The 43,962-nt window shown below is 68.5% G+C and carries 44 protein-coding genes and 1 tRNA gene; 20 read left to right on the forward strand and 25 right to left on the reverse strand.

From position 1 onward, the window contains the following. Positions 1-28 precede the first annotated feature (28 nt). The 5 genes from pepN to ACTIFJ_RS05540 are packed head-to-tail and all read left to right on the forward strand — an operon-like array spanning position 29 to position 5,122. Positions 29-2,599 (forward strand): aminopeptidase N, encoded by a 2,571-nt coding sequence (gene pepN / locus ACTIFJ_RS05520; protein WP_439533095.1) that lies wholly within the window; start codon positions 29-31, stop codon positions 2,597-2,599. Further along, a complete protein-coding gene (locus tag ACTIFJ_RS05525) occupies positions 2,596-3,510 on the forward strand; it encodes a histone deacetylase family protein (RefSeq protein WP_439533096.1) in 915 nt (304 codons plus the stop codon). The genes pepN and ACTIFJ_RS05525 overlap by 4 nt, the downstream gene beginning before the upstream one ends. Positions 3,511-3,555: 45 nt before the next feature. Next, entirely contained in the window at positions 3,556-4,140 is a 585-nt protein-coding gene (locus ACTIFJ_RS05530; RefSeq protein WP_439533097.1) for an RNA polymerase sigma factor, read from the forward strand. A gap of 2 nt (positions 4,141-4,142) precedes the next feature. Beyond that, positions 4,143-4,601 carry a hypothetical protein gene (locus ACTIFJ_RS05535; RefSeq protein WP_439533098.1) on the forward strand — a complete coding sequence of 153 codons (459 nt, stop codon included), beginning with the start codon at positions 4,143-4,145 and terminating at the stop codon, positions 4,599-4,601. Further along, on the forward strand, positions 4,598-5,122 hold the full coding sequence (locus ACTIFJ_RS05540; RefSeq protein ID WP_439533099.1) for a periplasmic heavy metal sensor: 525 nt from the start codon (positions 4,598-4,600) through the stop codon (positions 5,120-5,122). The genes ACTIFJ_RS05535 and ACTIFJ_RS05540 overlap by 4 nt, the downstream gene beginning before the upstream one ends. Positions 5,123-5,125: 3 nt before the next feature. Here ACTIFJ_RS05540 and ACTIFJ_RS05545 read toward each other — a convergent pair whose 3' ends face one another. Further along, positions 5,126-6,007, reverse strand: a complete 882-nt coding sequence (locus tag ACTIFJ_RS05545; RefSeq protein WP_439533100.1) for an aminotransferase class IV — start codon at positions 6,005-6,007, stop codon at positions 5,126-5,128. A gap of 42 nt (positions 6,008-6,049) precedes the next feature. Between ACTIFJ_RS05545 and ACTIFJ_RS05550 the strand changes: the two genes are divergently transcribed. Together ACTIFJ_RS05550 and ACTIFJ_RS05555 are read left to right on the forward strand one after the other, a co-directional pair. Then, the gene (locus ACTIFJ_RS05550; RefSeq protein WP_439533101.1) at positions 6,050-7,435 is read left to right on the forward strand and encodes a cryptochrome/photolyase family protein; all 1,386 of its coding nucleotides are present in this window, start codon (positions 6,050-6,052) and stop codon (positions 7,433-7,435) included. Then, a complete protein-coding gene (locus ACTIFJ_RS05555) occupies positions 7,432-7,863 on the forward strand; it encodes a protein tyrosine phosphatase family protein (protein ID WP_439533102.1) in 432 nt (143 codons plus the stop codon). The genes ACTIFJ_RS05550 and ACTIFJ_RS05555 overlap by 4 nt, the downstream gene beginning before the upstream one ends. 95 nt (positions 7,864-7,958) lie before the next feature. On the opposite strand, the gene ACTIFJ_RS05560 is transcribed toward ACTIFJ_RS05555, so the two are convergent. The 6 genes from ACTIFJ_RS05560 to ACTIFJ_RS05585 all read right to left on the reverse strand — a co-directional run bounded on the left by ACTIFJ_RS05560 (position 7,959) and on the right by ACTIFJ_RS05585 (position 12,703). Beyond that, the gene (locus ACTIFJ_RS05560; protein ID WP_439533103.1) at positions 7,959-8,648 is read right to left on the reverse strand and encodes an SDR family NAD(P)-dependent oxidoreductase; all 690 of its coding nucleotides are present in this window, start codon (positions 8,646-8,648) and stop codon (positions 7,959-7,961) included. Positions 8,649-8,658: 10 nt separating this feature from the next. Continuing rightward, a complete protein-coding gene (clpS, locus tag ACTIFJ_RS05565; protein WP_439533137.1) occupies positions 8,659-9,033 on the reverse strand; it encodes an ATP-dependent Clp protease adapter ClpS in 375 nt (124 codons plus the stop codon). Positions 9,034-9,170: 137 nt separating this feature from the next. Continuing rightward, positions 9,171-10,100, reverse strand: a complete 930-nt coding sequence (phaP, locus tag ACTIFJ_RS05570) for a TIGR01841 family phasin (protein WP_439533104.1) — start codon at positions 10,098-10,100, stop codon at positions 9,171-9,173. Positions 10,101-10,214: 114 nt separating this feature from the next. Further along, positions 10,215-11,594 (reverse strand): phosphoglucomutase/phosphomannomutase PgmG, encoded by a 1,380-nt coding sequence (gene pgmG, locus ACTIFJ_RS05575; protein WP_439533105.1) that lies wholly within the window; start codon positions 11,592-11,594, stop codon positions 10,215-10,217. A gap of 27 nt (positions 11,595-11,621) precedes the next feature. Then, positions 11,622-11,891: a J domain-containing protein gene (locus tag ACTIFJ_RS05580; RefSeq protein WP_439533106.1), complete on the reverse strand. Its 270-nt coding sequence runs from the start codon at positions 11,889-11,891 to the stop codon at positions 11,622-11,624. Continuing rightward, on the reverse strand, positions 11,891-12,703 hold the full coding sequence (locus ACTIFJ_RS05585; RefSeq protein ID WP_439533107.1) for a division plane positioning ATPase MipZ: 813 nt from the start codon (positions 12,701-12,703) through the stop codon (positions 11,891-11,893). The genes ACTIFJ_RS05580 and ACTIFJ_RS05585 overlap by 1 nt, the downstream gene beginning before the upstream one ends. 99 nt (positions 12,704-12,802) lie before the next feature. On the opposite strand from ACTIFJ_RS05585, the gene panC reads away from it, so the two are divergent. Continuing rightward, entirely contained in the window at positions 12,803-13,639 is an 837-nt protein-coding gene (panC, locus tag ACTIFJ_RS05590) for a pantoate--beta-alanine ligase (protein WP_439533108.1), read from the forward strand. A gap of 7 nt (positions 13,640-13,646) precedes the next feature. On the opposite strand, the gene ACTIFJ_RS05595 is transcribed toward panC, so the two are convergent. The 7 genes from ACTIFJ_RS05595 to rpmG form a co-directional block, all read right to left on the reverse strand. After that, the gene (locus ACTIFJ_RS05595; RefSeq protein ID WP_439533109.1) at positions 13,647-14,066 is read right to left on the reverse strand and encodes a hypothetical protein; all 420 of its coding nucleotides are present in this window, start codon (positions 14,064-14,066) and stop codon (positions 13,647-13,649) included. A 47-nt stretch (positions 14,067-14,113) separates the two neighbouring features. Next, a complete protein-coding gene (locus ACTIFJ_RS05600; protein ID WP_439533110.1) occupies positions 14,114-14,806 on the reverse strand; it encodes an FkbM family methyltransferase in 693 nt (230 codons plus the stop codon). Beyond that, positions 14,803-15,942: a GNAT family N-acetyltransferase gene (locus ACTIFJ_RS05605; RefSeq protein ID WP_439533138.1), complete on the reverse strand. Its 1,140-nt coding sequence runs from the start codon at positions 15,940-15,942 to the stop codon at positions 14,803-14,805. Before ACTIFJ_RS05605 ends, ACTIFJ_RS05600 begins: the two co-directional genes overlap by 4 nt. Further along, a complete protein-coding gene (locus ACTIFJ_RS05610; protein WP_439533111.1) occupies positions 15,939-16,406 on the reverse strand; it encodes a RidA family protein in 468 nt (155 codons plus the stop codon). Before ACTIFJ_RS05610 ends, ACTIFJ_RS05605 begins: the two co-directional genes overlap by 4 nt. Then, positions 16,403-17,023: an HAD family hydrolase gene (locus ACTIFJ_RS05615; protein WP_439533112.1), complete on the reverse strand. Its 621-nt coding sequence runs from the start codon at positions 17,021-17,023 to the stop codon at positions 16,403-16,405. Before ACTIFJ_RS05615 ends, ACTIFJ_RS05610 begins: the two co-directional genes overlap by 4 nt. Next, positions 17,014-17,355, reverse strand: coding sequence for a DUF3572 domain-containing protein (locus ACTIFJ_RS05620; RefSeq protein WP_439533113.1), 342 nt, complete (start codon positions 17,353-17,355; stop codon positions 17,014-17,016). The genes ACTIFJ_RS05615 and ACTIFJ_RS05620 overlap by 10 nt, the downstream gene beginning before the upstream one ends. A 92-nt stretch (positions 17,356-17,447) precedes the next feature. After that, the gene (gene rpmG / locus ACTIFJ_RS05625) at positions 17,448-17,615 is read right to left on the reverse strand and encodes a 50S ribosomal protein L33 (protein ID WP_439533114.1); all 168 of its coding nucleotides are present in this window, start codon (positions 17,613-17,615) and stop codon (positions 17,448-17,450) included. A 143-nt stretch (positions 17,616-17,758) separates the two neighbouring features. On the opposite strand from rpmG, the gene ygfZ reads away from it, so the two are divergent. Both ygfZ and ACTIFJ_RS05635 read left to right on the forward strand, forming a co-directional pair. After that, positions 17,759-18,583, forward strand: coding sequence for a CAF17-like 4Fe-4S cluster assembly/insertion protein YgfZ (gene ygfZ, locus ACTIFJ_RS05630; RefSeq protein ID WP_439533115.1), 825 nt, complete (start codon positions 17,759-17,761; stop codon positions 18,581-18,583). Beyond that, complete coding sequence (locus ACTIFJ_RS05635; RefSeq protein ID WP_439533116.1) at positions 18,583-19,773, forward strand: mechanosensitive ion channel family protein; 1,191 nt, start codon at positions 18,583-18,585, stop codon at positions 19,771-19,773. The genes ygfZ and ACTIFJ_RS05635 overlap by 1 nt, the downstream gene beginning before the upstream one ends. A 9-nt stretch (positions 19,774-19,782) precedes the next feature. Here ACTIFJ_RS05635 and ACTIFJ_RS05640 read toward each other — a convergent pair whose 3' ends face one another. Together ACTIFJ_RS05640 and mutS are read right to left on the reverse strand one after the other, a co-directional pair. Beyond that, a complete protein-coding gene (locus ACTIFJ_RS05640) occupies positions 19,783-21,390 on the reverse strand; it encodes a DUF4403 family protein (protein ID WP_439533117.1) in 1,608 nt (535 codons plus the stop codon). 1 nt (position 21,391) lies between these two features. Continuing rightward, positions 21,392-23,986, reverse strand: coding sequence for a DNA mismatch repair protein MutS (gene mutS, locus ACTIFJ_RS05645; protein WP_439533118.1), 2,595 nt, complete (start codon positions 23,984-23,986; stop codon positions 21,392-21,394). A gap of 97 nt (positions 23,987-24,083) precedes the next feature. Between mutS and ACTIFJ_RS05650 the strand changes: the two genes are divergently transcribed. From ACTIFJ_RS05650 to queG, 3 genes are read left to right on the forward strand one after another with little or no spacing between them, the layout of a single operon-like run. Further along, a complete protein-coding gene (locus ACTIFJ_RS05650; RefSeq protein ID WP_439533119.1) occupies positions 24,084-26,348 on the forward strand; it encodes an NADP-dependent malic enzyme in 2,265 nt (754 codons plus the stop codon). Next, entirely contained in the window at positions 26,348-27,136 is a 789-nt protein-coding gene (locus ACTIFJ_RS05655; protein ID WP_439533120.1) for an alpha/beta fold hydrolase, read from the forward strand. The genes ACTIFJ_RS05650 and ACTIFJ_RS05655 overlap by 1 nt, the downstream gene beginning before the upstream one ends. Beyond that, a complete protein-coding gene (gene queG, locus ACTIFJ_RS05660; protein WP_439533121.1) occupies positions 27,133-28,194 on the forward strand; it encodes a tRNA epoxyqueuosine(34) reductase QueG in 1,062 nt (353 codons plus the stop codon). Before ACTIFJ_RS05655 ends, queG begins: the two co-directional genes overlap by 4 nt. 193 nt (positions 28,195-28,387) lie before the next feature. On the opposite strand, the gene ACTIFJ_RS05665 is transcribed toward queG, so the two are convergent. The 7 genes from ACTIFJ_RS05665 to ACTIFJ_RS05695 all read right to left on the reverse strand — a co-directional run bounded on the left by ACTIFJ_RS05665 (position 28,388) and on the right by ACTIFJ_RS05695 (position 35,714). After that, the gene (locus ACTIFJ_RS05665) at positions 28,388-30,388 is read right to left on the reverse strand and encodes a transglycosylase domain-containing protein (protein WP_439533122.1); all 2,001 of its coding nucleotides are present in this window, start codon (positions 30,386-30,388) and stop codon (positions 28,388-28,390) included. Between the two features lie 10 nt (positions 30,389-30,398). Next, positions 30,399-31,175 (reverse strand): HesA/MoeB/ThiF family protein, encoded by a 777-nt coding sequence (locus tag ACTIFJ_RS05670; RefSeq protein WP_439533123.1) that lies wholly within the window; start codon positions 31,173-31,175, stop codon positions 30,399-30,401. A gap of 8 nt (positions 31,176-31,183) precedes the next feature. Beyond that, a complete protein-coding gene (gene dut, locus ACTIFJ_RS05675) occupies positions 31,184-31,636 on the reverse strand; it encodes a dUTP diphosphatase (protein WP_439533124.1) in 453 nt (150 codons plus the stop codon). Continuing rightward, the gene (coaBC, locus tag ACTIFJ_RS05680) at positions 31,626-32,798 is read right to left on the reverse strand and encodes a bifunctional phosphopantothenoylcysteine decarboxylase/phosphopantothenate--cysteine ligase CoaBC (RefSeq protein WP_439533125.1); all 1,173 of its coding nucleotides are present in this window, start codon (positions 32,796-32,798) and stop codon (positions 31,626-31,628) included. Before coaBC ends, dut begins: the two co-directional genes overlap by 11 nt. A 44-nt stretch (positions 32,799-32,842) precedes the next feature. Beyond that, positions 32,843-33,355, reverse strand: coding sequence for a GNAT family N-acetyltransferase (locus tag ACTIFJ_RS05685; RefSeq protein ID WP_439533126.1), 513 nt, complete (start codon positions 33,353-33,355; stop codon positions 32,843-32,845). Between the two features lie 80 nt (positions 33,356-33,435). Further along, on the reverse strand, positions 33,436-34,965 hold the full coding sequence (locus tag ACTIFJ_RS05690; RefSeq protein ID WP_439533127.1) for an AarF/UbiB family protein: 1,530 nt from the start codon (positions 34,963-34,965) through the stop codon (positions 33,436-33,438). A gap of 8 nt (positions 34,966-34,973) precedes the next feature. Next, positions 34,974-35,714: a class I SAM-dependent methyltransferase gene (locus ACTIFJ_RS05695; RefSeq protein ID WP_439533128.1), complete on the reverse strand. Its 741-nt coding sequence runs from the start codon at positions 35,712-35,714 to the stop codon at positions 34,974-34,976. An 86-nt stretch (positions 35,715-35,800) separates the two neighbouring features. Here ACTIFJ_RS05695 and mutM point away from each other — a divergent pair, with 86 nt between their 5' ends. From mutM to ACTIFJ_RS05720, 5 genes are all read left to right on the forward strand, one after another. Next, positions 35,801-36,616 carry a bifunctional DNA-formamidopyrimidine glycosylase/DNA-(apurinic or apyrimidinic site) lyase gene (gene mutM, locus ACTIFJ_RS05700; protein ID WP_439533129.1) on the forward strand — a complete coding sequence of 272 codons (816 nt, stop codon included), beginning with the start codon at positions 35,801-35,803 and terminating at the stop codon, positions 36,614-36,616. A gap of 214 nt (positions 36,617-36,830) precedes the next feature. After that, positions 36,831-37,100 carry a 30S ribosomal protein S20 gene (gene rpsT / locus ACTIFJ_RS05705; RefSeq protein ID WP_439533130.1) on the forward strand — a complete coding sequence of 90 codons (270 nt, stop codon included), beginning with the start codon at positions 36,831-36,833 and terminating at the stop codon, positions 37,098-37,100. Positions 37,101-37,781: 681 nt separating this feature from the next. After that, on the forward strand, positions 37,782-39,164 hold the full coding sequence (gene dnaA / locus ACTIFJ_RS05710; protein WP_439533131.1) for a chromosomal replication initiator protein DnaA: 1,383 nt from the start codon (positions 37,782-37,784) through the stop codon (positions 39,162-39,164). A 39-nt stretch (positions 39,165-39,203) separates the two neighbouring features. Next, complete coding sequence (locus ACTIFJ_RS05715; protein WP_439533132.1) at positions 39,204-40,115, forward strand: DMT family transporter; 912 nt, start codon at positions 39,204-39,206, stop codon at positions 40,113-40,115. A gap of 88 nt (positions 40,116-40,203) precedes the next feature. After that, positions 40,204-40,380 carry a YegP family protein gene (locus ACTIFJ_RS05720; protein WP_439533133.1) on the forward strand — a complete coding sequence of 59 codons (177 nt, stop codon included), beginning with the start codon at positions 40,204-40,206 and terminating at the stop codon, positions 40,378-40,380. 16 nt (positions 40,381-40,396) lie between these two features. Here ACTIFJ_RS05720 and ACTIFJ_RS05725 read toward each other — a convergent pair whose 3' ends face one another. After that, positions 40,397-40,675 carry a 4a-hydroxytetrahydrobiopterin dehydratase gene (locus ACTIFJ_RS05725; RefSeq protein WP_439533134.1) on the reverse strand — a complete coding sequence of 93 codons (279 nt, stop codon included), beginning with the start codon at positions 40,673-40,675 and terminating at the stop codon, positions 40,397-40,399. A gap of 45 nt (positions 40,676-40,720) precedes the next feature. Here ACTIFJ_RS05725 and ACTIFJ_RS05730 point away from each other — a divergent pair, with 45 nt between their 5' ends. Continuing rightward, positions 40,721-41,116: a metallopeptidase family protein gene (locus tag ACTIFJ_RS05730; RefSeq protein ID WP_439533135.1), complete on the forward strand. Its 396-nt coding sequence runs from the start codon at positions 40,721-40,723 to the stop codon at positions 41,114-41,116. Between the two features lie 17 nt (positions 41,117-41,133). On the opposite strand, the gene ACTIFJ_RS05735 is transcribed toward ACTIFJ_RS05730, so the two are convergent. Then, a tRNA-Gly gene (locus tag ACTIFJ_RS05735) sits at positions 41,134-41,207 on the reverse strand. 237 nt (positions 41,208-41,444) lie between these two features. Between ACTIFJ_RS05735 and ACTIFJ_RS05740 the strand changes: the two genes are divergently transcribed. Continuing rightward, on the forward strand, positions 41,445-43,962 hold a 2,518-nt coding region (locus tag ACTIFJ_RS05740), incomplete at its 3' end, for a beta strand repeat-containing protein (RefSeq protein ID WP_439533136.1).

Genomic DNA, 43,962 nt, shown 5'->3' on the forward strand with positions numbered 1-43,962 from the left:
GGACCACAGGATTGGGCAGGATGGATCAATGATGGACGCCCCCGACACGGTTCAGACGCTCGACCTGGTACGGCTCGCCGACTATCGGCCGCCCGACTGGCTGATCCCGGACGTGGCGCTGGTTTTCGATCTCGATGCCCCGGTCACGGTGGTGCGTGCCCGGCTCCACGTCCGCCGCAACGGCGTGCACGACCGGCCGCTGGTGCTCGATGGCAGCCGGCTCGAGTCGCGCTGGGTCGAGGTCAATGGCGAGCGTCAGAACATCCGGCCCGACGGCGACCGGCTGACGCTGCCGATCGCCGGTGACGAGGCGGTGATCGAGAGCGAGGTACTGGTTCGCCCGGCCGCCAACACGCGGCTGATGGGGCTTTATGCCAGCGAGGGCCGGCTGGTGACCCAGTGCGAGGCCGAAGGCTTCCGCGCCATCACCTGGTTTCCGGACCGGCCCGACGTGCTGTCGACCTACACGGTGACGTTGAATGCCGATGCGGCACGCTATCCGGTGCTGCTCTCCAACGGCGATCGCGGCGTCAGCGAGGCGCTTCCCGATGGGCGGCTGAGCGTTACCTGGCATGATCCCTGGCCGAAGCCCTGCTATCTGTTCGCGCTGGTTGCCGGCGATCTCAGCGCGCGGCGCGATGTCTTCGTTACCGCCTCGGGCCGCGAGGTGGCGCTGGCGATCTGGACCGCGGCGGCCGATGTGCCGCGCTCGGCCCATGCGATGGCGGCGCTGAAAGCCAGCATGGCCTGGGACGAGCAGGCCTATGGCCTCGAATATGATCTCGACGAGTTCAACATCGTGGCGGTGGCGGATTTCAACGCCGGTGCGATGGAGAATAAGGGGCTCAATATCTTTAACTCCAAATATGTCCTCGCCGATGCCGAGACGGCGACCGATGCCGATTTCGACGCGGTGGCGGCGGTGGTGGCGCACGAGTATTTCCACAATTGGACCGGCAACCGTGTCACCTGCCGGGACTGGTTCCAGCTCAGCCTCAAGGAGGGGCTGACCGTGTTCCGGGACCAGCAGTTCTCGGCAGATCAGGGATCGGCGGCGGTGCGGCGGATCGACGATGTCCGCTCTCTGCGCGCCGTGCAGTTCCCCGAGGACGCCGGGCCGCTGGCCCACCCGATCCGGCCCGATCACTATGCCGAGATCGCCAATTTCTACACCTCGACGATCTACAACAAGGGCGCTGAGGTCATCCGCATGCTGCATACGCTGCTCGGTCCGGCCGGCTACCGCAAGGGCGCCGACCTGTATTTCCAGCGGCATGACGGCCAGGCGGTGACCTGCGAGGACTGGCTGGCGGCGATGGAAGACGCCAACGGCCGGGACCTGACGCAGTTCCGCCGCTGGTATGATCAGGCCGGCACGCCGCGCGTTGCCGTGCATGTGGCGCGGGCCGGGCGCCAGCTGACCGTGGCGCTGACCCAGCGGCTGGGGGAGGGCGGTGACCGGCCGCTGATGCACATCCCGTTCCGGCTGGCGCTGATCGGTCGCCAGAGCAGCAAGCGGATTGGTGCCGAGCGGCTGGTGGAGCTGAAGGACCGCGAGACGCGGGTGGTGTTCGAGGGGCTGGACGAGCCGGTGCTGCTGTCGCTCAACCGTGGCTTCTCGGCGCCCGTCATCGTCGAGGCGCAGGCGGCGCGTGACGAGCTGGCCTTCCTCGCCGGTGCCGATGACGATCCGTTCGCGCGCTGGGAAGCGATGCAGCGGCTGGCGCTCGACGTGCTGGCCACCGACGACGCGCCGGACGAACTGGTAGCGGCGGTGGGGGCGACGCTGGCAGCCGGCGAGAAGGGCGGGCTCGATCCGGCCTTTGTCGCCGAGGCGGTGCTGCTGCCGAGCGAAGCCTTTATCGGCGACCAGGCGCCGGTGGTGGCGGTGGAGGCGATCCATCGCCGGCGCGAGGCGGCGCGGGCGGCCATCGCCAGCGCGCTCGAGCCGCAATGGTGGACGCTGTGGCGCCGCCATGGCGGCCAGGGCGCGGCATTGACCCCCGAGGCCAAGGGCGCGCGGCGGCTGGCCAATGTGGCGCTCGGCTATCTCGTCACCGCGGGCTCCGACGATGCGATCCTGGCCGCGGCCGAACAATATCGTACCGCGCCGACGATGACCGACCGGCTGGGGGCGCTGACGGCGCTGATCAACACCGACAGCGCGGCGCGCGACGAGGCGCTGGCGGACTTCCATGCGCGCTTTGCCGGCAACCATGATGTCATCGACAAATGGTTTACCGTGCAGGCGCTGGCAACCCGCGACGACACGCTGGCGCAGGTCGAACAGCTGCTGCGCCACCCGGATTTCACCATTGCCAACCCCAACCGGCTGCGGTCGCTGGTCGGGGCGTTTGCCGCCAACCAGAAGCATTTCCATGCCGCCGATGGCAGCGGCTATGCGCTGCTGACCGAGCAACTGCTCGCCGTCGACCGGATCAACCCGCAATCGGCGGCGCGGCTGACCGTGCCGCTCGGCCGCTGGCGGCGGTTCAATGCGGCGCGGCAGGCGCTGATGTGCGCGCAACTGCAACGCATCGTCGCCGCCCCCGGCGTCAGCCGCGACGTGCTGGAAATGGCGAGCCGGGCGCTGGGGTGACGCCCGGCCCGGCGCGGCTGCCGCTGTTCCATGCCCCGGGCTATGCCGTGCGGCTGGCCGACGGCCATCCGGTGCCGATGAACAAATATACCGCGCTGCCGGGCGCGATCGAGGCACTCGGCCAGTCTGTCCTGCGCCTCGACCCGGAGCCGGCGCCGCAGGACTGGGTCGAGGCCGTGCACGCGCCCGACTATGCCGCCGCCGTCATCGCCGCCGATGTGCCGGCCGCCATCGAGCGCCGGATCGGCTTTGCCGTCACCCCCGCCGTCGCGGCCCGCTCGCTGCTGGTTGCGGGCGGCACCCATGGCGCGGCGCTCTGGGCCCTCGAACATGGCTGGGCAGCGAACGGCGCCGGCGGCAGCCACCATGCGGGTCCACAGGGCGGTGCCGGCTATTGCGTCATCAACGATATTGCGGTGGCGGCCGAGGCGCTGGTCCGCCAGCGCCGGGTCGCGCGTATCCTGATCGTCGACCTCGATGTTCATCAAGGCGACGGGACCGCCGTGATCTTCGCCGGCCGCAGTGATGTACTGACCTTTTCGATGCACGCCGAGCGCAATTATCCGGCTCGCAAGGCCCGTTCGTTCCGCGATGTCGGCCTGCCGGACGGCACGTCCGACGACGTTTATCTCGAACGGCTGGCCGCCGAACTGGCGGGCCTGATCGGCTACCACCAGCCGCAGCTGATGCTGTTCCAGGCCGGCGTCGACGTCCATGCCGATGACCGGCTGGGGCGGCTGGCGCTCAGCGATGCCGGGCTGGTGGCCCGCGATGTGATGGTCGCCGAGGCAGCCCGGCGCCATGGTATCCCGCTGGCGGTGACGCTGGGCGGTGGCTATGCCGAGCCGGTGCTGCTGGCCCGCCGCCATGCCGCCGGGCTGATCGCGCAGTGGCAGGCGATGCAGCGATAGGCCGGGGCAGAGGGGGAAATACCCGCCCGCCCACGTAGGGGGAGAGTGACTGTGCAACCCGTACCCTCGCTGATGGTGCCCGATCTGCTCGCCGGGCTGATGCTCCGCGTCCAGCACGGCGACCGCGCCGCCTTTGCCGAACTGGTGCGCGCGCTGGAGGGGCCCGGGCTGCGGCTCGCCGACCGGACGCTGGGGGACCGCGCCGCCGCCGAGGATGTGGTGCAGGTGGCGCTGTCAAGACTGTGGACGATGGCCGAGCGGTTCGACGCGTCGCGCGGATCGGTGTCGGCCTGGTACCGGCGGATGGTGGTGAACCTCTGCCTCGATCGCAAGCGCGCCACCCGGCCGATGCAGGCGATCGACACGGTGGCCGAGATGGCGAGCCCCGACCCCGGCCCCGAGGAAGACGCGATCGCCGGCGACATGCGCACCCGGCTGGCAGCAGCGATGGAGACGCTGGCACCGCGGCAGCGCGCGGCGCTGGCGATGTTCCATGGTGACGGCCTGACCATGGCCGAGATCGCCGTCGCGCTGGAGACGACGCCCAAGGCCGTCGAGGGATTGCTGGGCCGCGCCCGTATGGAACTCAAGAGCCTGTTGGCCCCGATGATCAACGAGAAGGATCTATGACCGTGAACCGCGCTGAGGCCCTTGCCCTGATTTCCGCCTATGGCGCGGACGCGGCGCGCTGGCCGGCGGATGCCCGCTCGGCGGTGCTGGCCCTGGCCGCCACCGATGCCGAAGTCGCGGTGGCGCTCGACGAGGCGCGGCGGCTCGATGCCCTGCTGCAGGGCTGGGCCGGTGATGTACCGGCGCGGCGCTTCGATGCCGAAGCGCTGATCCCGGCCCCGGCTGTGCAGCCGAGGGCCCGGGGCTGGGTAAAGCGTAGCTGGCTCGGCGGCGGCGCGATCGCGGCCAGTGTCGTGGCGGCGTTGCTGCTGACGGTGCCGGTGCAGGGGCCGGTGCAGGGTCCGCAGCAACAGACAGTTTCAACCGAGGTTTCGCTGGGGTCGGCCAGCGGGCAGGCAGAGTCGATGGATGACTTTGCCATGATTTTCACGCCGACCGCTGATGAGGAAGATTTGATATGAGCAAGCTGATGCGTGCAGCGACCTTTGGTCTGCTGATCGTTGCCAGCCCCGTGCTGGCGCAGACGCCCCCCCCGGCAGCAACCACGGCCTCCCCCGAGGCCGGCAAGGCGCAAGGCCAGATGCGGGGCAAGATGGGAGGGCGCATGTTCTCCAGCCTGTCGGAAGCCGGTCGCGCCACCATGCGTGAAGCGATGCAGGCCAGCCGTCAGGGCAATGACCGTACGGCCGTGAAGGCCGCGCGCGACCGGATGCTGACCTTGCTCGAAGCCGATCGGCTCGACACGGCGGCGCTGAAGCGCGCGATGGACGAGGAGCGGACGCTCGCCGCCACAAGCCATGAGCGGCGCCAGACGGCGATGCTCAACGCCTTCACCAAGCTGTCGGTGGCTGATCGCAAGGCCTTTGTCACCGAAGCGCGGCAGCTGCGCGACAAGATGCAGGATCGGATGCAGGGCGAGAGGGGCGAGCGCCTCAAGCGCTGGCGTGAGCGTCGCGGCGGCGGTGCCGGCGGCCAGCTCTAGGCGCTAGCGACTGCGCCAGCCGGTCTGCCGATGGATTTCATCGGCGACCAGGCTGGCCAGCCGCGCCGCCACCGGGCCGGGCGTACCATTGCCCACCGGCTGGCCATCGATGGACACGACCGGAAGCAGGGGCGCCGTGGTGCTGGTCAACAGCGCTTCATCGGCGCCCTTCGCGTCGTCGAGGCTGAACGGTGCTTCGACGACCGGGATCTGGGCAGCGCGCGCCAGGCGGATCAGGCTGTCCCGCGCGATGCCGGGCAGGATATGGGCGCTGAGCGGATGGGTGTGCAGCGTGCCGCCGCGCACGATCCAGGCATTGGTGCTGCCGCCCTCGCGCACCGTGCCGTCCTCGGCGACGAACCAGGCCTCGAAATGCCCGGCGGCGCGCGCGTCCTGCTTGGCCAGCACATTGGCGAGCAGGTTGGTCGTCTTGATGTCGACCCGCCCCCAGCGCTGGTCCGGTATGCTCATCACGCTGACACCGCGCGCCTGCTGGCCGGCCCGCTGGTGAAAATCGAAGCGCCGCATCGTCATCATCAGCCGCGGGTGGACAACGCCGGGAAAACCATGGTCCCGCCGCGCACTGCCGCGGCTGACCTGGATATAGAGCAGGCCGTCGGTGGCACGGCTGCCGGCGATCAACCGCCGCGCGATCTGGCCGAGCGCCGCATCGCTGTGCGACAGCGGAATGAACAGCGCCGACAGGTTGCGCCGCATCCGCTGCAGATGCGCCGGCCAGTCGAGCAGCCGGCCATTCAGCACCGCGCAGACCTCGTAGATCGAATCGGCGAATTGCAGCCCGCGGTCCTCGATCGGGACGGTGGCATCGCGGATCGCCATATACTGGCCATCGACATAGGCATGCTGCGGCATCGGGACGCTCATTTCATCGAGGATTCCGCTGCCCATAGCGGCTAGGAATGGCCCATGCCAGCGCCGCAATTGATATGGTTCCGCCGTGACCTGAGACTTGCCGACCAGGCGGCTGTGCGCGCCGCCACGGCGGCCGGGCCCGTGGTGGCGCTGTATGTCCTCGATGACGAGACACCCGCCGTCGATGCCTCCCTTCCGGCCGGCTGGGACCAGGGCTGGGCGATGGGCGCGGCGCAGCGCTGGTGGCTGCACCATTCGCTGGTCAGCCTCGATGCCGACCTGTGCGCACGGGGCGGCGGGCTGGTGCTGCGGCGCGGCCGCTGCGCCGGGATCGTGCCGGCGGTGGCCGCCGAGATCGGCGCCGGCGCCGTCCATTGCCTCGGCCATGTCGAGCGCTGGGCGAGGGCCGATGAAGAGGCCGTGGCGAAGCGATGCCTCCTTCATGTTCATGACGGGGCGCTGCTCGCGCGGCCTGACAGCGTCCGCACCGGGACCGGCGGCCGTTACCGCATCTTCACCCCCTGGTGGCGCCGGCTGCGCGAGCAGATGCCGCCGCCCCGGCCCGAACCGGCGCCCGAAACCATGACCTTTGTTGATGGCGTTGCCAGCGACCGGCTGGACGACTGGGCCCTGCTGCCGACGCGTCCCGACTGGGCGAGCGGATTCCGGATATGGACCCCCGGAGAGGCCGGCGCCTTGGCCCGCCTCGAAGCCTTCGAGGACGACGTGCCGGCTTACGACGAAGCCCGCAACCTGCCATCGGAAGAGGGCACCTCCCGCCTTTCCCCGCATCTCGCGATGGGCGAGATTTCGGTCCGCACTGTCTGGCACGCCGTTGCCACCCATAACGCCGCCGAGCCCTATCTGCGCGAACTCGGCTGGCGTGATTTCGCCGCCAATATCCTCGACCAGTTCCCCGATCACGGCGAGGTGCCCGGCCGCGACCTGTTCTCCCGCTTCCCGTTCCGCGATGATCCCGAGTCGCTGCGCGCCTGGCAGCAGGGCCGCACCGGCTATCCTATCGTCGACGCCGGCATGCGCCAGCTCTGGGCGACCGGCTGGATGCACAATCGGGTGCGGATGATCACCGCCTCCTTCCTGGTCAAGCATCTGCTCATCGACTGGCGCCACGGCGAGCGCTGGTTCTGGGATTGCCTGGTCGACGCCGATCTCGCCGCCAATTCGCTCGGTTGGCAATGGGTGATGGGCTCGGGCGTCGACTCCTCGCCGTTCAATCGCGTCTTCGCGCCCGTTGGCCAGAGCGCCAAATTCGATGCCGCTCCTTATATCCGGCACTGGGTGCCCGAGCTTCGTGCCCTGTCCGACAAGGCCATCCACGCGCCCTGGGAAAATGGCGGGGCCCGCGGCTATCCGCCACCAATCGTCAACCATGAGTTCGCCCGCGCCCGCGCGCTGGATGCCTATCGGAGGGCCCGATGACCGACCCCGTCGATATCCATGCCTGGCGCCGCCTCGACGCGCGGCTGACCACCTCCGGCCAGCCGACCGAGCCCCAGCTTGCCGATCTCAAGGCCCTAGGCGTCGAGACGGTGATCAACCTCGGCCTGCATAGCCATGAGCGGGCGCTGCCCGACGAAGCCGCCAGCCTGGGCGCGCTGGGCATCGCCTATATCCATATCCCCGTCCCCTTCGATGCCCCCGACGACAATCATTTCACCCGTTTCTGCGCCGCCATGGCCGATACGGCCGGACAGACCGTCCACGTCCACTGTATTCTCAACATGCGCGTGTCGGCCTTCCTCTATCGCTACCGCCGCGACGTGCTCGGCATGGACGAGGCCGAGGCGCGGGCGGCGATGACCGGGATCTGGCAGCCGGATGGGGTGTGGGCGGACTTCATTCGGTAAGCCTCCGGCGGCCGGGGGCTTAGCCCCCGGACTCCGCAAATCGGGCCTGGACTCCTTGATGGGGTCTGGGGCCAAGGCCCCAGCCGCCGGAGGCCCTAAGGTGCTATCTCCAGCCCCTGCCAATCGAACACCCGCCCACTATGCTCGGCCGTCCGGCTGTCGATGACCGCCAGCAGATGGGCGGCCGATTCATCGGGGGTGAACAGCGTCCGGGCGCTGCGCTGGAACGGCTTCGAGAGGCCGGTGTCGACCGTGCCCGGGTGGAGGCCGATGACCACGGCATCCGGGCTCCGGCGGGCGTGCTCGATGGCAATGGTGCGGATCAGCTGGTTGAGCGCGGCCTTGGCGGCGCGGTAGCCGTGCCAGCCGCCGATACGATTGTCCGAGATCGAGCCGACGCGGGCCGAGAGGGCAGCGAAGACGCTGCGGCCGTCGCGCGGCATCAGCGGCAGCATCGCCTGGGCGACAAGGGTCGGGCCGATGGCATTGACGGCGAAGCTGCGCGCCAGCTGGCTGGCGTCGAGTTCCTTCAGCGCGCGTTCGGGGCGTAGATCGGCGGCATGGAGCAGCCCGGTGGCGCAGATCACAAGGTCAGGGGCGGCCGGCAGCGCGGCGGCAGCGGCGGCGATGCTGGCCGGGTCTTCCAGGTCGAGCACCGGGCGGCTGAGCCGGGTGAGCAGGGCGACGCCCGAATCGGTGGCGAGCTGGTCGGCCAGCGCGGCGCCGATGCCGCCCGAGGCGCCGATGACGACGGCGTGGATCGGCCGCCCGAAGCTGGTCAGCACCTGGCTGAACTCATTCCTTTTCCATCGTGCATTGCAGCGGATGCTGGTGCTCGCGGGCGAAGTCGATGACCTGGTTGACCTTGGTCTCGGCCACTTCATAGGTGAAGATGCCGCAGACGCCGACGCCGCGCTGATGGACATGGAGCATGACGCGGGTGGCGTCCTCGATGGTCATCTTGAAGAAGCGCTGCAGGGTCAGGACGACAAACTCCATGGGGGTATAGTCGTCGTTGAGCATCAGCACCTTGTAGAGCGAGGGCTTCTGCGTGCGCGTGCGGGTGCGGGTGGCGACCCCGACGCCGGTACCATTGCCGGTGCCGTCGCCGGGCTCGTCGGGTCGGTCGTTGGCGGCGCGCGTCCCGGCTCCTGATAATAGGCTCGTCATCGTTTGCAGGACCATATCGCTCAAAAGGGGGTCCCGGTCTCGCGACCAGGTCATGACGCCTATATACGGCCTGTGGCGCGATGAGAAAAGGGGCGGCCGCATGGCTGCGACCACCCCTCCCACTCGATTGGCGATGCTTACTTGGTGGTAAGGATCGTCTTCATCTTGTCGGTGGCCAGCGCGATGCGGTTCTGCATCGGCTCGAACACTTCGCCGCTGATCTTCATCATCATTTCGGTCATCTTCGACATTTCCGAAACGGCGCTGTCGAACTGGGCCTTGGCATAGTCCGACTGGAGCTGCATCAGCTCGTTAGGGGTCTTGGCGGCGGCGAACGACTTGGCGACGGTGCTGGCTTCCTCGAAGCTCTTGCGCGACACATCGGAGATGTGCGCGGCAACGGCTTCGATGCCGGTGCTGGCAGCACGAGCGGCGGCGAGCATCGCCTCGACATTGCCACGGGCCATGTCGGTCATTTCGTCGATGGTCTTCATGCTGACTTCAACGGCTTCGCGCGACTTGGCAGCGACCTGCTCCATCGCGGCCTTGCTGCTCTCCATCGCCGCTTCGGCGCTGGTGTTGAGCTGGTGAACGGTGTTCTTGACGGTTTCCTGGGTGGTTTCAAAGGCGGTAGCCATGACATTTTCCTTCATTTGCGGGACTTGTGGGGTGGGGACTGACTTCAGCGTGACGCGGGGCACGGCCGCGGGCATGACGGGATTGATGACCGGCTGCAGCACCGGCACGTCGACCGGCTTGGGGGCTGGCGCTACCAGCTTCGGTACAGCGGGCGCAGCGGGCTTGGCCGCCGCCGGGGTCGCCGGCTTCGGGGTAGCCGGCTTGGCGGCGGGGGGCGTCGCAGGTTTGGCAGCGGCCTCTGGCTTGGCGGCAATTGGCTTGGCCGCGACAGGCTTTGTCGGCGCCGGCGTCTTCGCCGGCGATGCCGAAACGGTCTCAGCCTTGGGCTTCGCCGCCGTCATGGCCGCAGGCCGGCTGGCCTTGGCGCCAGGCTTCGGCCCGGGCTTGCGCCGGGCGCCTGCCGCCGGGGTTTGAGACTTCACTGCCACGCATCCGCTCCGTATCTTGGATCGTTGTGCGCTGCACCATAGTCAAACCCGGCCATGTTTGCAATAGGGAAATGTTGCAGTGCAACATGACCCCCTCGCCACCCAGTGAACCGGTCAGTGGCCCATCAGCGTCGTGCCAATCCCGCTCGTCGCCAGCTCGCCTTCCAGCTCGGCGCGCAGCCGAATCAGCGCGTCCTCGTCCTTCGCCTCAACCCGCGCCACCAGGGCGTCCTGGGTGTTGGACGCGCGCAGCAGCCACCAGCCGTCGGGGCGAATCACTCGCGCGCCGTCGGTCTCATTGACCGTTGCGCCGGCCGCCTTCAGCCGCGCCAGCACTTCCTCGACCACGGCGAACTTGCGCGTCTCCGAAGCCTGGAAACGCAGTTCCGGCGTGTTGACCATCACCGGCATCGCGGATTTGAGAACTGTCAGCGAGCCGCCCATCTCGGCCACCGCGCCGATCAGCCGGATCGCGGCGTAAATGCCGTCGTCGAAGCCGTACCAGTCATGGCCGAAGAAGATATGGCCGCTCATCTCGCCGGCCAGCGGGCTGCCGATCTCCTTCATGTGCGCCTTGATCAGGCTGTGCCCCGTCTTCCACATCACCGGCTCTCCGCCCAGCGCCGCGATCCGGTCGAACAGCGCCTGGCTGGCCTTGACGTCGGCGATGATCGCCGCGCCGGGCAGCGCCTTCAACACCGGCTCTGCGAGGATGGCGAGCAGCTGGTCGCCCCAGACCACCCGGCCCTCGCCATCGATCGCGCCCAGCCGGTCGGCGTCGCCATCGAAGGCCAGGCCGAAATCGCAGCCCTTCTCGGCGACCACGCGCTTGAGGTCGGCGAGGTTGCGCTCGTCGGTCGGGTCCGGATGATGGTTCGGGAAGCTGCCGTCGACCTCCGCAAACAGCACATGGTGGGTGCCCGGCAGCCGCTTGACCAGCCGCTCGACCACCGGCCCGGCGACGCCGTTGCCGCAATCCCAGGCGATGGTGAACGGCGGCGGGCTGAAGTCCTTGAGCAGCCGGTCGACATAGCGGTCCATGATCTCGACCTGCGTGGCGGTGCCGGTGCCGCTCGTCCAGTCTCCCGCCTCGGCCAGCGCACCGAGCCCGCGAATATCGGCGCCGAAGAACGGCCGCGCGGCGAGCATCATCTTGAAGCCGTTCCAGTCCGGCGGGTTATGACTGCCGGTGACCATGATGCCGCCGTCACAGGCCAGCTCGTACACGGCATAATAGAGCATCGGCGTCGGCCCCAACCCGACGCGCACGGCATCGACCCCGGCGGCGTTCAGCCCCTCGACCAGCGCCGCCTCGAGCGCCGCCGAGGAGGTCCGCCCATCCCGGCCCACCGCCACCGAGCGGCCGCCGCTGCGGGCGATCACGGTACCGAAGCTGCGGCCGATGGCACGGGCATCGTCGACGCCGATGGTGGTGCCGACAATCCCGCGAATGTCATATTCGCGCAGGGCGGTGGGATGGAAGACGTGACTCATGGCAAAGCTCCGCAAAGACAGGCGCAATCAGTGGCCCTTGCGCGCGAGGCTGGCAAGCAGCCGGTCGCGCGCCTCGGTCAATTCCCGGCTTTCCCGCGCCGAGCCGCCGGCATCCGGATGGGCCGTGCGAATCCGCTCGCGGAACGCCTGTTCGATCCGCACGGCATCGGCCCCGGGCGCCAGCCCGAGCCGCTCATGGGCAGCGGCCAGCGCCGTGTCGACGGCGCGTCCGGGCTTCTTCTGGCGCGGCCATACCCACCACAGCGCAAAGGCACCGAGCAGGAACAGCAGCGCCATCAGGCGGCGAGGCTCTGGCCGGTCCAGCCCGGCAGGTTGAGCCCGGCGATCAACGCCCGCAGCTCGGCGCGGGCGCCGACATGGCTGATACTGAAGTCCTCCAGTGCCGACCGGTCGAGCAATGTCAGCCCGCGCGGAAAGAATTCGCGGTAGATGACGCGTTCGGACAGGCCGGGCAGGTGCCGGAAGCCGACCCGCCCCGACAAGGCCTGCAGCGCCGCGCCGACGCGCTTCATGTTGCGCGCCTCCAGTGTCGACAGCCGGTTGCGGACCACCACCCAGTCGACCCGCCCGCCGTCATGCCGGGCGCGGGCCTGTCGAAGCTCCCAGATCAGCGCCGAATAAAAGCCCGGCTTGCGCACGGCGAAGGTCTCGGGGTCGACATCGCCGATCAGGTCGAAGTCGAGAAAGCTGTCGTTGATCGGCGTGACGATGGTGTCGGCGCGGGCCAGCGCCGCCCGGGTCAGCGGCGAATCCCGCCCCGGCGTGTCGATGATCAGGAAATCGATGGTCGCCGCCTGCTGTAGCCGCAGCGCCAACTGGGCCTCGGCCTGCGGTCCCTCGGCGATGGTGATATGGTCCGGTGTCGGCAGCACCAGCCCCTTCTGGGCGGCATAGGCGGCGCGATTTTCGAGATAACGCGCCGTGGTCCGCTGGCGGGAATCGAGATCGAGCATCGCCACACGGAAACCGGCATGGGCCAGCGCCACGCCGATATGGACGGCGGTGGTGGACTTGCCGGTGCCGCCCTTCTCGTTGCCGAGCGCGATGACGTGAACGGCGCCCGCCCTGTTCGGCCTTTCCGCGTTCATGCTGGCCCTGTCCCCCTGCTTCCAAGCTTGCGTGCATGGCTGCTTTGGCACAGAGGCGCGCACAAGAACAAGCGGAGCCATCGGAGGCAGGGGAACCGAATGCAGATCGTGCGTACACCGGCGGCACTGACGGCGGCCGTGGAAGCCTGGCGGCGGGACGGCAAGCGTGTCGCCTTCGTGCCGACCATGGGCGCGCTACACGCCGGCCATCTGGCGCTTGTCGCCGAGGGCCTCGCCCGTGCCGACATCGTCACCGCCTCGATCTTCGTCAATCCGCGCCAGTTCGCCCCGGGCGAGGACCTCTCGCGTTACCCCCGCGACGAAGCCGGCGACGCCGCCAAGCTCGCGGCTGCTGGCTGCTCGCTGCTCTATGCGCCCGATCTCGCCGCCATGTACCCGTCCGGCTTTGCCAGCTTCGTCCGCGTCGGCGGCCTGCCCGATGTGCTGTGCGGCGCCGTGCGACCGGGCCATTTCGATGGGGTTGCCACCGTTGTCACCAAGTTGCTGGCGGCGGCGCGCGCCGATTTCGCCATCTTCGGCGAGAAGGACTGGCAGCAGCTCGCCATCGTCAAGCGCATGGCCGCCGACCTTGATCTCGGCACCGAGATCATCGGCGCGCCGATCGTCCGCGATGCCGATGGCCTCGCCCTGTCATCGCGCAACCTCTACCTCGCACCGGCCGACCGTGCCCGGGCGCTGGCGCTCCCCAAGGCGCTCGTTGATGCGCGCACCCAGCTGCACACTGGCGAGCCGCTGGCCGCCGTCCTCGCTGAAGGATCGCTGGCGCTGGCCCGCGCCGGCTTTGCGCGTGTCGATTATTTCGAACTGGTCGATGGCGAGACATTGGCCACCCTCGCCGCCCCGGCGCCGGGCGCCCGGCTGATGGCCGCCGGCGTCGTCGGCAAGACCCGGCTGATCGACAATATGGAAGTCTGAGACGGCCCTATCGCGGCCAATAGTCCGGGCCCCAAAGCCCACGTCCGGTCATCGATCGACCAGGCCCATAGAGCCCCGTCCCGCCGAAACCATAATCGTCGTAGCCACCCATCCCATAGCCGCCGAAATTGGAACGGCCGGTGCTAAAGCTCAACGCTACCGCGCCATTGTCCCCGAGCGGCAGCATCGTGCTGCCAAAAACCCCGCGCGTGCCGTTGGTGCCGACGGTAAAGCCCACCTCGCCGTGCATTCGCCGGTCGGTCGCCGCATCCTCGGGCGCTCGGGCGGTAATCCGCGTGTCATGCTCCGGTTGTCGCGAGGCCCCGTCGATCGCGGCAGCCCTTTGCTCAGGCGATAGACTATGGATGACCGGCTCGCCCATGACAGGGGAGGCAGAAAGCAGGAGAAAAGGCAGCATCGTGCGCATGTCTACATCATTACCTTTCCTGCGTGAGCGGTGGCTGAACAGCGTCGCTAGATCGGTTCCGCCAGCCAGTTCATTTCGGCGGCGCGTGTCAGCCGATAGCGTGCGGAGGTCAGCAGCGCCGTGCATTCGGCTTCCACCGATGGCCCCAGCTCCAGATAGAAGCGGGGCCGGGCCTCTTTCAGCAGGCGCGGCGCCCCCCGCAGCGTCGCGGCTTCCAGCCCCTCGACATCAAGCTTGATCAGGTCGGGCGGCCCGAACCGGTCGAGCAAGGTGTCTAGCGTCAAGGTTGGCACGGTCAGGTGCGCGCGGGTGCCGCCGGTCTGCGAATGTCCATGGCCGAGAAGGTGGTTGGAGGCGCGACCACGCGTGGCGATCGCCAGCGTCGCCAGCCCGCTGGACTCGGCAACCGCAGCGGCAACAATGTCGACGTCGCTGCCGTTTAATGTCACTGACCGGAGCAGCAGATTGGCGAGAAATGGGTCGGCCTCGACCGCAACGACCTGCCGGGCGTGGCTACAGGAAAAGGCGAAAACACCGCAGTTGGCCCCGACATCCCAGACCGCCATGCCCGGCAAGACCATCGTGCGCGCGAGTTCGGTAAGGTCGGTATCGAAACGGCGTTTCAGATATTTGAGCTGGCTGTCCGGTGACACGAGTAGGGGCGTGCCGTTGGGCAGCCGCCGCTGCAACACACGGCCCCGGGCGAGGCGTTCGGCAAGGGTTCGAAGCATCGCAGTCATGTAACTGATTTCCTGAACGGAGTCGCCATGTCGAGCGCCTCGATGTCGGCCGCGACCATCGCCGCCTCGCGTTTGACGAAGTCGCCCACCGCGTCGCGGAAGCTGGCGTTGGGGATATAGTGCGCCGAAATCGTCTCCACCGCCCGGTAGCCGCGCGCCAGCTTGTGCGGCCCCTGGGCGCCGGCCTCGACGCGGGGCAGCCGGTGCGCGATGGCCCAGTCGATCGCCTGATAATAGCAAAGCTCGAAGTGCAGGAACGGCACCTCCTCGGTGCAGCCCCAATAGCGCCCATAGAGGCAGTCGCCGCCGATGAAGTTGAGCGCCCCGGCGATCGGCCGGCCGTGGCGCAGCGCCAGCATCAGCAGCACCTGGTCGCCCATCGTACGCCCCACCTCGGAGAAGAACGGCCGGGTCAGATAGGGCCGGCCCCATTTCCGGTAGCCGGTGTTCTGATAGAATTCCCAAAAGGCATCCCAGTGAGATTCGAGGATGTCGGCGCCGCGCAGATGGACGATCTCCAGCCCCTCGACCGCCCGGGCGCGCTCCTTGCGAATATTCTTGCGCTTGGGCGACGACAGCGCTGCCAGAAAATCGCCGAACGCCCCATAGCCGTCATTGAACCAGTGAAACTGCTCGCCCGACCGCATCAGCCAGCCCGCCGCGGCAAAGCGCGCGCGGTCCTCGGACGTCAGGAAAGTGGCATGCGCAGACGACAGGGTATTGGCCTCGGTAATGCCCTCGGCCGCCTCGATCAGCGCGGCGGCGGCGGCCTCGTTACGCGCCAGCAGCCGGGGCCCGCTGGCCGGGGTGAACGGCACGCTCAGCTGGAGCTTGGGATAATAGCGCCCGCCCGCCCGCTCGAAGGCATCGGCCCAGTTATGGTCGAAGACATATTCGCCCTGGCTGTGCGACTTGAGCCAGGCCGGCAGGATGCCGGCGATGCCGTCCCGGTTCTCGACGACGACATGCGCGGGCTGCCAGCCGGTACGGGCGGTCGCCGAGCCGGAATTCTCCAGCGCCACCATGAAGGCATGGCGGGTGAACGGGTTGGACAGCCCGGCGCAGCCGTCCCATTCGGCCGCACTGAGGTCGCTGGCGGCCGCCAGTATCCGGGTGGAGAAGCCCGGCTGGCTCAGGAGCCGATCTCGATGATCGCATCGATCTCCACCGCCACGCCGCGCGGCAGCACCGGCACGCCGACCGCCGAGCGGGCATGGCGCCCCGAATCACCGAACACCGCGACCATCAGGTCCGAGGCGCCATTGGCCACTTCCGGCTGGTCGGTGAAGCCTGGTGCCGAATTGACGAAGCAGCCGAGCTTGACGATCCGCGAAACCCGGCGGAGATCGCCGAGCGCCGCCTGCATCTGGGCGATCAGGCTGAGCGCGCAGCGTTGCGCCGCAGCCGCGCCGGCGGCCACATCGACGTCGTCGCCGAGCCGGCCCTTGATCAGGCTGCCGTCAGCCGCCTGGCTGATCTGGCCGGAGATATGAAGCAGATTGCCGCTGATCACATAGGGCACGTAATTGGCCGCCGGGGCAGGGGCTGCCGGCAGCGTGTGGCCGAGTTCGGCAAGGCGATGGGTCGGCGTGTCGGTCATGCGGGGTCTCCAAGCAGCGATTCGATATGCGGCAGCGCCTGCGCCCAATGGTCGATGCGGACATGGGCGTCGGCGGCATCGGGGATCAGGTGGCGCAGTTCGATTTCGGCGACCATGTGCAGCCGGTGCACATGCGGCGTCAGGGTCGCCACCGAGCTGTGGTGCGGAGGCAGGTCGTCGATGAATACGGCTGCGGATGGCTGATATTCGGCGAGCAGCGCGGCCAGCGGCGGGCCCTTGGGGCCATGATTGCCGATGACCCGGTACGGCATCCCCATCCGCGCCAGCTCGCGGGTCCGCGTATGGGCATGATGCTCGGCGATGTTGGTCAGCACCACAACATCACAGCGGCGCGCCAGCTGCGCCAGCGCCTCGGCCGCCCCGCTGATCGGCGTTTGCTGCGGCATATGGGTGGTGAAGAAGCCATCGAGCAGCGCCGGGAATGCCGAGGCCGGCACCGCCTCGCCGGCCGCGTCGCGGATGTTGCCGGACAGCGCATAGCTGTCGAGCCGCAATGTCATCGCATGCGCATCGGCCAGATAGGTGGTGAATGGGGCGGCGAATTCCAGCAGCACGCCGTCGCAGTCCGAGATGATCAGCGGCCGGCTCATTCCCATTCCGGTCCGGCCAGTTGGCGGGCTGCGGCGGCAAGCGTCGCCGGGCTGACCTCAAGGGCCTCGGCGACCGCCACCAGATCCGCCTCATGCGCGGCAAGGAATTCGAGCACCGCTGCCAGCAGACCGGGGTCGCTGGCCCCGGCGCGCAGCCCATCGGCATCCAGCCCGGTCAGCGCGAGAAAACGCGGGCCCAGTTCTTCATCGGCAGCGATATGGGCGAGCGCCTGAAGCCCCAGCAACTGGGCGTCCGGCGTACCGGAGCCGCGGGTTCGTTCGGGGGAGGGCGGGCGCATGCGGCGGGATCGATCCAGACAGAAGCTGTCGCTGGTCAATATGGGCCACGACGGATATTGCCAAGCCATGCCGCGCGCCTGCGACCGAAACGACCTGGACGTGCGGGCGCCGGTGGCGCCGCGCAGCATTCTTACTTGATCTTGGCTTCCTTGAACTCGACGTGCTTGCGCACCATCGGATCATATTTCCGGAAGGTCAGCTTCTCGGTCTGCGTCCGCGGGTTCTTCTTGGTGACATAGTAATAGCCGGTGTCGGCAGTGGACACGAGCTTGATCTTGATGGTTGTCGGCTTGGCCATGACTCGGTTCCGGAGACTATATCGGTGGACGCGCCAAGGCTGGCTGGAGGGCCAGGGCCGGACGCTGCAAGGCGGCGGCTATGGGCGGCGGCGCAGGCAAAGTCAAGTTTGGCAATTGCGCGCTTTGTCGGTTAAGTCGGCGCATGACGCGTTATTGCTTGCCCGACCGTGCCGTGCTGCGGATCAATGGTGCCGACACCCGCCCCTTCCTGCAAGGCCTGCTGACCCAGGATGTGATGCAGCTGGCGCCCGGACACCCGCTTTATGCCGGCCTGCTCAGCGCCCAGGGCAAGCTGCTGTTCTCGATGCTGCTGCACAAAGACGCCGCCGGCGATGTGCTCGTCGACGTCGATATCGCCCAGGCCGACGCGCTGGCCCGCCGCCTCGGCCTCTACCGGATGCGCAAGGCGGTCACCATCGCCCCGGCCCCCGATCTCGCCGTCCACGTTGCTCTGGAAGGCGGGCATGATCATCCTGCCGACCCCCGGCTGGCGGCACTCGGCAGCCGCTGGCTGGCCGCACCCGGCGACGCCCCGGACGGAATCGACGCGTGGCGCGCCCACCGCACAGCGCTCGGCGTCGCCGAGGCCGCCGAATTGGGCGAGGACCGGCTGCTCTGGCTGGAGACCGGGGCGGCGCTGCTCAACGGCGTCAGCTTCACCAAGGGCTGCTATGTCGGCCAGGAAAACACCGCGCGCATGCACCATCGCGACAAGGTCCGCCGCATGATCGTGCCGCTGCGAATCGATGGTTCCCCGGGAGATGGCAAGTTGGGCGATGGCCAGCTCCGCGATCCCGACGGCCGTGTCGTCGGCAGCCTGCTCGGCGCGGCTTGCGCCGCCAATGGCGTGGCGCTGGCGCACATGCGGCTGGAGGCGGGTGTCGCCGCGCTGACCGTCGGTGACGGCACCCCGGCCACGCTGCTCCGGCCTGACTGGCTGGCGCCCGTTCTCGAAGGGGCGAACTGATGGCCGCGTCGCCCGCCACGGATGCCAGCGCCCGGACGGTGGTGGCCAAAGACGACAAGCTGTCGGTGCCGGACCAGGTCGAACTGCTGACCCGCGATACCTTCGACTGGCTGCGCTACGACAGCGAGGAAGCCCTGCTCTCCGTCGCCATCGCCGTCGCCATCTATTTCATCTTCGTCGGCGCCCGCTGGGGCATCGTCAGGGCGCTTGGCGGCAGCGGCGACGTCACCACCTGGAAGGGCTTCGCCGGCCGCATCATCCGGCGGACGCGCACCCCCTTCATCGCCATACTCGCCGCCTATGTGGTGGCGCATGTTATTGCACCACCGGGGCCTCTGCGTGCGGCGATCGATTTCTTCTTCACCATCGGCTTCGCCGTGCAGGGCGCCATCTGGCTGCGCGAGATCATTCTCGCCATGGTCGAGCGCCGGGCCGAGCATAGCGAGGACCCCGGCGGCTACCAGAGCGCCATCAACGTCATCCGCGTGCTGGTCAATGTCACGGTCTGGATTCTTGCCACCATCCTCGTCCTCGACAATCTCGGGGTCAATGTCACCGCGCTGGTTGCCGGCCTCGGCGTCGGCGGCATCGCCATCGGCCTGGCGGCCCAGGGCATCTTCTCCGATCTGTTCGCGGCGCTGGCGATCCTGTTCGACCGACCGTTCCGGGTCGGCGAGACCATCCAGTTCGGCGGTCAGACCGGCACCGTGGAAGCCATTGGTCTCAAGACCGTGCGTATCCGCGCTCTGTCGGGCGAGCAGCTGGTCGTCGGCAACACCCAGCTGCTCGGCCAGCAAATCAGCAATTTGAAGCGCATCGAGGAGCGTCGGATCGTGCTGCTGTTCGGCATCATCTACCAGACGCCGCCCGAGGTGATGGAACAACTGCCCGAGGAGGTCCGCGCGGTGGTCGAATCGGTGCCCCATGCCCGTTTCGACCGCGCCGTCTTCACTGGCTTCGGCGCCTCGTCGATCGATTTCGAGCTGGTGTTCTTTGTCGATGTTCCGGAAATCCAGGTGATGGTCGCGGCGCGCCACGCCATCGGCGTCGGGCTGGTCCGGCGCTTTGCCGCGCTGGGTGTCGAATTTGCCTATCCGAGCCAGACCAGTTTCACCGCCGCCCCGGACGGCACGCTGATCGATCCGCGCGAGCGCATGCCGGTCGGCGGGGAGGTCGAGCGTCCGGCCTGACGTCCAGTCTTATTGCGGCGGATCGGGCGGGGAGGGCGGCAATTTCACCGGCGGCGACGGATTGGGTGTACGCGCCAGCTCCAGCGTCGCCGTCCCGGCGATTTGCACTGGCATGTAAAGACCTTCGCCCAGCACCGCCACCTGGCCGTTATGGATCTCGTCGAGCACGGCCCGGATGATGAAGTCACGGCCGATCGGCAGCGCCGCCAGCCGCGGCTCGATCCGAGCCAGCAGCTTGTTGTAGTCCTTCGAAAAATCCTGGACCAGCGCCGCCTCGAGCCCGGCCCGCACCTCCGGCTCCTGCGAGATGGCGACGAGGAACTCGAACCCGGGACTGTCGGTCCGGCTGGCCAGTTGCAGGTCGGTGAAGCGCACTTTCTGGCTGTCGGCATCGTTGCGCGGGATCGCGGTCAGCCACAGCACGCCCTTGGCATTGATCAGCCGCAGCGGCGAATGCGCCTCGATCTCCATGCCCACGGCCAGCCGCCCCCCGGTGGTCGGATAGAGTGTCACATCGCCGAATTTGACATCGGCACGCCCATAATCGGCCAGCTTCAGTCCCTTCTTCGATAGCTTTCCAAGCGCGCGCGCCAGCACCGGCTCCAGTTCCTTGTAATCGGCGGTGATCGGCAAGTTCATCCGCACGCCCTGAGCGCCGAGCGCCGGTCCCGGCGGCGGCAGCGGCGTCGACGGGCGCGGCTCGGGCCGGTCGCCGATGAAGGTCTCGGTATAGGCCGTGACGGCCAGCGGCAGCGTCAGCTTCCGGTCCTTGATCACCCAAGGGTCGACATGGAGCGTCTGCGGCGTGATCCTCAGCCACACCGGCGGGTTGCGCTTGTTGAGCGAGATGGTGGCGAAACCCTGCTCCCAGGTCTTCTCGAGAATGCGGCGGCTGTGGAACTTGCCCAGCTCCGCCGGCAGGCTGCCTTCGAGCGCCCGGATATGCGGCTCCAGCGCCCGGTCGGCCTTGCCGGCAAAGGTGATCCGCGCGCCGAGCAGCGAAATGCCGGGCTTTTCGGTCCAGTCATAGTCGATCGTCACCTTGGCGCGCGGCTGCCAGCGCGGATCGAGATCGAGCCGGATATCGGCGCGCACCTCGGCGGCGGCGGTGGCGGTCTTGCCGGCCAGCTTGTCCTTGGCGTCGCTGGCGCGGATCTGAGCCTCGATCGGCATCACCAGCTTCATCGCATTGCCGTCGCCCGAGAGCTTGACCGGCCCGCGCCGCACCTCGCCGACGATCCGGCAGGCGATGTCGGGCGTGATCTTCGCCTTGTCGAGGCCGATCTTGCACTTTCCCTCTTCATCACGCTTCAGGCACAGCGTCAGCCGCTGCGCTGGCACACAGGCCTTTTCCACCTTGTCGATCGTCGTCAGCACCTTGGGAATGCGAAGGTCCAGCCGGCGTTCGAGCACGTCGAGGTCGACGGTAATCGGCACCGCCATGGTGCTCGTCAGCGGCGGCACATCGGCAGCCGCCGTGACCCGGGGCGGCGCCGGATTGCCGGCGTTCTGCCGCGCGCTGAAAATCCGGTAGCCGACCAGCGCGATCGCCCCGACCAGCACCACGACCAGCACGGCATAGATCCGGCGTCGCGCCGGCGGCATCGCAAGGCCCATGCTATCGCTCTCCCCCCCGTTTGAACTCCGCCTGTGCCTGAAGCTCGGCCAGCAGGTCCAGTGCCTCGCGCGGCGTCGTCGCATCGATGTCGATCCGCGCCAGCGCCTCGCGCAGCGGATCGGCTTCTGACGCCGGCGCGGCAGCGAACAGCGGCAGCTCGGCCAGCCCTGCCGCCAGCCCGCCGGTCTTCTCGCGGTTCGCCTCCAGCCGCATCAGCACGCTCTTCGCCCGCGCCAGCACCGGCGCCGGCACACCGGCCAGCCGCGCTACCGCCAGCCCATAGCTGCGGTCGGCCGCGCCGGGCTCGACCTGATGCAGGAAGATCAGTTCGCCCTTCCACTCGCGCACCCGCACATGGGCGTTGGCCAGCCCGCGCAGCTTCTCCCTCAGCCCGGTCAGCTCATGATAATGGGTAGCGAACAGGCAGCGGCAGCCAAGGTCGTCGTGCACCGCCTCCAGCACCGCCCAGGCGATGGCAAGACCGTCATAGGTGCTGGTGCCGCGCCCCACCTCGTCGAGGATCACCAGGCTGCGCGCCGTCGCCCCGGTCAGGATCGCCGCGGTTTCTACCATCTCGACCATGAAGGTGCTGCGCCCCTGCGCCAGGTCGTCGGACGCGCCGACCCGGCTGTAGAGCCGGTCGACAATGCCGATATGGGCGTCGGCCGCCGGCACGAAGCTGCCGGCCTGGGCCAGCACGGCGATCAGCGCATTCTGGCGCAGGAAGGTCGATTTGCCCGCCATGTTCGGCCCGGTCACCAGCCACAGCCGGGCATCGGCCGACAGGTCGCAATCATTGGCGATGAACGCCCCGCCGCCTCGCCGCACCGCCGCCTCCACCACCGGATGCCGGCCCCCGTGCACCGCAAAGGCCATGCTCGAATCGACGATGGGCCGCACCCAGGTCTCGGTGCTGGCCAGCTCCGCCCAGCCGGCGGCGACATCGAGCCGCGCCAGCGCCTGCGCGGTCTCGCCGATCGCCGCGCTATCGGCCAGGACCGCCTCGCGCAGCCCTTCGAGATGCGCGGCCTCGGCCGCCAGCGCATGGTCGGCGGCCTGGGCGATCGTCGCCGCCAGCCCGGACAGCTCGACGCTGCCGAACCGCACCTGCCCGGCGAGCGTCTGGCGGTGGATGAACCCGGAGTCAGCCGCCATCAGCGGATCGGCGGCCCGCGCCGGCACCTCGATATGATAGCCGAGCACGCCATTGTGACGGACTTTCAGGCTGGCGATGCCGGTCTCGCCGCGCAGCCGCGCCTCCAGCCCGGCGACAGCCGCGCGCCCGTCGCGCGCGGTGGCCTTCAGCGCATCGAGCGCCGCGTCATGGCCGGGCCGGATGCTGCCGGCCGCTTCCAGCGGCGGCGCGTCGACCAGCGTCTCGGCAAGTTCGCCCAGCAGCGCCCCATGCGCGCCGATCCGCCCCAGGGTCTCGCCGAGCAGCGCCGGCGCCAGCGGCTCCGGCGCCAGCTGCGCCTTCAGTGCCAGCGCCTGCGCCAGCCCGTCGCGGATCTGGCCCAAGTCGCGCGGCGTCCACCGCCCGATCGCCAGCCGTGCCAAGGCCCGCGCCAGATCGGGTGCCTGCGCCAGCGCCTGCCTTGTGCGCGGCCGCGCCAGCGGATGGCTGCAGAACCACGCCACCAGGTCGAGCCGGGCATTGATCGCCGCCGCATCGGTCAGCGGCGCGGCGAGGTCGGCACCGAGCAGCCGGCTGCCGGCCGCGGTCACCGCCCGGTCGACGACCGCTTCGAGGCTACCGCCCCCACGCCCCTTGCGCGCCAGCTCAAGGCTGGCCCGCGTCGCCGCGTCGATCGCCATGGTACTGCCCGGCAGCTCCTGGCGCGGCGGGCTCAGCAGCGGTGCCGCGTCGCGCGCGGTGGCCTTCACATAGGCCAGCAGCGCCCCCGCCGCGCCCAGCTCCCCGGCGCTGAACCGCCCCCAGCCCTCGAGCGTCGCTACACCGAACCACGCTTTCAGCGCCGCCTCGCCGCGCGCCGGGCTGAATTCCGCCGCCGGGCGCGGCGTCGCTGCATGGCCGGCGGGGGCGGCTTCGTCCTCGGGATGCAGCAGCTCCGCCGGTGCCAGCCGCGCCAGCTCGGCCGCCAGCTCGGCCGGGCTGCCGGCGCGGGTGTGAAAACTGCCGGTGGAAAGATCGAGCCAGGCAATCGCATCGGCATGGGTCGCAGCCAGCCAGTTGGCACTGCGCGCTTCCAGCAGCGTCTCCTCGGTCAGCGTGCCCGGCGTGATGATCCTTGTGATGGCGCGCGCCACCAGCGACTTGCCGGGCCGCTTGCGGGCCTCGGCCGGGCTCTCGATCTGCTCGGCCACCGCCACATGATGGCCGGCGCGGATCAGCCGGGCCAGATAGGCCTCGGCCGCATGCACGGGCACCCCGCACATCGGGATCGGCTCGCCCTGATGCTCGCCGCGGGACGTCAGCGTGATGTCGAGCGTTGCCGCCGCCGCCTTGGCATCGTCGAAGAACAGCTCGTAAAAGTCGCCCATGCGGAAAAACAGCAGGCAGCGTTCCGCCTCGCGTTTCAGCACCAGATACTGGGCGATCATCGGAGAGGCGGTCACGGTATCTGGCACGGACATCTGGTTAGTGGCTGCCATGGCGGATGAGAAGAGCCCTCGGCCCTTGGCGTAGAGGCCTGCTGCCCGTATCAGGGTCGCGATCAGCGGGAGGTGCCGGATGGCCAAGGACAAGACGGGTGATGATTTCGGTGACCGCGAGGCGCTTCTGTTCCACAGCCGCGGCCGGCCGGGGAAGCTCGACATCATCGCCTCGAAGCCGATGGCGACCCAGCGTGACCTGAGCCTTGCCTATTCGCCCGGCGTCGCCGCCCCGGTTCGCGCCATCGCCGCCGATCCCGATGCCGCCTATGATTACACGATCAAGGGCAATCTCGTCGCCGTCATCTCCAACGGCACCGCCATCCTCGGCCTCGGCAACCTTGGCGCGCTCGCCTCCAAGCCGGTGATGGAAGGCAAGGCCGTCCTGTTCAAGCGCTTCGCCGACATCGATTCGATCGATATCGAGCTGGCCAGCGAGGATGTCGACAAGCTCATTGCGGCCATCGAGATCATGGAGCCCAGCTTCGGCGGCATCAACCTCGAGGACATCAAAGCCCCCGAATGCTTCATCATCGAGACCACGCTCAAGGAGCGGATGAACATCCCGGTCTTCCACGATGACCAGCACGGCACCGCCATCGTCGCCGCCGCCGGCGTCATCAACGCCATGTTCCTCACCGGCCGCAAGGCCGAGGACGTCAAGCTCGTCGTCAACGGGGCCGGCGCCGCCGCCATCGCCTGCACCGAGCTGATCAAGGCCTATGGCGTCAAGAATGTGCTGATGTGCGACACCAAGGGCGTCATCTACCAGGGCCGTACCGAGGGCATGAACCAGTGGAAGTCCGCCCATGCCGCCATCACCGAGGACCGCACGCTCGAAGACGCGATGCGCGGCGCCGACATCTTCCTCGGCCTCAGCCAGAAGGGTGCAGTCAGCGCCGCCATGGTCGCCAGCATGGCCCCGCAGCCGATCATCTTCGCCATGGCCAACCCCGATCCCGAGGTGACCCCCGAGGAGGTCGCCAGCGTCCGCTCGGATGCCATCGTCGCCACCGGCCGGTCGGACTATCCCAACCAGGTCAACAACGTCCTCTGCTTCCCCTATCTGTTCCGCGGCGCGCTCGATGTCCGCGCCACCTGCATCAACGAGGAGATGAAGCTGGCCGCCGCCAATGCGCTGGCCGATCTCGCCCGCCAGCAGGTGCCCGATGAAGTCGCCGCCGCTTACGGCGGCAAGGCCCGCACCTTCGGCCGCGACTATATCATCCCCACCCCCTTCGATCCCCGTCTGATCGAACAGGTGCCGATCGCCGTCGCCAAGGCCGCCATGGCCTCGGGCGTCGCCCGCAAGCCATTCTTCGATGAGGCCGCCTATCGCCAGCAGCTGCGCGCCCGCCTCAACCCGACCACCTCGGTGCTGGCCGGCGCCGTGGAGGCCGCCCAGGCCCGTCCGCGCCGCGCCATCTTCGCCGAGGGCGAGCAGGAAGTGGTGCTGCGCGCCGCCGTAACCTACCGCAACGCCGGCTACGGCGAGCCGGTGCTGGTCGGCCGCGAGGCGCCGATCCGCGAGGGGCTGGCCCGCATCGGCGTCACCGATATCGACAGCTTCGAGATCCACAACAGCGCGATGAGCCCGCTCGTCCCGCAGATGGTCGAGATGCTCTATACCCGGCTCCAGCGCCGCGGCTATCTCCGCCGCGACGTCCAGCGAATGGTCAACCATGAGCGCAACGTCTTCGGCAGCCTGCTGCTGGAGCTCGGCGTCGGCGACCTGATGCTCACCGGCGTCACCCGCAATTTCGCCACTACCTTCCGCCAGGTCCGGCTGGTGCTCGATCCTCTGGCCGACCACCGGCCGTTCGGCGTCCACCTCGTCGTCGGCAAGTCGGAGACGATCTTCATCGCCGACACCACGGTGACCGAACGCCCGGACGCCGAGCAGCTCGCCACCATCGCCGAGGAGACCGCCGCCGTCGCCCGCCGGCTCGGGCAGGAGCCGCGCGTCGCGCTCCTCAGCTACTCGAATTTCGGCAACCCGCCCGGCACCATCGTCAGCCATATTCGCGAGGCCGTGGCGCTGCTCGACGAGCGCCGCGTCGGCTTCGAATATGAAGGTGAGATCTCGGCCGATGTCGCGCTCAACCCGTCGCTGCGCGCACTCTATCCGTTCTCGCGCCTGTCCGGCCCGGCCAATGTGCTGATCATGCCCGGCCTCCATGCCGCCAACATCTCGTCCAAGCTGCTGAAGGAGATCGGCGGTGCCCGCGTGCTCGGCCCGTTCCTCGTCAACATGGAGCGGCCGGTGCAGATCGTGCCGATGACCGCATCCGCCGGCGATATCGTCACCACCGCGGTGCTCGCCTCCACCGGGGTCGTCATGTGATGACCGGCAGCGGCGGCCAGAAGCCACCGCTCGTCTTCATCCACGGCATGTGGTCGACGCCGGCCGCCTTCGCCCGCGTCCGCGCCGCGCTGGAGGCGCGCGGCTGGGAGACGCACGCCCCGGCGCTGCCCTTCCACGACCGTGATCCCTCGCTGCCGCCGCCGCTCGAGCTCGGCCGCATCACCATCGAGGACTATGTCCAGGCGCTGGCCGGCGGCATCGCCCGGCTCGGCACCCCGCCGGTGCTGATCGGCCATTCGATGGGCGGCATGCTGGCGCAGATCCTTGCCTCAAGATTGCCCCACGCCGGCCTCATCCTGCTCGCCACCGGCGCCACGGCCGACACCCAGACGTTCGCCATCGCGCCGCTGCGCACCATGGCCAGCACCATCGCCCGCTGGGGCTGGTGGGAGGAGCCCACGCGCATTGCCCCTTCTGCCGCCCGCTGGGGCATCTACAATGAGGTGCCCGAGTCCGTCGCTGCCGCGGAAATCGCCGCCCATGTCTGGGATTCGGGCCGTGTCCTTGCCGAAATGGTGTTGCCGGGCCTGTCCAAAACCGGCGCCACCCGCGTCGACGGCCGTCGCCTTTCCAGGCCCGCTCTGATCGTCATCGGCGAGGAAGACCGCATCACGCCCCCCGCCATCTCGCGCGCCACCGCCCGCATGCTCGCCGGCCCGGTCGATTATCACGCGCTGTCGGGCGTCGGCCACTGGCTGTTCTGGGGCGATCCCGAGGCCCGCGTTACCGCGCTGATCGCCGACTGGCTGGACCGGCTGCCGACATGACGCTGGTCGCAGGGCTGCAGCGGGAAGCCGCCGCGCTCGGCTTCGCCAGCCTCGGCATCGCCCCGGCCGACGCCGCGCCGGAAGCCGCCGCCCGGCTGCGCGCCTGGCTCGACGCCGGCCGCCACGGCGACATGCTATGGATGGCCGAAACCGAGGCGCGGCGCGGCAGTCCCGCCGGCCTCTGGCCCGAGGTCCGCTCGGTGATCATGCTCGGCACCAGCTACGCCCCCGTCGTCGACCCGCTGCGCCTTGCCGACCATCCCCGCCACGGCGCCATCTCGGTCTACGCGCTCGGCCAGGATTATCACGACATCATCAAGAAGCGCCTCAAGGCCCTCGCCCGCTGGCTCGTCGCCGAAGCCCCTCATGCCGATCTCAAGGTCTTCGTCGACACCGCGCCGGTCATGGAAAAGCCGCTCGCCGCCGCCGCCGGCCTTGGCTGGCAGGGCAAGCATACCAATCTCGTCAGCCGCAGCCATGGCAGCTGGCTGTTCCTGGGCGCCATCTACACCACGCTCGATCTCGCCCTGCCGCCGCAACCGCAACCGCGCTGCGGCTCCTGCCGCCGCTGCCTCGACGCGTGCCCGACCAACGCCTTCCCGGCGCCCGGCCAACTCGATGCCCGCCGCTGCATCTCCTACCTCACCATCGAGCACAAAGGCCCGATCCCGGTCGAATTCCGCCGCGCCATCGGCAACCGCATCTACGGATGCGACGATTGCCTCGCCGCTTGCCCCTGGAACCGCTTCGCCCAGGCCGCCGCCGACTTCAAGGGCCAGGACGGCCCGCTCCAGCCCCGCGCCGAACTCGTCGCCCCCCGGCTCGCCGACCTGCTCGCCCTCGATGACGAAAGCTTCCGCACCGTCTTCGCCGGCTCCCCCATCAAGCGCATCGGCCGCGGCCGCATGGTCCGCAACGCCGCCATCGCCGCCGGCAACGCCGCCGACCCCGCTCTCGCCCCCGCGCTCACCGCCCTGCTCGCCGACCCGGATCCGGTCATCGCCGAAGCGGCGGGGTGGGCACTGGCGCAGGGGAGGGAGTCTCCGGCGGGAGGGTAAGTGCCTCCGGCGGTAGCAAGATGCCTCCGGCGGCTGGGGCCGCAGGCCCCCGACCCCAATCATTGAGTTCATCCCGCAGGACCGTCGGCCGTCGCCATGCAAAGGCCGGATTATCGGGGTCTGGGGCCTACGGCCCCAGCCGCCGGAGGCACCTCTTACCACCGGAGGCACTTCTCTTACCGCCGGAGGCCCCTCACCGCGGCCCGTTCAACGTTTCATCCAGCCATGCATCATCCAGTCGCGGCGGCGCCGACTCGACCGGTTGCTGGATGTCCTCGCTCGGGTAGGTTTCGCTGTCGCCTTCGGTGATTCCATAGGCTTCGTTATCGGGCTCGACGAAATAGGGGTCGAGTTCGCTGGCGAGGCTGGTGGTCAGCGGTTCGGGCGGGGTGCCGCCGACGGCCTTGGCCATGAAGGCGGCGAAGGCGCGGGCAGGGGCCCGGCCGCCGGCGAGCCCGGGGATGGCGCGGGCGTCGTCGCGGCCCATCCACACCCCGGCGGTGAGCGACGGGGTGAAGCCGAGGAACCAGCCGTCCTTGTTGGAGGAGGTAGTCCCGGTCTTGCCGGCAAGCGGCCGGCCGATCTGTGCGGCGCGGCCGGTGCCGGTCTCCACGGCGGCCTGGAGCAGGTCGGTCATCCGCGCCGCCACAAAGGGCGCGACGACAACGCGCCGGGGCGGCTCATCGCGTTCATAGAGCACGGCGCCGTCGGCGGTGGTGATGCGGGTAATGCCATAGGGCCGCGCCTCGGTGCCCTGGTTGGCGACGGTGGCATAGGCCTGGGTCATGTCGATCAGCGTCACGTCGGAGGTGCCGAGCACCATCGCCGGCTGGCGGTCGACGCGCGTGCTGATCCCCATCCGCCGGGCCATTTCCGCCACCGCATCGAAGCCGACGCGGTTGCCGATATCGGCGGCGACGGTGTTGACCGACTGGGCGAAGGCGGCGCGCAGTGTCATCGCGCCGAGATAGCGGCCGTTGGAGTTGCGCGGCGACCAGCGGCCGATGGTGATCGGCTTGTCTTCGACAGCGTCCTCCGGTGTCATCCCGGCCTCGAGCGCGGCGAGATAGACGAACAGCTTGAACGCCGATCCCGGCTGACGGCGGGCAGTGACGGCGCGGTTGTAGTTGGAGCGGACATAGTCCCGCCCGCCGACCATTGCCTTGACCGCCCCGTCATGCGCCATGGCGACGAGTGCGCCCTGGGCGCCGGCCGGCGTCTCGGCGGCGATCGCGGCCTCGGCGGCGCGCTGAGCGCCGGCGTCGAGCGTGGTCTGCACCTGGATCGGCTCGGGCGTCTCGTCGATCAGCGTGTCGAGCTGGGTCAGCACCCAGTCGGTGAAATAACGGGAGCCGGCCTTGCGGTCCGAGACGGTGAAGCGCACGGCGGCCGGATCGGCGGCGGCGGCCTGCGCCGGGGTGACGCTGCCGGCATCGACCATGCGGGTGATCACCGTAGCCGCCCGGCGCCGCGCCGCTTCCGGATCGGCCGAGGGCGCATAGCGGGAGGGCGCCTTGACCAGCCCGGCGATGATCGCCGCCTCCTCGATGCTCAGCTGCGTCGCCGGATGGCCGAAGAAGCGCCGCGAGGCGGCATCGATCCCATAGGCGCCGCCGCCGAAATAGACCCGGTTCAGGTACAGCTCGAGGATTGCCTCCTTGCTGAACTTGCGCTCAAGCGCCAGCGCCAGCACCACTTCGCGGCCCTTGCGTCCGAAGGTCTTCTTGGAGGTCAGGAAGAGGTTGCGCGCCAGCTGCTGGGTGATCGTCGAGCCACCCTGCACATTCGCCCCGGCCTGCCAGTTGACATAGGCCGAGCGGGCGATGCCGATCGGGTCGATGCCCGGATGCCAGTCGAACCGCCGGTCCTCCACCGCGATCATCGCGTTGCGCATGGTGGCGGGGATCCGCGAATAGGGTAGCCACTCGCCGTAGCTGGGGCCGATGCTGGCGAGCAGCTGGCTATCGGTATCGCGCAGTTCGATCGACTGGCCGTTGGGCGAGCGTTTGAGCGTCGTATAGTCGGGCAGCCCGGACCAGCTGACCGCCACCGCCACGGTCAGCACGATCAGCGCCAGCAGGGTGAGCACCAGCCCGGCCTGTGCCATGCCGACGGCCAAGCGCCCCAACGGCCCGCGCTCGCGGGTCTTGCGGCCCGGCGCAGGTCGGGAAGAGCGATGGGGGGAACGCGACACGCCGGCGCCTCTAGGAAGCAATTGCGGCGCTGTGATGGCCGCACGCCGCGCAGCCGGGGTCGCGCGGCAGCCGCACCCGCCGCTGCCGGCCGGCCAGCCCGTCGAAGATCATCAGCGTGCCCGCCTGGCTGTCCCCGAAGGCGGCCAGTTCGCGAAGCGCCTCCAGCGCCATCAGGCTGCCGATGATCCCGGCCGTCGGCCCGAGCACGCCGACATCGGCGCAGCTCGTCCCCGGCCGGTCCACCGCCGGGCCGACCAGGCACTGATAGCAGGGCAGGGGCGGCGCATGCCCCTTGAATACCCCGAGCTGGCCGTCGAAGGCGCCGATGCTGCCGGCTACCAGCGGCACCCCGGCCGCAATCGCCGCTCTGTTGACCGCCAGCCGCGTCGAAAAACTGTCCGAGCCGTCGAGCACCAGATCCTGCCCGTCGAGCAGCGCCGGCGCCGTATCGGCATCGAGCCGCGCCTGCACCGGCACCAGGTCGACATGCGGGTTGAGCGCCGCCAGCCGCGCCGCCGCCGCCGTCACCTTTGGCTGGCCGATATCGGCGGTTGTATAAAGGATCTGCCGCTGGAGATTGTCGAGGCTGACAATATCATCATCGATCAACGTCAGTTGGCCGACCCCGGCCGCCGCCAGATAAAGCGCCGCCGGGCAGCCGAGCCCGCCCATGCCGACCAGCGCCACCCGTGCCTGCTTCAGCTTGCGCTGCCCGGCGCCGCCCAGCTCGCGCAGGATCAGCTGGCGCGCATAGCGCTCCAGCTCGGCATCTTCCAGCCGGGTCACGCGCGAATTCACACGCCTGTCGAGCCGAAGCCGCCGCCGCCCCGCACGGTCGCATCCAGGCTGTCCACAATCTTCAGCCGCGCCCGCACCACCGGCGCTACCACCAGCTGCGCGATCCGCATCCCGCGCTCGATCAGCACCGGTTCGCTGCCGAGGTTGACCAGCAGCACCTTCAGCTCGCCGCGATAGTCGCTGTCGATCGTCCCCGGCGCATTGGCCACGGTCAGCCCCCGCTTCAGCGCCAGCCCCGAGCGCGGCCGTACCTGAACCTCGAAGCCGTCCGGAATCGCCATCGCCAGCCCGGTCGGCACGGCAGCGCGCGCGCCCGGCGCCAGCGTCAGCGGCGCGTCGATTGCCGCCACCACATCCATCCCCGCCGCCCCGGCGCTGGCATAATGCGGCAGCGGCAGGTCGGCGCCATGCGGCAGCCGCTGCACGGCCACAGAAATCTCAGATGTCATCGGCAATCCTCATCGCCAGCCGCCGGGCGATGGCGGCCTTGCTCGCCTTCCCCCAGTCCTCGCTGCCCGCGCCGGTCAGCAGATGGACATGATTGTCCTCGCTGCCGAACACGCCGTCGCTCACATCATTCGCCACCAGCCAGTCGCAGCCCTTCGCCACGCGCTTGGCCGCCGCCTTGGCCAGCAGATCGCCGGTCTCGGCGGCAAAGCCGATCAGCCGCCCGGGCCGCAGCGGATGCTGCGCCAGTCCAGCGAGGATATCGGGGTTCTCCTCCAGCCGCAGCACCGGCATGCCGCTGCCCTTCTTGATCTTGGTCGCCGCCGCTTCCACCCGCCAGTCGGCGACGGCGGCCACCATCACCGCGATATCGGCCGGCAGCGCCGCTTCCACTGCCGCCGCCATGTCGCGCGCGCTTTCCACATCGATCCGCTCGACCCCGGCCGGCGTCGCCAGCGTTACAGGCCCTGCAATCAAACTCACCCGCGCGCCCAGCGCCGCCAGCGCCCCGGCCACGGCGAAACCCTGCTTGCCGGACGAACGATTGGCGATGTAACGGACCGGATCGATCGCCTCATGCGTCGGCCCGGCGGTGACGATCGCATGCCGTCCCGCCAATTTCTTCTCGCCGAAATGCGCGGCCACCGCCGCCATCAGCGCTGGCAGTTCGGGCAGCCGCCCCGGCCCGGTCTCGCCGCAGGCCATCGCCCCCACCTCGGGCGGCACGATCGTCACGCCGCGCGCCACCAGCGTCGCCGCATTGGCCCGTGTCGCCGCATGCTCCCACATCCGCACGTTCATCGCCGGCGCCATCATCACCGGCGTGTCGGTCGCCAACAGCAGCGTCGTCGCCAGATCGTCGGCAAGTCCCGCAGCGGCGCGCGCCATCAGGTCGGCGGTGGCCGGGCAGACCAGGATCAGGTCTGCGGCGCGGGACAGCGCGATATGGCCCATCGTCGCCTCGTCTTCGAGTGTCCACAGCGAGGTCCGCACCGGCGCCTCGGCCAGCGCCGACAGGCTCAGCGGCGTTACGAAGCGGCTGCCCCCCTCGGTCAGCACCGGCAGTACGCGGGCGCCGGCCCGGCGCAGTTCGCGCAGCAGGTCGAGGGCCTTGTAGGCAGCAATGCCGCCGCCGACGATCAGGAGAATGGTCTTGCCGTGCACCGGTCTTCCTTAGCCCGGCCGGCAGGCGGTTGAAATAGCGCGCGCTACAGCCGCTTGAAGTAGAGGCTGCCCGGCGCCAGCCCGCCGTGCGGCATCATCGACATCGCCGGCACATCGCCGATCTTGTCCCAGCCGGCGCGTTCGAACAGCCGAGCCGCCGTGCTGCCGCTCACCATTTCGCAGGTCAGCAGCCAGCGCCCGCGCTTGGTGGCCTCCGCCTCGGCCATCGCCAGCAGGGCTGCGCCGACCCCATGCTGCTGATGGTCGCGCCGCACGATCAGCATCGTCACCGTCGCCCGGTGCGCCTGGTTCGGCGTCGTCTCCAGCCCGATCGAGACGGTGCCGATGATCTCGCCGCCTTCCACCGCCGCCAGCACGGCCAGCCGGCCCGCGGCCACCGCGTCGGACTGGGCGTGCCAAAACCGGTCCATATCGTCTGCGGTACACGTCTCGAGGAAGCAGGTGCTGGCACCGTCTTCGATCGCTTCGCGCACGATCGCCGACAATTGCGGAAACAGCTCAGCGCGCCGTTCCGCCTTCAAGACCCTTATCTGCATCGTCCCGTCCACGCACTTCCATTTTGTTAATGCGTGATCAAAACTGAAAGATCTATTAATTTTTTGTGATCAGACCTGTTTCAGGACAGCCAGTGGCCCAGTCCTACCCCCAGCCCGAGCACCAGCAGCAGCCAGCCGGTCGACCAGCCGCTGCGGGTGACGATCACCGGCAACGCTGGTCCCGGCGGCGCCGCCTCGGGAATCGGATGCGCATCGACCCATTGCCGGAAGATGCGCGGCAGCTGGTTCAGCGCATGCACGGTTTCGGCCAGCCGGTCGGCGATCTGCGCCTCGGGGCCGAGCTCGTCGCGCACCCATTCGCGCACATAGGGCTCGGCCATCTCCCACATGTTGACCGTCGGATCGATGGTCAGCGCCACGCCCTCGACCATCACCATCGTCTTCTGCAGCAGCAGTAGGTGCGGCTGAACCGGCATGTCGAAGCTGCGGGTGATCGCGAACAGCCCCTCCAGCAGATCGGTGATGGCAATGTCGCGCGCCCGCTTGCCCCGGATCGGCTCGCCCACCGAGCGCAGCGCGGTGGCAAAGGCATCGACATTATGATGCGCCGGCACATAGCCGGCCTCGAAGTGGATCTCCGCCACCCGCTTGTAATTGCCGGTGATCAGTCCGAACAATATCTCCGCCAGATATTTCCGCGCCCGCCGGTTCATCCGGCCCATGATCCCGAAGTCGACCACCGCCAGCCGCGCGCCCTGACCATTGGCCGGCGGGATCACGAACAGATTGCCCTGGTGTAGATCGGCATGAAAAAAACCCTGACCGATCGCCTGCGCCAGAAAGCCGTCGACCAGCACCGACGCCAGATGCCGCCGGTCGAATTCGATCCCGTCGAGCCGCTCGCGGTCGTTGAGCTTGATGCCGTCGATCCAGTCGATCACCAGCACGCGCCGCGCCGAGCGCTCCCAGTCGATTCCCGGCACCAGAAAGTCCGGCGTCCCCAGCAGCGCCTCGCCCAGCTCTGAAGCCGACGCCGCCTCGCGCCTGAGATCAAGCTCGGTCTCGGTCCAGGTCCGGAAGGTGGCGATCACCGCGCGCGGCCGCAGCCGGGCGAATTCGCCGCCCAGCCGCTCCAGCTGCGCCGCCGCCCATTCATAGGTACTGATCGCCCGCGCCAGATCGGCCTCGATCCCGGGCCGCAGCAGCTTGATCGCCACCGCCCGGCCTTCGCTGGTCACACCCCGGTGCACCTGCGCCATCGAGGCCGCGCCCACCGGCTCCGGGTCGATCGACTGGAACTTCGTTTGCCACGGCGCCCCCAGCGCTTCGTCGAGCGATCGTTCGATCGCCGCGAACGGCAGCGGCGGCACTTGGTCCTGCAGACGCACAAGGTCCAGCGCCGCCTCGGTGCCGATCAGGTCGGGCCGTGTTGCCAGCGCCTGGCCGAACTTGATCGCCGCCGGACCCACGGCGGTCAGCCCGCCGGCAAAGTCCGGTACCAGCGGCGCTCCGGTGCCAATCCGCGCGATCCGGGCAATCACCCGCAGCGCCATCGGCGCCCGCACGCTCTCGAACGGCCGCAGCGCCCCGTGCCCGGCCAGCCGCCGCCCCCAGACCAGCATTCGCCAGAGATGGACCAGCGCCATCATCGGCCGGATCAGACCTTCCAGCCGCTATGAACCGCCACGGCGCCGCCAAGGATCGGCCGGTAATGCACGCGCGAGAAGCCGGCCTCGCCGATCATCGCGGCGAATTCCGGCATCGGCGGAAACCGCCGGATCGATTCGATCAGATAGCGATAGGAATCGCCGTCGCCAGCCACCGCCTGGCCGATCCGGGGCACCAGCTTCTCCGAATAGAGATCATAGAGCTCGGCAAAGCCCGGCCAGGTCGTCGTGCTGAATTCCAGGCAGAAGAAGCGCCCGCCGAAGCGCAGCACCCGGTGCGCCTCGCGCAGCGCCGCCGGTATGTCGGTGACATTCCGGATGCCGAAGGCAATCGTATAGGCGTCGAAGCTGCGGTCGGGCAGCGTCAGCACCTCGGCATTTTCCTCGCGCCACACCAGGCTGGTCAGCCCCTGCTCGGCGGCGCGTTCCATCCCCACTTCCAGCATCGCCGGGTTGATGTCGGCGACCGTCACATCGGCGCCGCGCCGCGCCATCCGGAAGGCGATGTCGCCGGTGCCGCCGGCCATGTCGAGAATCTGCTCGCCCGGCCGCGGGTTGATCGTGGCCACGAAGTCGTTCTTCCACAGCCGGTGCGCGCCCGCCGACATCAGGTCGTTCATGATGTCGTAGCGCTTCGCCACCGAGGCGAATACCGCGCCGACGCGCCGCGTCTTTTCTTCGGGCGCCACCTGTTCGTAGCCGAAACTGACCGTCTCGCGTTCCACCTGCATCTCCTGCGCACCTGCCGGCCTGTTAGCCCGCCCTTGGCGCGCGCGCAAACGCGGCATAAGGCTGCCCCCCAACCCAGAGAACCACCATGCCCGAGCTTCCCGAAGTCGAGACCGTCATGCGCGGCCTCACCCCCGCCTGGCTCGGCCAGCGCTTCGCCCGCGTCCAGCTCAACCGCGACGGCCTGCGCCGCCCCTTTCCCGAGGATCTCGGCCAGCGGCTGACCGGCGCCCGCGTCACCGCCGTCCATCGCCGAGCCAAATACGGGCTGGTCGACACCGATCGCGGCGACACCCTCATCCTCCACCTCGGCATGTCGGGCCGCATGCGCCTCGATCCCATCGAAATCCTTAAGCACGATCATGTGCTGTTCGAGACCGACGCCGGCCGCCGCGTCGCCTTCAACGATCCCCGCCGCTTCGGCTCGCTCGATCTCACCCCGACCGGTCAGATCGCCACCCACCCGCTGCTCGCCGGTCTCGGCCCGGAGCCGCTCGGCACCGATTTCAACGCCGCCATGCTCGCCCGCGCCTTCGCCGGCCGCGCCGCCCCGGCCAAGGCGCTGCTGCTCGATCAGCGGCTGATCGCCGGGCTCGGCAACATCTATGTCTGCGAGGCGCTGTTCCGCGCCCGCATCGATCCCCGCCGCGCCGGCGGCGCCGTCTCCCGCCCGCGCCTCGCCGCCCTCGCTGCCGCCATTCCCCTGGTGCTGGAGGAAGCCATCGCCGCCGGCGGCTCGTCGCTGCGCGATCACGCCGCCCCGGACGGCACGCTCGGCTATTTCCAGGCCGGCTTCGAGGTCTATGGCCGCGAGGGCCAGCCCTGCCCGGCCTGCACCCGGCCGATTACCCGCACCGTCCAGTCGGGCCGGTCGACCTTCCATTGCGAGCGGTGCCAGAAATAGCCTCCGGCGGCTGGGGCCTCAGGCTCCAGACCCCAAGAATAGGGACCGGCCCCCTAAATGGGGTCCGGGGCCGAGGCCCCGGCCGCCGGAGGCGCCTTGCAACTTGATCTTGACCCGCCCCGGCCCCCGGTCTATGCCGCCCACCTTCCGGGGCAGGCCTTGCTTGCGCCGCAAACCATATTGAACCCGCGTTCTTCCATTATCAGGATCATTCATGGCCAACACGCCCCAGGCTGAAAAGCGCATTCGCAGGAACGATCGTCGTGCCGCCATCAACAAGGCGCGTGTCAGCCGCATCCGCACTTTCGTCAAAAAGGCCGAATCGACCATCGTCGCCGGTGACGCTTCCGAAGCCGCGGCGGCGCTGGCCGCAGCCCAGCCCGAAATGATGCGCGGCGTCGCCAAGGGCGTGTTCCACAAGAACACCATCTCCCGGAAGATCTCGCGGCTCGCCAAAAAGGTGAAGGCGCTGGCCCAGGCCTGAGGCTTTCTTCACACTCATTATCAGGCGGCGTCGGACTTCTCGTCCGGCGCCGTTTTTCATTGTCCGGACGAATCGCCGACTGAGCGAGTCGGGTGTCCGCTGCGCGCTGCGGGCCGGCTTTTTCCGCTGTCGGCGCGGTCCGGCAGCGGCAACGGAAATGACAGGCAGGTTTCATCGTCGCCGAATCGGCTTTCGACGGTAATCTGGAAAAAGACGACAATACAGTGCCTTGGCCGGCGTCGTTGACCCCTCTGTCATCAAGGCGTCACACCGATGTCACGAAAAATCAGCCACTTGATTACAGGCCGTGGCAAATTCGCCGAACTCCGTGTCAAGGCGCTTTATTGCGCCTGAACGCAATTCTGGCCCTTGCCGCAGCCGCCCCGCGCGGCTTAATTCAGCCCTCGGAACAGCCCGCGTCTGCCGCAATTGCGGTCATGGGTTGATTGCCTGACCAGTGTGTTTTTGACGTCGCCTTCGCGGCGCGAGGAGAGGCTTTGCCTGTTCTCGTGGCCGGAATCCGACGCCCGGCATCGCATGGCGCAGGCGCTGGAAACGGGGGCGAAGGTCCCCAGGTCATGACAAGGGTCAACCTTGTCAGGGGAAGGGCAGTCAGCAGTGGCAAGTTCGGCATTTTCGTCATCGGTCCCGCCACACAAGCCCACCGCGACTGCTCCTGCCATGGCCCATGGCCGCCTGCCCGGTGCGGAACCCGCCGCGGCCACAGCCGAGGACCGGCTGCTCTGGGAGCAGGTTCGCGCCGCGCTTCGCTCCGAATCGGGTGCCCGCAATTTCGAGACCTGGCTGGCGCCGCTCGCCTTCCTGCGCTGCGAAGGCGCCGATGTGCACCTCGCGGCGCCCTCGGCCTTCCTGGCCGATTGGGTCAACACCCATTTCGCCGAGCGCCTGCGCCAGCTCTGGGCCCAGCGCCGGCCCGGCAGCCGGCATGTCATCGTCACCGTCCAGGCCGGCGGTGCCCCGGTCGTCGGCATCGCCGCCAATAGCGCCGATATCGTGCCGGACACGGAGATGGCGCTGAGCCTGCCGATCGAGAGCCGCTACAGTTTCGAGAATTTCGTCGTCGGCAAGTCGAACGAGTTGGCCTACAACGCCGCGCTCGCCGTCGCAGCCACCGGCACCCCGGGCTTCAACCCGCTGTTCCTCCACAGCACCACCGGGCTCGGCAAGACCCATCTGATGCACGCCATCGGCAACGCCCTGCAGGCGCGGATGCCGCATGCCCATATCATCTACATGTCGGCCGAGAAGTTCATGATCGAGTTTCTCGCCGCGCTGCGCGCCAAGGATTCGATCGCGTTCAAGCAGCGGCTGCGTTCGGCCGACCTGCTGATGGTCGATGACGTCCAGTTCATCGCCGGCAAGGAATCGACGCAGGAAGAATTCTTCCACACGATGAACGAGATCATCAGCTCGGGGAAGCGGCTGGTGCTCTCCGCCGACCGCAGCCCGCAGAACCTGGAGGGCATCCAGGAGCGCATCCTCAGCCGCATGGCCTGGGGCCTGGTCGCCGACATCAACCCGGCCGATTACGAGCTGCGCCTCAACATCCTTCACGCCAAGGTCGCCGCCCTGCCCAATGCGGTCGCGGTCCCCGATGACGTCATCGAGTTCCTTGCCCGCCGGATCACCGCCAATGTCCGCGAGCTCGAAGGTGCGCTCAACCGCGTCGCCGCCTATGCCAGCCTGGTCAATCAGCCGGTCACGCTCGAATTCGCCCGCGCCACCCTCGCCGATCTGCTGCGCGCCCATGAGCGCAAGCTCAGCATCGACGATATCCAGCGCAAGGTCGCCGAGCATTACCGCCTCAAGCTGTCGGACCTGCTCTGTGCCCGCCGCGCCCGCGAGGTCGCCCGTCCGCGCCAGGTCGCCATGTATCTCGCCAAGAAGCTGACCCCGCGCTCGCTCCCCGAGATCGGCCGGCGCTTCGGCGGCCGCGATCACACCACCGTCATGCACGCCGTCAAGCGCATCGAGGAACTGCGCGCCCTCGACCGCGAGCTCGATGCCGATGTGGTGCTGCTCACCCGCCAGCTCGACGGTTGACCCTTTCCCTCGTCGGCCACGGCGGCTAACCCCGGCGGCGTGTCCGCCCCCCCCACCTCCCGGATCACCCCCGCCGTCCGCGGCGTGATGATGATGGTCTTTGCCTGCATCGCCTTCTCGTCGATGTGGGTGATGATCCGCTACGCCTCCGCGTCGCTGCACAGCCTCGAGGTGGTGTTCTTCCGCAACCTTATCGGCCTGCTCGTGCTGGTGCCCATGATCCTCGCCAATCCCGGGCTGATTGTCTGGCGCCGCTGGAAGCTCCATGCCGCGCGCGGCACCTCGGGCTTCATCGCCACCATGGGCACTTTCTTCGCTGTCGCCAACGCCCCGCTCACCATCGCGCTCTCGATCAACTACACCGCCCCGCTGTTCGCCACCGTCGGCGCCGTGCTCTTCCTCGGCGAGCGAATCCGCGCCCGCCGCGTCCTCGGCCTGGCCGTGGGCTTCATCGGCATGCTGATCGTCGTCCGCCCTGGCCAGATGCCGCTGACGCCCGGCGTGCTGGCGGCGCTGGTCTCGGCGCTCGCCACCGCCTTCGCCGTCATCGCCATCCGCCATCTGGTCGGCACCGATGACAGCCGCGCCGTCGCCGTCTGGTCGTTCATCTTCAACCTGGTGCCGAGCTTCTTCCTCGCGCTGTTCGTCTGGCGCTGGCCGGCGCTTCATGTCTGGCCGCTGCTGATCGGCATCGGCGCCGCCGCCGCGCTCGGCCAGCTGGCATTGACCCGCGCCTTCTCGCTCGCCGAAGCCTCGATGCTGCTGCCCTTCGATTTCGTCCGCTTCGGACTGGTCACCCTTGCCGGCATCACCCTGTTTTCGGAACGCTACGATGTCTTCACCCTGCTCGGCGGCGCGCTGATCCTGCTTTCCACCATCTATCTGGCGCTGCGCGAGGCCCAGGTCGCCCGCCACGCCCGCGCCGCCAGCCTGCCCCAAAATCCCAGCTGAAGCACCCCGGTCGCGCCCGTTCATCGGCTGTTGACAGAATGCTAAGCAGCGGGCGAAATTGTTCCTCCACAACCTGGGGAGGCATGACGTGGCGCACAAGTTCGAAATCTACAAGGATAAGGCTGGCGAGTTCCGCGTCCGCTTCAAGTTCAACAATGAGGTCATGTTCTCGACCGAAGGCTATAAGTCGAAGACCTCGGCCCAGAATGCCATCGACTCGTTCAGGAAGAACGGCCCCGACGCGCCCGTCGAAGACAATAGCTGAGGCCGCACCCGCGCCCTCACAGCGCGTCGATGGCGCGGGCGAGGGCGAAATCTCGCACCGTCAGCCCGCCCGCCTCATGCGTCGTCAGCCGGACATGGACCTTGTTCCAGACGTTCGACCATTCGGGGTGATGATCGGCCTTCTCGGCCAGCAGCGCCACCCGGGTCATGAAGCCGAAGGCGCCGACGAAATCGGCGAAGCGCCAGGTCCGTTCGATGCCATCGCCGTGCCGCGTCCACTCCGGCAGCGTCGCCAGCGCGGCGTCGATCTCGGCATCGTCCAGCTTCTTCACCATCGTCTTGCCCTCGCCAGCCGCCCGGAGTTTCCCTAGGTTCGGGCGATGACCGATACCATGGCTCCCGACATTGACGCCATCGAGCGAATCGCCCGCGCCGCCATGGCGCGGCTGCCGGCGGTGTTCCGCCGCCATCTTGCCAGCGTCGTCCTGCGCGTCGAGCCCTTCCCGGATGCCGATGTAATCGCCGAAATGGGGCTCGAAAGTGAATGGGATCTGCTCGGCCTCTACTGGGGCCGCCATGTCGGCATGAAGGGCGACGAGCCCACCGGCGCGATGCCGGACATGATTTTCCTGTACCAGCAGCCGCTGCTCGCCGAATGGTGTCAGGGCGAGGACAGTCTGGAGGCGCTGGTCACCCATGTCCTGGTCCATGAGGTCGGCCATCACTTCGGCCTGTCGGATGCCGACATGGAGGCGATCGAGGGCGAGGCGAGCTGAGCCGAATCGGCCTGCGGTGGAGCGGGTGAAGGGAATCGAACCCTCGTCGTAAGCTTGGGAAGCTTCTGCTCTGCCATTGAGCTACACCCGCGGATTCGCACCCGCGCGGCACCGACTGCCATGCCCCCTCTGTCCGGTCAACTCGGTCATCTCGCGCACGCCCGCCGTGCGCACCGGCTTTGGCGTGTCGAATTTATACAATTCACGATTGTGGATGAACATTATCCATCAAAAACATAGTTTACAGCTGGTTTGGTCGCACTTTATTCACTCTTTTTGTCGATATAGCGTATGTTTACGCAAGCATCTCGTTTCCTGGGGGCCTTCAATGATCAAAACTTCTCATCGTCCGTCCGTGGCGACTCGCGCCGCGTCCGTCCGTGCACTCCGTGTTTCCGGCCTTTCGGTCGCCGCCGCGCTGCTGGCGGGCACCGCCCTGGCCCCCGCCCAGGCCCAGCTCTGGACCGGCGCGACCAGCGTCGATGTCACGGTCGCCACCAACTATGTCGGCAACACCAACCCGGCCAATGGCGATGTGGTGTTCTTCAACGGCGCCCTCGCCAACCAGCCCGTTCTGGCGCTCGGCGATGCGCTCACCGTCAACACCGCCGTCGTCGTCGGTGGTATCCTGACGATCAATGGCGCGCTGACCGCGACCAACGGCGTCACCGTCGCCGAGCCGGGCGCGCTGGAAATCGCCGCCACCGGTTCGATCATCGGCGACCTCCTTTATTCGAGCCCCGAGATCGGGACCAACAACGGCACCATCAACGGCACGCTTGGCGTCGTCGGCGGCGTCTTCGCCAACCTCGGCACCGTCACCGGTGTCACCACGCTGTCCGGCGGCGTGCTTGAAGTGTCGGGCGGCGCTGTCCACAACGGCAACATCGTCATGAATGGCGGCAGCCTGCTGGGGACCGGTGACGTCACCCTGTCGCCGCCGCAGCTGGGCCTTCTGGCCGGCTCCGATTCGCGGATCGGCGCGGCCGCCGGCACCACGCTGCTGCTGACCCCCACCACCTATCAGCGGGCCCCCAATTCGATTCTCCGCATCGGCTCGGCGGACAATAGCGGCACGGTCGCCATCGGCGCCGGCAGCGTCACCACCGCGGCGGGCGCCGGCACCGGCCCGCGCGTCGTCATCGAGGGCGGCACCCTGCAGTACAACAATGCCACCTCCGCGACGAACTTCCTGTTCTACAACACCGGCACCACCGCCTCCACGACCATCGACGCGGGCGCCTCGCTCGATCTCGCGGGCTTCACCGCCAACGTCACCAATCTCGGCGGCGCCGGTACGGTCACCAATTCGAACGCCGGCAACGCCACGCTGCGCTTCCGCAACTCGGCCGCCAGCACCTTCTCGGGTTCGATCGAAGACGGCGCCGGCACCGTCTCTGTCGAGAAGCTGGGCACGGGCACCACTTTGACCCTGTCGGGCAACAGCAGCTTCAGTGGCGGCCTGACCATCAGCGCCGGCACCGTGGCGGTCACCCAGGGCGCGGCGCTCGGCACCGGCGATGTGTCCATGACCGCCCTCGGTCTCCTGCGTTTCGACGATTCGACGACGGTCACCAACAACATCGGTGCCGCGCTGCTGGTCCGCGTCAACACCAACGGCAATGATGTCGTTCTGCAGGGCTCGCTGTCCGGCCTCACCGGCCTCAAGCAGGGCGGCGGTCGGCTGACGCTCGAGAATGCCACCAACGGCGTCGGTCTGCTCACCGTCTCGGCGGGCGAGCTGAATGTGCTCGGCGGTGTCCAGGGCGCCCTGCTGCTGTCGGCCGGCAGCCTGCTGTCCGGTGACGGCACCGTCTCGGGCCTCGTTACCGGGGTCGGCAGCGCGGCGATTGCGCCGGGCGCGGCCGCCGGTGAAATCGGCACGCTCTCGGTCGGCAGCCTGGCCCTTGTCGGCGGCACCCAGCTCAATTTCGATCTCGGCCCGATCGGGCTGATCGGCGGGACCGATAATGATTTGATCGAGGTCGGCGGCGGGCTGGTTCTCGACGGTACACTGAACGTCACCTCGACGGCCGGGTTCAACACCGGCGTCGGTGCCTATCGCCTTATCAACTATGGCGGCGGCCTTACCAATCTCGGCGTCGACCTCGGCGCCGGCCTGCTCGCGCCCCCCACCGGTGTCAGCTACGCGATCGACACGACGGTGCTGGGCCAGGTCAACCTGCTCGTTTCCTATGCCGGCCTCTATTATTGGGACGGCGCCGGCACGGCCGCCGACGGCATCATCACCGGCGGCGCCGGCACCTGGACCGACGCCGACGTCAACTGGACCAATTCGGACGGCACCTTCAACCTCGCCTGGGCGCCGGCCGGTGCCACCGCTGTGTTCGCCACCGAAGGCGGTGCCGTCCAGGTTGACGGCGCCAAGAGCGTCGAAGGCCTCAATTTCGAGGTTGATGGCTATGAACTGTCCGGGGACACGCTGAACCTTGCCGGCGCAGGGCCGAATGAAATTCTCGTCGCGACCGATGCGACGGCGACCATCAACAACGTCGTCGCCGGTGCGAATGGTTTGACGAAGACAGGTTCTGGCACGTTGGTTTTGAATGGCGAGAACATGTACGCGGGCGGGACGTTGTTGTCTGCGGGGACGGTTCGTGCGGGGAGCGACACGGCGCTGGGTGCTGGGTCGTTGTCGATGTCGGACGGGACGGTGTTGGCGCTGGACACGGTATCGCTGGCCAATGATGTGGCGATCACGGGGACCGGTACGGTTGACCTGTTGCTGGGCGATTCGACGCTGTCGGGGGCGATCTCGGGCGGTGCGCTTGTGGTTGGCAGTTCGGACGGCACGGCGACCGTGGAGACCGCGGGGCTGACCCTGT

The sequence above is a fragment of the Polymorphobacter sp. genome (assembly GCF_051860865.1).
Classification (GTDB): Bacteria; Pseudomonadota; Alphaproteobacteria; order Sphingomonadales; family Sphingomonadaceae; genus Sandarakinorhabdus.

What these genes read in the sequence shown, in the direction of transcription:
- pepN (WP_439533095.1), top strand. Translation starts at nt 29, where the DNA reads ATGATGGACGCCCCCGACACGGTTCAGACGCTCGACCTGGTACGGCTC.
- ACTIFJ_RS05540 (WP_439533099.1), top strand. Translation starts at nt 4,598, where the DNA reads ATGAGCAAGCTGATGCGTGCAGCGACCTTTGGTCTGCTGATCGTTGCC.
- ACTIFJ_RS05545 (WP_439533100.1), bottom strand. Translation starts at nt 6,007, where the DNA reads ATGAGCGTCCCGATGCCGCAGCATGCCTATGTCGATGGCCAGTATATG.
- ACTIFJ_RS05550 (WP_439533101.1), top strand. Translation starts at nt 6,050, where the DNA reads ATGCCAGCGCCGCAATTGATATGGTTCCGCCGTGACCTGAGACTTGCC.
- ACTIFJ_RS05555 (WP_439533102.1), top strand. Translation starts at nt 7,432, where the DNA reads ATGACCGACCCCGTCGATATCCATGCCTGGCGCCGCCTCGACGCGCGG.
- clpS (WP_439533137.1), bottom strand. Translation starts at nt 9,033, where the DNA reads ATGACGAGCCTATTATCAGGAGCCGGGACGCGCGCCGCCAACGACCGA.
- pgmG (WP_439533105.1), bottom strand. Translation starts at nt 11,594, where the DNA reads ATGAGTCACGTCTTCCATCCCACCGCCCTGCGCGAATATGACATTCGC.
- ACTIFJ_RS05580 (WP_439533106.1), bottom strand. Translation starts at nt 11,891, where the DNA reads ATGGCGCTGCTGTTCCTGCTCGGTGCCTTTGCGCTGTGGTGGGTATGG.
- ACTIFJ_RS05585 (WP_439533107.1), bottom strand. Translation starts at nt 12,703, where the DNA reads ATGAACGCGGAAAGGCCGAACAGGGCGGGCGCCGTTCACGTCATCGCG.
- panC (WP_439533108.1), top strand. Translation starts at nt 12,803, where the DNA reads ATGCAGATCGTGCGTACACCGGCGGCACTGACGGCGGCCGTGGAAGCC.
- ACTIFJ_RS05595 (WP_439533109.1), bottom strand. Translation starts at nt 14,066, where the DNA reads ATGCGCACGATGCTGCCTTTTCTCCTGCTTTCTGCCTCCCCTGTCATG.
- ACTIFJ_RS05600 (WP_439533110.1), bottom strand. Translation starts at nt 14,806, where the DNA reads ATGACTGCGATGCTTCGAACCCTTGCCGAACGCCTCGCCCGGGGCCGT.
- ACTIFJ_RS05610 (WP_439533111.1), bottom strand. Translation starts at nt 16,406, where the DNA reads ATGACCGACACGCCGACCCATCGCCTTGCCGAACTCGGCCACACGCTG.
- ACTIFJ_RS05615 (WP_439533112.1), bottom strand. Translation starts at nt 17,023, where the DNA reads ATGGGAATGAGCCGGCCGCTGATCATCTCGGACTGCGACGGCGTGCTG.
- rpmG (WP_439533114.1), bottom strand. Translation starts at nt 17,615, where the DNA reads ATGGCCAAGCCGACAACCATCAAGATCAAGCTCGTGTCCACTGCCGAC.
- ygfZ (WP_439533115.1), top strand. Translation starts at nt 17,759, where the DNA reads ATGACGCGTTATTGCTTGCCCGACCGTGCCGTGCTGCGGATCAATGGT.
- ACTIFJ_RS05635 (WP_439533116.1), top strand. Translation starts at nt 18,583, where the DNA reads ATGGCCGCGTCGCCCGCCACGGATGCCAGCGCCCGGACGGTGGTGGCC.
- ACTIFJ_RS05640 (WP_439533117.1), bottom strand. Translation starts at nt 21,390, where the DNA reads ATGGGCCTTGCGATGCCGCCGGCGCGACGCCGGATCTATGCCGTGCTG.
- mutS (WP_439533118.1), bottom strand. Translation starts at nt 23,986, where the DNA reads ATGTCCGTGCCAGATACCGTGACCGCCTCTCCGATGATCGCCCAGTAT.
- ACTIFJ_RS05650 (WP_439533119.1), top strand. Translation starts at nt 24,084, where the DNA reads ATGGCCAAGGACAAGACGGGTGATGATTTCGGTGACCGCGAGGCGCTT.
- ACTIFJ_RS05655 (WP_439533120.1), top strand. Translation starts at nt 26,348, where the DNA reads ATGACCGGCAGCGGCGGCCAGAAGCCACCGCTCGTCTTCATCCACGGC.
- queG (WP_439533121.1), top strand. Translation starts at nt 27,133, where the DNA reads ATGACGCTGGTCGCAGGGCTGCAGCGGGAAGCCGCCGCGCTCGGCTTC.
- dut (WP_439533124.1), bottom strand. Translation starts at nt 31,636, where the DNA reads ATGACATCTGAGATTTCTGTGGCCGTGCAGCGGCTGCCGCATGGCGCC.
- ACTIFJ_RS05685 (WP_439533126.1), bottom strand. Translation starts at nt 33,355, where the DNA reads ATGCAGATAAGGGTCTTGAAGGCGGAACGGCGCGCTGAGCTGTTTCCG.
- ACTIFJ_RS05690 (WP_439533127.1), bottom strand. Translation starts at nt 34,965, where the DNA reads ATGATGGCGCTGGTCCATCTCTGGCGAATGCTGGTCTGGGGGCGGCGG.
- ACTIFJ_RS05695 (WP_439533128.1), bottom strand. Translation starts at nt 35,714, where the DNA reads ATGCAGGTGGAACGCGAGACGGTCAGTTTCGGCTACGAACAGGTGGCG.
- mutM (WP_439533129.1), top strand. Translation starts at nt 35,801, where the DNA reads ATGCCCGAGCTTCCCGAAGTCGAGACCGTCATGCGCGGCCTCACCCCC.
- rpsT (WP_439533130.1), top strand. Translation starts at nt 36,831, where the DNA reads ATGGCCAACACGCCCCAGGCTGAAAAGCGCATTCGCAGGAACGATCGT.
- dnaA (WP_439533131.1), top strand. Translation starts at nt 37,782, where the DNA reads ATGGCCCATGGCCGCCTGCCCGGTGCGGAACCCGCCGCGGCCACAGCC.
- ACTIFJ_RS05725 (WP_439533134.1), bottom strand. Translation starts at nt 40,675, where the DNA reads ATGGTGAAGAAGCTGGACGATGCCGAGATCGACGCCGCGCTGGCGACG.
- ACTIFJ_RS05730 (WP_439533135.1), top strand. Translation starts at nt 40,721, where the DNA reads ATGACCGATACCATGGCTCCCGACATTGACGCCATCGAGCGAATCGCC.